The organism is Shewanella sp. MMG014 (assembly GCF_018100775.1).
Classification (GTDB): Bacteria; Pseudomonadota; Gammaproteobacteria; order Enterobacterales; family Shewanellaceae; genus Shewanella; species Shewanella japonica.
In genome coordinates this window covers 1-56,716 of record NZ_JAGJDZ010000017.1, presented here as the reverse complement: position 1 = coordinate 56,716, position 56,716 = coordinate 1, and the positions used below count along the sequence as shown (strand labels likewise).

The window sequence follows — 56,716 nt, the reverse complement described above, 5'->3', positions numbered from 1 at the left end:
TACAGTCACGATATGGTCAAACTCTTGAACCATCATTTCGTCTTCGTGGCCTTCGACAAAAATGTCACCTACAGAATCAGCAGTAAAGGCGCCCGCAGTGATATCGCCCTGAGTTTGCCCTTTTATTGAGATATAACATGGTGTTGGCATGGATAATTCCTATTAAATAAGTCATGATTAAAATGGGTTTTATGATAAACCTAGCATTAATTAGCTAGTTTTATGCCAACTTTTAAGTAACTGATTTCAATAGGTAATATTATTATTGATTCTAACGAGGCAATAAATGGCCCAGAACTGAGCAATAAGTGGCCCAGCAAGCAATAAATGGCCCTGCTGGACTTTTAGTAGAAGTAATACGAGAGTTCATCTCCCCCCATCAGGAGATAAACCGCCACTATTGTATTGAGAACTGAGCTCTAATGACTGTGTGTCAGACTCGGTTAACATTTGATTATGCAGTTGCTGGACAAGCAAAGTTCTTTTAATTAACAATGCCTTAATATGACTATCTAACTGGTTGAGTTCAGCTTTAGCTCTACCATATTCCTTACTATCTAACAGGTCACCAATGTAATAAGCTCTCCCTAAAATGGGCGATAAACTACTGGCATATTGAGCAATAGATTGGGCTTCCTGTTTCACTTTATCTCGAGTATCTGGCAAAGCCTGCGAAAGTAACCTTAGATTAGCCATACTGGTTCTAACATTAGTAAACCTCTGATAATTTTTATCTAACTCAACCAGTAAGTTCACCTGCTCTGGATAGATTGAAATTAGGGGTTCCCCCTGCGCTAAACTAAACACCTGATCTATACGCTGTGCAATCGATGTCTCAAGCTCTTTTTCAGGCTCTTGATACAGCCATAACGGTAATTTTTCACTCACCTGCTGATGATAGGCCACTGACAAATAACTACTTAACAGACTACAAATAATAATTAAGCTACTCAGAGTCCATAAAAGCCAACGTGTATTTTTTACCTTTACTGGTGCGGTATTTAAAGTCGTGCTAGCCATCCCCCCCACTTTATTGGTTTCAAGAAGATCGATTTTTTCGAAAATCAAATAGCCGAGAGCATCTAAATTAGGCACTTGTTGGGGTTGCTTTTGAGTGATCAACTCAAATAATTTCTGACATGCATGTTCACAGCGATACCATTCTCGTACATTCGATGATGTGACCGCCATCTTCTTTATTTCAGGGGTCACCTTGGTCACAGCCCAGTTGATGATCTCAGATACTTTTTCATTGGGTAGTTGAGTTAACTCAGAGGAGAAGGAGATGACCGACAACATCAAATCTAAGCCCGAAGCAAGACCTGACACCCCTCGCGTTTTCGAAGCTGCCGTAACGAAATAGGCTGAGGTTAAAAGATCGGCTCCTAATCCCGATGAAATTTGCAGGGCCAGTTGATACACCTTCTCCCAATCAGTTCCACCGCTCAGTGGGTTATTGCGTCGATTGATCTCGACTCTCATTTGCTGATAAGCACTGCTATTCCTAAGCTCTGTTAGTTCAGATGCAAGATTAAAACAGTTTAGTTTGTGACTCGTGTTGTCCATTTAAGTATCACCAACAAGGTATAGTGTTGTTTTTATTTACGTAAAACAGGGGAAGCTCCCCTGTCATCAATTAATACAAGGTTTTTGGGATCTCAAAACTACTAAGTAGTTTGCTAGTAAATGGATTTACATTATCTCGCGTACGTAGGCGGTAGGTGACATCACCTTTATCGACTTCAAACTGATAATCAACACTGGTTGAACTGCTACCGGACATTCTTGCGCTATCTAATAAGCGGAAAAATGCCCAAGGGCCTTCGAACACAATCGAACGTGGAGATGCATTTGTTTCACTTGGTACCAAAGTTAATTTACTGACCGTAGAGTCTCGTAAAGTATTTGGCCATACCAAATCGATACCTCGTTTAGGGCCGTGAGTATACTCAACGTACTGACCATCAATATTCATCACACTTCGACGTTTATTTGGACTCATCTGCAATGCCTCCAACGAGAACTCCACATCCAAGTTTCCTTTTGGATTAAAGAAGGCTTTCTGGATCTGTTGTGCCTGTTTGAGTGATTGAAGTACATCGCTACGCACAAGATTTGAATCCCCTTTGCTAAATTGGTTTAGTGCATCAAAGTTCTCTTCAAGAAACATCTTCATCTGATCGTTATAGAAACGACTTAACGTGCCTTCGGGACCAAAAAAACTTTGGAAATCACCGATAGAGACCTGTTTTGTTGATGTAGGATTAAATGGATAACGCGAAGCTAAGTTTTGTTGATAATCCTGATAGACCTCATTATACCAACGCACCTCTAAGTGTTTAATGGCACTTTGTAGTACCACTTTCCAGCTTTCACTCGCTAGTTTACCGACCATGGTATCCATAGGTTTTGGCAAACTGGCAGAGATCCTTTCCAGAGCATAGATAGGATCGGCATCATTAAGCGTCAGACGCTCCTGAGCCGCTTTAAGCGCCGCTTTACCAACATCTGGTGCATCTTGAATAGACTTAAGATAAGCATGTAAACGCCCCACAGACTCCATCACCTCATCCAAATAAACAGGTTGAGTTCCATCACTCTTAGTTAATTGATTTAACTCTGTGAAATCACCATCAATTTTGGCAGCTATCTGATACTGAGGCGTCTCAATGATCTCAGCCATAGCACTGGCATCATCTGGCATCGATGGGAAAAGCTCAGTATTCCTGGTTAGATTATCTAAAATACGATTCACAGGACGATTGCTAATGGCAAAATTATCAATCACTAATACAGCATGATTAATGTCTGTGAAATCCTTTAATTCAAAGTCGTTTAGCGCCTTACGCCAAGATGACTGATAATCTAACGTGTATTGGTTAATGATCTTATTACGTAAACTTATCTTATCTGCATCACTAAAGTCCGTTGACTCAGATTGACCAAGTACCCAGCTATCAATCAAGGCAAGATCGGCAATGGAATCAGATTGAGGGATAAAGTAACGCTCGAAACCTTGCTTACTCAGTAGACGTGGTATCTTCATCGCATTCGGTGCATTTTCATCACTCACTCTTTGCTCAAAAACCAATTCATAAGCAGGACCAGTTGCCAGCTTAAGATCAAGCGCACTACCCAGTTGTGAAGAAGCTGATTGCTTAAGCTGGCGATATACCCGCTGCTCTATGGGCAGACTGCTTAACTCTCTTTGGTTTTTTGCGATCAAGTGATCATAAGGTCGTAATTTATTTTCCGCTTCCACAACTCCATCGTCTCGCATCGCCTGAAGGTCGGTATGTTGCAGTGCGTATTCAAGGTGCTCCATCAACTGAGTTTGCAAAACCCTATCCCCTTCATAGGATGTTTGCCATACTTGGGTGAAGTAGGCTTTCACAAAATCATCATGACGTCCGCTTTTATCGACCATCATTCGAAACACTCTCAGCATAGCCAGCTTCTCATTGCTAGTGGTGGGAGCATAAGACATATCTGTTGCTACCTGCTTTAGCAGTGCAGGCAAATAACGATAGGAGAGCAGGTTCAAATAGGTCTCTTCAACTTTCGGACCTATGGTGTGACCCTGATAAAGACCAAAGTCAGAGATTAATTTAGGTTTTTCACGGAAAAAGCCAAACTCTAACGTAGCCGTTCGTATGGTATTAAGCGGTGGAATAATACTCTTACCGAGTTGATCAAAGCTTGTTTGATCGTTTAGCTCATTAAACTCAGTCACCTTATTCAAAACAGCATCAGCTTGCTGGCTGTTTTGTAAGTAGTAGCGATGCCAAGTACCCACTAGCAGGACAGAAGCGATTGAGCAAGCAACGAAGGAGAGCAACATTAGATGCCTTTTCTGCTTTGCGACTTTAAAGTTATCAGAAGCTAAACCGGCCTCAGGGTAGATGATCTTCTGAAACAGGGTATGAATAAAGTATGGCGTTGAATTATCACTTTTTTGTGCGCTGTTTATTGATTCTCTAAGTCCATAGCGACGAGAAGCACTATCCACATAAGCATTAGTCGGCACCCCTTGTTGGTATACAGAGGTAAAATAGACGCCTCGTACCAGTGCAGAGGTTGAGAACTGATCACTTGCCAATGCGTCAGCAAAAAACTCCTGAAGTACTTGATGAGCGCCAGCGACTTGCCTAACAAAACTGTAGATGGCCGCCCGCTCCTCTTTATCACGACACTGAAGCAGCGCACGCGGAAGGTGGGCATTAATTCGGCTGATAAAGTTAGTATAATCTTCATTAAACTCTTCAAGCCAACTATCAAGATCATTGACAGAGTTTAGTGAAAAGGTGAACCCCATGATCTCATCACGCTCTGCCTGATTGTAGTGTCGGAAAAATGGTTCAAAACCCAGTAAAAGATCAAGTTTAGTCAAGGTGATATAAACAGGAAGGCGAGTTGATAGGATTTCCATCAACTCGCGTAAACGGGCACGCATTAGGTGAGCATAGGCTTTACGATCAGATGTCGGTGCACTCACCATATTCGCCATATCTAGTGCCAAGACAACCCCATTTAATGGACGACGGCTACGTGTTTTATCGAGCCATTCGACAAAATGCATCCAGAGTCGCTTGCTCATTTCACCGTTGTTGCTTCCCTCTACCATTCTTTGGGTTAAAAGCTCTCCATCAGGATCAATTAATACCGCATCATCACTGATCCACCAATCAAATGAGTAAGGATTCTCAGTTTTCTTACCCGATGCTCTCATCACAGAAGAGAATACAAACTTTTGACCAGAACGGTTAATTAGACTGGTTTTACCCGCATTTTCTACCCCGAATACAAGATACCAAGGAAGTGCATAAAGATAATTTCGTGTATTAAGGCTCTCCTTAAGCCCCAACATCACATCATTAAGTTCAATCTCCTGACGCTCCACCATGCCAATGATGGGGTCGTCTTTTAACTGCTGTGACTTCTCATTATCGACATTGTATTGTTTTAGCTTTCGCCACTGGAACCAACCCCAAATGGTAAAACAGGACAAAGAGAAAATAATAGTAGCGATCAGTCTTGAGATAACATTCGACAGGGGTTTACTTTCATCAATCACAAGCCAAGGGCCTGCCCACCAGATCCCCACATTGATCAAAACAAAAATGGCAGCTAACAAAATAGGCAAAGCCGATTTTAGTTCCGGTAATAGCTTAATAAAAAAAGTTTTGAGCTTAGACCACATATACTTATTTCCTGTACTTAATCCAAATTTGCTTTTTGTTTTAATCGAGCCATCAAGGTTGGCTCCCAATCAGCTAACACCATATGATTCGCTTGTTGATACAAGACTTGATAATCTACCGTAGCCATCGCTGATAATTGATGACTCTGTTTTAGATCAGCACCCAGCAGACGTAGATAAAATGCATCTCTTGGCTCCGATGATTGCTGTAGATGTTCATTCAAACTGGCAAAAGCAACCGATAAGCCACCCGATTCTGCCAGCTCAACCACCTCAGCCCTTTTTTGCTCAACTCCCTGTCCGTTCCCTTCAAAACTGTTGCGTTCGTAACCTTCATCTAACCAAGTTCGAGTCTCGGCATTGGCAAAAGGAATGCCGCCTTTAAATGACATCATCAGTAATTTAGGCAGACGCCCAACAAAGGCAGCAGTGTCTTCATGAATCGCCTTAGCCCACTCAAATTGCCCAAGCGCCATGGCAATTTGGGCACTTAAGTGGTGTCCATCGAGCCAAAAAGGGCTTAACGTCAGGCTCAACTCAACACGCCTAAGCAGCGCCATATCCGCCCCTTTCTCTAGCTGACTTTCATACTCACTGACCCTGTCCGCCGCAATCGGCATCAAACTGGTTTCACCTGCTGCATTGGCATTTTCTGGCACGCCGTTTACAGATGACCAAGTGGCAAATCGACGGACCCGCAGGCTTAGCCCTGTTCCCGTTTCAAACTCAGAGATAAAATCAGCCACTTTAAGTAAGGTTTGCTTGGTCGCTTTATCGTTGCTCGAATCTATTTCTAACTTTGGTGCGTTCCTGTTTACCGCCTCTTCAGCAGGCTCACAGGCTGTATTCTGCTTTGTTGCTGATACTCTGGTTTCATTTTGCTCTAACTGCCTAGTTAGTCTTGTCTGTAATGAGGAGAGCACTTCTGTAGGCAACTCCAATTTCTCAGCCGAACCCAGTAAGCTGGTTAAGCGACTAAGCAGCAACTCTTTACTTTGTGGCTCACAAAACTGCGTATCAATACCTTCGCCAGACTTTACTGTTCTCTGAATAATCTGGGAGAAGTACTTTCGACGAGGTAGTACGCCTCGCTCCCCTTGAGCGGGGTAGCAAGTCAACCAATACTCCTTCATGAAAATATCTAAAACACCAAGAGATAAACTAAATCGCTCAAGAGTGGCTTGGTATTGAAGACACTGCATTAAATAGCTGATGAGCTTTAAATCTTTAGTACGAGTCTCCAATAGTGAGAGCACAGCGGTTTCCACCTCTCCCCACTGAACCTCTGCATGTGAGAGAGACCCAACCTTCATCAATTGACCTTCGACAAAATCAAACAAAGCATCGTCAAAAAGTCGTTCTCCGACAGGATTATCTCCAACGATGGGGTTCGCTATCTTTTCAATATATTGATGTGTCATATAGTTACCAGCGGCATGCTTTTTGTAACGGCTTAATGGCTTGCTTTAAACCCGTTGCGTCAAACTGCAAGTCATTGAAGCTTGCATTATCAGAGCTGAGCGTGAACTCTTTAACTAAAAGCATCTTCTTCATCAGGTGAATGGCAGGAACACCGCGCCCCGTTCTGAACACTAACCCCGAATTATCACTGACCCATAACTCTCCTTGAGAACTTGGCTTGTTCATCGCCACATATATCGAGCCTTCCGCGATCTCTTCAGATACCACAAGCTCAACACGGCTAATCTCATCAATGCAACTCAGCATTAGGACAGGCCTTGGAGGAAGTGCTCCTATAGCCGTTGCAGTTAGCCATACATTGTTAGAATTATCTTCTTGTTGCCCTAATATAAAGTGTGTTTCTCCTTGTCTATTTGCTTCGCTAGCATCAGCCCTAACCCTCTCAGCAACGCGAGCTTCCTCGCTACCTTGAATTGCGTCAACAGCGATAGGCGTCATAAAAGCTTGGTCAAAACAGTAAAGTCGCTCTAGCTTACTTTTAATCTGCACGCACGCTTTGGGGCCGCTCAATTGCTGGGGCGATGCATAACAACTAGCTGCTGTCATTAGCAATCCAAACAGCAGCCATCCATTACCCTGTGACATTATTCATTTATCTCCAGCTTTAAACATTTATGAGAAAACGTTCTTTTAGGTAGACTTAAACTCATTGCAGCTTTAGTTCGGTCCCCCTTAAATCGATTGATTCGAGTGCGAATAACGTTACGTTCAAACTGTGCAACAGCCTCTTTCAAATCTCCAATATCTGCATATTCATGACCTTCAAGCTCACTAACATTTGAGGCAATTGAGGAATTACAGTTTGACTCATCTAACGTGGGCAAAGCATTAACATCGATTTCCCCCTTATGAACCGTAAGCGCACACGCATAATCAACAATATTTCTTAATTCTCGTACATTACCTGGGTAGTGATAGCTTGTTAATTTCGATAAAGCTTCATACCGAATACCAGTTATTTGCGCTTGATGATGACGATTAAAACATCCTATGAAATGGCGGATAAGTTGCGGCAAATCGCCAAGCCTTGCCTTTAGTACTGGCACAGTGACGGGGAACTGATTTAAGCGATAGTAAAGATCACGCCTAAACTCTCCAGCATTCACTCTCTCTTTTAAGTTAACGTGAGTCGCTGCAACTAAGCGAAAATCTGAGTGAAGTTCTGTTGCACCGCCGACTGCACGAAAATGACCAGACTCAAGTACCCTAAGCAATTTAGATTGCAAACTTAGCGGCATATCCCCTATCTCATCGAGAAAAAGCGTCCCTTTGGCAGCTTGGGCGATCAAGCCAATTTTCTTGTTATTTGCCCCAGAAAACGCGCCCTTCTCATAACCAAAGAGCTCAGATTCAAGCAAATTTTCAGGAATAGCCGCACAGTTGATGGCAATAAATGGCGCTTTATGACGGGAAGAGTAATCATGAACCGCTTTAGCCACTAACTCTTTGCCAGTTCCCGTTTCCCCCTGTACAAGCACAGATAACACAGTGCCTGCACCACGTAAGATATCCTTACGAAGCTTATCCATCTGACTTGACTTACCTACCAGCGCACCAGACAAACGAGTAAGATTGGTTTGCAGTGTCATCTCATCACGTATCTCCGCGATCGAGTCCGTCAATTGGCTGGCTTGTCCAGTTTGATCCGCCACAGAGGTTAACCACTGCCAGTGCCGTATAAAGACTTCACTATATTGCTGCCAATCTTGCCTCTGAAGTAAACAGAGGCTTGAGTCAAGTGCAAAACAGAGCACGCCTAATAGCTGACAATTTTGCTTAAGAGGATAGAGAAGCAAACTGTGCTCTTTTTCAATACCAGAGATAAAAGCAGCAAACTGAGGGTTATCATGCCAATAGGCCAAACTGTAATAGTCCAGCATCATTGGCTTTGCTATTTGCAATACGTGAGCAAATGGATGCTGAAAATCTGTAACATTCCAGCTGACTTGCTCGTCCACCTTTAGTCGACCTGTTGATGTCGTTTTTGCTAGATGCAGATAGCGCCCATCAACGGAGGGGGTTAGCAAGAGAATGTCACATAAATCTAACTCCCCCATTAAAGTCTGCATAAATTGCTCAATCAAATCATCCACCAGCTTACACTCAAGTAAGGTGGATGTTTGCTGTAGCCACTGCGCCGTGCTCACTAGCTCACCTCTCCGATAAACTCACCATCAACACAAGCTAGTCGGATGCTGTGCACAGGTTCTTTATCTGCTAATTTATTGAGCAGAGCCAATGCAATAGGAGGTAACATCTGACCATCAATAATAGCCTCTAGCATACGCGCACCATTTTCAGTACGGGTTGTACGTCTGATGATCTCATCCGTAAGCGCTTGCTCACAGCTCACCTGTGCTTTATACCTAAGCTCAAGTCGTTGGGTCAGCGCTGCTAACTTGGCAGCAATAATTTCACGCAGCACCTTTTCGCCTAATGGGAGGTAGGGAACAACTTCCATGCGAGCAAGCAGTGCTGGCTTAAAAAATGCCGAGAGCTCAGGGTAGAGGCTGTTTTCAATCAACTCTGGTGTTTGTGCATTAGCAACAATCGTTTGATAACCTAAGTTGGAGGTCAAAAAGAAGAGAATATTTTGACAATCGATAAGACGTCCTTCGCCATCAGCAAGCTCGCCTTTATCGAATGCTTGATAAAAAAGGTTCAACACATCGGGGTGCGCCTTCTCAACTTCATCGAGCAATACAATAGAGTAAGGCATTTTACGAATGGATTCGGTTAATACACCTCCTTCACCAAATCCAACGTATCCTGGAGGTGAGCCAATTAATCGAGATACCGTGTGCTTCTCTTGATATTCGGACATATTGATTGTCGTTAGAAACTGTTTGCCGCCATAGAGCTGCTCAGCAATTTGTATCACAGTCTCGGTTTTACCCACACCACTTGGACCAACTAGCAAAAATGCGCCTTTGGGGCGACCAGCTCTACGCAGATCGGCTCTTGCTGTCAGCATATTTTGGTGCAGACGAGAGATGGCAATATCTTGCCCTTTTAATGACTCTCCAAGCAACTGTGGCAGATGAGTGATTTTATGCAGCTCATCGCTGTTCATTTGCTCCACAGGAACACCGGTCCAATCGGCGATCACTGCCGCAATTTGCTCTTCATCCACCTGGGGAATAACTAAGCGATTCTTGGCACTAAGTCGTTCAAGTTGCGCCTCAACGTCATTAAGTTCAATACACAACTCTTGTGGCACATCATTAGCTGTAAAACTTGCTAATATCGCACTTCTCAGCTCAATGATTTTTGAGACAAGTTCCTGTTGCTGCCTCCAAGTCGACTCTAATGATTGATGCTCCGACATTGCATCACTCACCCTCTTACTTAACAATTCAAGATGCTCGTCATCAATACTCTGACCTATGGTTCTCTGTCTCAATAACAATGAGATCTCAACTTCTGTCTGATGAATAATGCCTTGCAGCTCTGCAAGATATCGAGGTGGAGAGGTAAGATTAATGGCAATGCGCGCGCATGCAGTATCGAGCACATCGATGGCTTTATCTGGCAGTTGTCGTCCAGAAAGGTAACGACTTGATAGATGCGCAGCAGCTTTCAACGCGCAATCTTGGATCAAAACTTTATGTTCAGACTCGTACACACCATGTAGGCCACGCAGTATCACAACCGCTTGTTCGGCGCTAGGTTCATCCAATTTTACCAACTGAAAACGACGAGTGAGCGCGGGATCTTTTTCAAAATATTTCTTGTACTCTTTCCACGTCGTTGCACCAATTGTGCGTAACTCACCCCGTGCCAAGGCAGGTTTAAGTAGGTTAGCGGCATCGCCTCCTCCCTCTTGATTGCCAGCACCGATTAAGGTGTGTGCTTCATCGATAAAAAGAATAATGGGAATAGCTGAGTTTTTAACTTCGTCAATCACCCCTTTTAAGCGCTTTTCAAACTCCCCTTTCACCGATGCACCAGCTTGAAGTAAACCTAAATCCAGCGACAGTAGTTGCACTCCTTTTAAGGAGTCAGGCACATTACCAGCAACAATACGCAGCGCCAGTCCTTCTACCACTGCGCTTTTACCCACGCCAGCATCACCGACAACGATAGGATTGTTTTTACGGCGACGACATAGAATATCAATCATCAGGTTGATCTCATTGTCGCGGCACAGCACTGGGTCTAACTCACCATCCTCTGCAAATTGAGTAAAGTTGGTGGTGAATTTATCTAATGCACTGTTGGCACTATCTTGGGCAGGCTGACGACCAGTAGAGGCTTCTCTCGCTTTCGATTCTGAAGAGCTAGCTGTTAATTTTGCGAAATTTCTACGCCAGGATTCTCGGTTAATATCAGCGAAGAAATTAACAAGCTCAAAAGAAAGGTAACGGCTGGATTGCATTAATGCTGCAAGAAAAAGGCTACCAGATCTTAGTTTAGTTTCTTGTAATTCAGTGGTGGACAATAACCAAGCATCTTGCAATAACTCCACCAAAAGTGGAGAAAATGATGGGTAAGTATCTAAGGTAGTCCTAGTTGGTAAACTACTCCCTAAAAGTGTTTTTAGCTCACTAATATCACACTCAGTTTGCTTAAGCAGCACTCTCACATCGGATAGCGGGTTTTCTAACAAACAATAAAGAAGGTGAGATAGGGTTATTTCTTCATTCTGTCTAGCGATACACAATGAAGCCGCCTCCTCCATAGCAAGTTTGCTGATTGGATTTAACTTAGTAATAAGCGTACTTAATTCAATACGGATCATAAAACGTCCTTAATTCAAGATCTGAAACAATTGGTCCAACACACCCGCTGATTTATTGGCTAGCGATATAGAATAGAAGGTAAAGATCACCGTTAGCATCGCAAAAAAACCAGCAAATATGGTCCAGATAGGCATCTGTCTTCCAATTTGAAATTTGGTATTGACCACATGTTCAGTTGCATTGGATAGCAACTCAGGCTCTTCATCCCTAAGGTGCCTCAAAGTTTCATAGAGTCCGTTAACGATTTTGTCGAATTCTTCTCGACCATTAACCACCACTCTGTAACGCCCTTCAAATCCTAAGCAGAGACAAAGATAAATAAACTCAAGCAGCTCCCGGTAGCTTGCAGGCTCTGCCTCGAGGCGCTGGAGAATACTAAACACTTTCTCCCCCCCCCAGGTTTCATTATGAAAACGGGTCAACAATGAGTGCTCAGCCCAGACACTGTCGACTCCCCAAGGGGTATTCATCACTGCTTCGTCGATAAATGAACAAAGCACGTATCGGTACGCTAAGGTAATCGCCCGATCAAAGCCTGACTCAATCAGCTCAGCTTCAATAGCCATAATGTCATCAACCGTATTGTGATAAAGTTTTTGAACATCATCTAACACTGCTAACTTTCGCACTCTAAAGACCATGCCCATAAGTGGAGATGCAGCATCAATAAGTTGATTAATATTGTCGCCACGTAACTGAAACCAATATTCTTTGTCGGCATCTATATTTCTCACTTCATCGAACAAAACATCATCGAGTTGTTGCTCTGTCAAATGTTGTTTTTGTGGTTTCATTTCTAGCTCCTTATCGCCCAAAACTGCAATTCCAGTTCAGGAAACTCACCAGCAACATGGAAGGCAAATCCAGTCGAGTGTTGCAACATCCCCCAAGATGGGCTTGTCTTATCAAGCTGGAAATAGGTATAACCTACATGATATGGCAACTGTCTTGGTGCCACAGGTAGTGGAGTTAAGCCGACACCAGGAAGTTGTAATGAAATCAACTCACGGATCTTCTCAACGGAAGCAATCTTAGTTTGCTGTAAAAAGAGTTTTTTAAGTTCCTCTAAAGGCAACTTAGCGCGAACAGCTAATATGAAATCAGCCTCTTTGATTAAGTCAGGATCTTGTACTGGCGCAACCATCAATCCGTACTTACGTTTCTGAAGCTGCAAGGACACCGCTTTGGGTTCAAGTACGATACTTAATGATTGACGCAACATATTCATCAGTTGGCCAAATGAGGTGATCGGCATATCATGATCGTAAGGTTTAAATATTGGCGCCATTCGACTGTCATCAGTAAATGAGAACAGCTCTCCACAAATACTCACCAATGTCTGATATAGCGTCTCTGGATGCAGGCTCTTCAGTTGTGAAAGGTGCTGCAGTACTGGCTGCACCCGATTTAGAGCTTGTAACAGCATAAAATCTGATACATCAGCGACGCCACCTTGACTTGGCGAGCCAATTCTAACCGAAATATTTTTTGCTCTCTCTCGCATCATTCCTGCCATCTCACCAATAAACCGATGTAGAAACGGCACACCTAGTACATTGTAATGACAAGGAATAAAGTTAGGATCCAGTACCACACTTCCATCTGGACGTTTTTCCAATATTTTAGCTATCGCCACCGAGGAGTAGGCACTGCGATCCTCTTTTTCAAACATCAACTTCATCTGCACAGGGCTTACATCTATCGTAGAAAAATCCCCTTGCTCACTATGGATATCACGGACTTCATGACGATGTATTACAAAGCGTGTATTACTCGATGAAGTATTCTCAGTAACTTCAGTTATCGAGTCGCTACGCAGTGACAGTGCTAGATACACGATCTGGTTAGCCAATGAACCATCGACCACCTCCAAAGCTGCAGGTAAAACGTCCTCTTGGGGAATATTAAATACCGTTCCATCTGGCATCACACCTTTAGCTCGTTGTATAGCAATTCGACCAAATCCAAGATACTCAGGGTTTAGCTCCAGCAGTGAAATACCGTATAGGTAACTATTAACCGAGGCCATTCGTTCATCGGTAACATACTCAAAATAACGTTGTTGCTGCTGAAAATGTTGTGGTTTGATAAATAAACCTTCAGCCCAAATTACTCTATTTCTTGACGACATATTTATTCCACTTTATCCAGCATAACTTCCTGTTCTTTAAATAAAATCAAAACGTGGTACTCCCTACCAATCGATTTGATCTTTATTACCTTTTTCCATTGTGAAACTTCTGGTTCACCAAAATGCGCCATGATCCCTATATAGCGAGTGTCCTCATTGACCGCAAACGGCTCAATAAACTTGAACTGTCCCGGTAACATAGTGAAATCACTGTGATCGATATAGTTTGACCCCAGTGCATCTTCAAAGTCAGCCGTTAGCGAGTCATAATCCGCAGCGAGCAGCTTAGAGTCATCTTCTAATTCAAAAAGTTGAAACTCGATAGGTGTTGAATCTCCATTAGGATTTTGATTAACGCTCTGTAGAGCCACTATGCTGTATGTGAGTTGTGTCGGTAGTTCTTTAGGTTCTCCAACAGGAATTGAGGGATCCCAGATCACCGCACCAACCTTTTTCGTTCCCTCCCAGAGAGAACCGCATGCTGTCAGCAGTCCCATCAAGAGAATGAGAAATACAAGACGCAAGGTTTTCATCATAAATCCTTTTGAATTTCACGTAATTTACGATCGTAGGCTTGCTCAAACACCTCCCAAAAAAGTTTTTCAAATCCTTTCTGGCGATTCGATGTCAACTCTTCGTAGTATTGCTCGTACATGGACCAAGCCCACTTATCTTCCGTTTCTAGGTTAAGAACACTGGATTTACGGTATTGCGTGAAACGTTTTAATAATTTAGCGGGAGAAAATGCGCCTAGAATGTAATCCAGCGCTTCTGTGATAGCAGATTGCACGGCCTCATTATGATGCTCAATAGACTTAAGGCTTTCTGAAATGGCAGCGGCTGATGAGAGATGAACTGGACTTCTGTCATGAGCAAACAGAGTTTTAACCGTGTCCTCATAACCTAGACCTAACCTGAGAGGGTTATCTTCAATAGGTTGCAAATTCTTATTCATTAACTCATAGCGACTATGATTTGCAGTGTGGTGTAAAGAAAGTATCCCAGTAATGGCAGCTTTAAGCGCAGCGCCAAAATCGACCGACAAGTCTTGCATATATTCACTATTTTGTGATGTTGCAATGTGTACACCCAACCCTCTAAATAACGGGCCAGTGGTAATATGTTCCCCTAGCTGCTCATTGTTTTTATCAAGTCCTGTGTGTAATTCAGATTCCAATAAATCTAAAGTCTTTTCGTCCATCGTAAACCCATCCAATTCTGTATTTTTCTTCAATGCAATCGCAGAATCTTGTGTATATTCAGAATCTGCTTGCATGGTTAACTCTCTGTCACTCATCGAAATGTCTGTATCGATTAGATTAATATCATCAAGTTTCTTCTCTTTCGTAGAGTCAAAACTCAATAAGTTTTCTCCGCTACGATTCTGCAATGCATCAAGCGCCAACATAGGATCGTCAATAGAAGTATCACCACTACGTTCTATCACCTGTGAAACCGGCTCTTTCATTAGGCCAGGCAGAACGATTTCACTGAAAATCTCAGGAAAGCCCTTGGTCATGCTTGCGGAAGGAACGGAGCTTAACCCCAATGAAATCCTGACCTTATAGAGCCCAATTTTTATCTCATCATTTTCATTTAAACTGGCAAGCCGACCCAGACCAATAGGTAAAGAAGAGTTATTAACGAATACCTCACCACAGAGATCTTCAAGACAAAACTGATCGTCAACCCACATGATCCGGCAATGTTGAGGTTTTATCTCTCCGCTTCTACCCTTTAAACACCAATCGGCATTAATATCACAACCTAAAACCCCACCTTCCTGAGTGAAATTGACAAAAGGCACTAGCCCTGATTCCAACATCTGAGAATTTACGATATTAAGGGATATTGTTTTATCCAAGCGTCACCTCTTTACTGCCTAATTTGTATTAACACATGCTGTTTTTCAATCTCAGCTTGTCCCAAAAAAGAAGACCAACCTAACTGACCAGCTTTTTCTTCCCCCAGCCTAAGCAAGGGAACCTCATTCGTTTTTAGCGTCAATTCAAAATCAAACGCCATCTGCTCTCGAAGTATCACTTCCATCACTTTACACAGAGGCATAAACTCCTTTCCTGAAGGAAGAAAATCTTGAAATCTGTGTAGCGATAGTTCTTTAATACAGAGCACAAATTTCCCTGTGATATCACCGACCTTTTCACCTAAAACCGTATCGATTCCCAGCTGAGAATTAAATAGGCCTAATTGGCACCGCTGTTGCTCTGGGATCTCAACATACCTAAACTCCCATTCTCTAATTGACACATTTTCAAGTTCGAAACAGTGTGCGATAATTCCAGCTACCGTCTGTGGCGAACGACTTCTTCCTGCCAACATGCCCGCATAAGCCAACATCTTGCACCAGTTAATTGGTGTTTCTCCGCGTATGTCTTCATTTGCCAGTCCCACAAGAGCAAACACTTGTGATGAAAAGTTATCAACAGCGTTTTCTTGAAAACGTATGTAATAACGATATTTACGCCAACTTCTGTAAAGCAAGGCGATTAATCGATTATTAAAAAAATCTAAAAAATCTCGTTTTATATTGCTATCGTCATGAAGTAACTCCTCCAGCATGTAGCTGGGCAGTGGCGATTGCGCCCCATTTAAGCCAAGAAAAGTCGTTTCAATCTGCACCCTCTCCTTTGGATGGCGTTCAATTCTAGTAACATCACTTGTGGGGAAACCTAAACTGGGGTTAGCAGAGAAAAACATACTCCCTTGGCTTTCCCACTCCTGTTCCTCTGGATTATTTCTATCTAATTTATGTATTAGCTCAACTATTTGAAAAAAATTATAGGAGCTACTATCTTCAGGGATAATGAGCTCGTCACTAACATCGATTAAATCAATGGCTGCTGACCTATTTGAATATCCCATGTGTACCTTTCCTGATTAGTTGCGTTAATGACAACTAACTGGTGAAATGAATTGATGCTAGCGTAGAGTGCAAAAAATCGGCTAAGTACACTGGCAAATAGATATAGATCACCTTCAGAACCAAAAAACTTTTGATCGAGCACGATTTCTGACATCAAGCCGCGCACCGGCATGCCTCGCAATATTCGCTCCGTCGGTTTTGACTCAATACTCATTATCCCATCAAGCCGTTTTTGCGTGATCCGCTCAGCTTGTCGGTCAATCAAAGATTTAAAATCATAGGCTCGAATAATCGAGCACAATGCATCTTTTGATAGCAATGAAAGGTAATTCAATGACAAGTTAGAGATTAAGGTCCATAGCATGCTGCCATCGATAACAGGTCGCAGGGATGTATTTGGCTCTATAATATTCTTAAAGGTGGCAAAATTTGGTGAGCTATCAGTAGCTACGCAGATATCACCTTTGCCTAATTTGGCAGGTAACTGACGATTAGTGCACGTCAAACTAACCGATACCGCTTCACTGGAATCAAAGCTTTGAGTCTCATCGCCTCTGACAAAAGAGATAAAGTGATCGAACCCATCTTCACGAATACTCTCTTTTACTCTTAGACGGTAATAAAGTGCCACACGCTCACGAGTCCGCTCAATCTCATGTTGAAAGCTTTCAAAAGGGGTATAGATACGTTCATCTCCACGAAAACGTCCAGAATCTGAATTTACCCAACCTTGCACTTTATCAACACTAAATATCTCAAAATGTGATGGTTTTCGACTCGATGGCGCAATGGGATACTCTATTTTTTTTCCTGTTAAATCGATCGGATCTGCATCATGCGTAAAAAGGTTGAGTACAGGAACACAGTAGAGCTGAAATGACTCATCCTTAATTAATACATCTGCTGGTAATGTGCGAGAAAACGTTAACTTAATAGAAAAGTTACCAGTTAAATCACTGGGTAGACATTTGAAAATATTACAGACATCAAAAAACATAAATGCCTCTGAAAATGAGAGATACTCTTGTAAAATACGATACCCTTCATAGACATTTTGGGGGTAAGGTAAGATGCCATCACCACTGGCAAACCCCACACATTTAAAACTAGATTTAGGCAGCAAGTAATAACGCTCACCGACATGGATCTCAATCCCTTCAAGATAATGATTCAGCCAGAGGTAAAGCATCTGTGCACTGTAATCTTGCCCTCCTAGGTAAAACCTTAAATCATCTAGCCCAATATCATTGAGTGTAAGATCGCTTAAGTTATCCAGGTAAATATCCACAATAGAGGCTTCTCTAGAGTGAAGTGAGTCAATATTATCCACCACTAAGGGGTAGACATTGACCTCTCTACAGGTTGTGAAATGACACACTTCGCCATCAACGGGATTTGTATCTAACAAGCAGCCTTTTTTAATTGTCTGCTTATGGCTTATACCACGCTCAATAGGCGAAAAGCACACAATACTGGTACTAGGTACAGGCCTAAGGTAGTTAGGCCACAACATATTGATCATAGAGTGAGTTAACTCCGGAAACTCATCATCTATTTTTTCACGTAGTCTACCCGTTAGAAAAGCAAAACCCTCTAACAAACGTTCCACATCAGGATCGGTATTGTTACCATGTAGATAGCGAGCCAATTGTGGGTGAAGATCTGAGAACTGCTTCCCCTGCTCTCTGAGGAAAGACAATTCATCCCTGAAATATTTGTCTTGAGACACTGCTAACCTACCCTATATGTTCGGTTACTATCTAAAAAGAGATCTATTTCGATCCTTTCCTGAACTGTTCTAACATTAATTTTTCCGTGGATATGAAATCTCAGACTAAATGGACAACTAGTATCATGCAAAACACGAATATCTAAATGAGTAAGTCGTGGTTCGAAACGCTCAATGCATGTCTTTATGCCCGCTTTGATCCTAACGCCTAAATCAAAGCTTCCTGAATTGGCGTCATTAAAATCAAACAATCCAAGCTCAGGACAACTTTGGGACTCTCCGACTCGCGTATTTAGCAGGCCGGAGATATTGCGTTTAATCGAAGCGATGACATATTCGATGGATTCATATCTATTCAAAGCATGGTCATTTTCATCACCTAAGCGTTGAAAAAAACTCACTCCAAAATTGTCGTCATGATTAAACAAGTGGACTTACTCCTGGTCTAGACGTCCAACCAAAGAGAGTTCGAAATTAGCTCCCATGTATTTGAAATGCGGTCGAACCGCCATTGAGACTTGGTACCACCCCGGATCGCCCTGCACATCCATCACTTGAATCTTAGCAGCGCGTAGAGGTCTACGACTTCTTACATCTGCAGGCGGGTTTTCCTGATCAGCAACAAACTGTTTAATCCAACTATTGAGCTCTCTCTCAAGATCTTGACGCTCTTTCCATGAACCAATCTGCTCACGCTGTAATACTTTAATATAGTGAGCTAGACGATTGATAATCATCATGTAAGGGATCTGAGTCCCTAACTTGTAGTTAGTCTCAGCCTCCTTGCCCTCTTTGGTATTCGGAAATACTTTTGGTTTCTGGATTGAATTAGCAGAGAAGAACGCTGCATTGTCGCTCCCCTTACGCATAGTAAGGCTAATAAAACCTTCATCAGCAAGTTCAAACTCTTTACGATCTGTAATGAGGACTTCTGTCGGAATTTTTGACTGCAATGCCCCCATTGATTCAAAAACATGAACAGGAAGGTCATCAACAGCGCCACCGCTTTGTGGGCCAATAATATTTGGACACCAACGATACTTGGCAAAGCTTTCTGTCAATCTGGTAGCTAAAGCAAATGCGGTGTTACCCCAAAGGTAATCTTCGTGGCTTGCATGAACACTTTCACGATAATTAAATGAGCCAATTGGGTTATCAATAGGATCATAGGGAACACGCAATAGGAATCTAGGCGCTGTGAGTCCTAAGTACCTTGCATCTTCAGACTCTCTTAATGAGCGCCACTTAGTGTATTTAGGGCTTTCGAATGTTGATTTTAGATCTTTTAAATTCGGTAATTCTTCGAACGAATCAATACCGAAAAACTCAGGACCAACAGACGATAAGAAAGGTGCATGAGCCATCGCGCCAACAGCTGAGACATACTGCAATAGCTTCATATCTTGTGAAGATGGCGTGAACGTATAATTCCCCACAATAGCCCCTATTGGTTCTCCACCAAACTGACCATAGCCCGAAGAGTACACGTGCTTATAAAGACCTGATTGGACCGTTTCCGGAGCAAATTCAAAATCATCAAGTAACTCACTTTTTGTGACATGAAGAATTTCAATCTTTATATTTTCCCTAAAGTCAGTTTTATCTACTAACAGTTTTAGGTTTCTCCACGATGACTCCATTTGTTGAAACGATTCATTATGTAGAATTTGATCCATCTGACGACTAATCGTTTTATCTAACTCGACCAACATTCTATCAACAAGCGCTTTATTGATTGGCTCACTGTTAGAATCAGTTTTAATAATATTGCTGATAAAGGCTGCTACCCCTTTTTTAGCAACATCATAGCCTTCATCGATAGGTGTTATCTTGGTTTGAGCCAAAATCTCATCTAGAAGATTACCATCGAATACTTGACTATTTTCCTGTGCTGTTTCCATTGATTCCATGAAATTTTATTCCTTAAATGAACCTTCAGTATTAGTAGCTAAACTGCCCACGTCATTCTTCCATATTTAATGAGGCCTGTACTTTCTCACTAGTTATCTAAAGTTTGAAGCTCTGCTAGAAGTTGTTCGCGAGAACCTTCGGTCTCAATTAATTCCTGCAGCTTAGTTCTAAATGATGGGATATTACCTAATGGACCTTTTAAAGCGACAAGAGCTTCTCTTAGTTCAATAAGTTTATTTATTTCTGGGACTTGTGTAGCTATGACATCTGGAGAGAAATCTTTCATGGAACTGAAATTTAATTCTATATTTAAATCATCAGATTCATTGTCAGTTAATTTATTCTTAACCGTTGTAGTAACAGATAGGCCACTTTCTTTCATTATTGATTCAAAGTTTGTTTTATTTATAGATACAGATTTTCTTTCTTCAAGCAGTGTATCTTCTGCATGACCTTTGAAGTCACCCACAATCAACATTTTAAGAGGCAACTCCATTTCTGCTTGTTGTTCACCAGTAGAGGGAACGTACTTTATGTTAATCCGTTCTCTAGGTGCAACTGTGGCATTTTTCCCCATTTTTTGTTCTCCAAAAAAACATTTTAAATGAATTATATAATTAATTTGAAAAACAATTTAAAACCAAACAATATATAAATGCTTATAAAAATGAATAAAAACAGGTAAAAAACAAAAAATTACAAATAGAGCTGGCGTTAAGTTTACAAAGCAAATCAACACTTATAGCCAACTATAATTTAACAATATAACAAGCTATTTTTAGGACGAGATTTGCTACCTGATTTCATCACGAAAAAGCAATTTGTTACAGTGTATTTTTAAATTCAGTTAATGAAGCCTTGAAGAAGTGACCACTGAGTAAAGGCTCCATCGAACTACTAAAAATAACTTAGCATTTAGGTGAATAAATAAGCTCTTGAACTAAATAGCTAAATAGCTGAATAGCTGAATAGCTGAATAGCTGAATAGCTGAATAGCTGAATAGCTGAATAAAACCTAAAACATTTCGCATATCAGGCAATGAATGAACGAAAGTACATCGCCTTTTTAAAGCTATAGATAGTATAATTATGACTTCTAGCCATTGATATATACAGTTATATTATTAATTGTCTTGAGCCTACGTAGCAAGCCACCTATCGAGAGTTTTTAAATAAATTAATCTACTACAAAACTTTCCAATATAGCTCGCCAAATATAAAGTTCTTAACAACAATACGGTTAGGGAATAGTTTACTTAGAATTGGTACGATAGAAATTTAATAGTTGAATACAACTGTATAGTTACCCCCCTAAAAGGAAGATGTAATACGTCCACGTTTGCAATGGAAGCCCGTTAAATTGATTGTCATATAATGGTTACTCAAAATGAATATTCGAAGTTCCTCGATATTTTAATTCTTTTCGTTATCTTTACGACTAACCTTTTAAAAGACGCTAATCTATTTCGTGAATCTATCCCCTCTACGAAGTTTCCTGCAATTTGAACAACTTTTCTCATTGCAACTGCTCAATACCATTAATTAACAACTAATGGTATTGAGCTAGCATTTAACAACATTGCATCATTTCTATTAATGGCTTGGCCTACAAACTTCAATCCCAAGTGATAACCTGACTCATTGACTTTGCTCATGATAATAGCTGGTACGCTAAAACTGCTGACTATTGCTTCACCAGGCGCTAAAGTAACTTCACGAAGTGCCAACTTATAAAATATATCTTCAGAAGAAGACCATAGTTTTTTTCCTTGTTGATCCATCAGCAATAAATCTGCTGTCATGCTTGTATTAAATCGTATTTTAACAGGCTCGCTTTGTGTATTAGTTGCAGTATAAGTTACCAACATTGGCTTAGTGCGATCACTATAAGGTTCAGCTTCAAACTGACCGATTAACAAAGTATGATCCTTGGAAGATTTTTCTATACCAAGCAAAATGGCTCCCCCCTTATCCTCCCCTTGAAGGGGGACTTTTTCTTCATTAAAACGATTATCATGCCCCATATTTGTTGCTGTACAACCAACAAGCAATATACTTAAAGAACCGACTATTTTTTTCATTTAAAATTCTCTCATTTTCGTTATCATCATTTAAAAAATTTATCGTTATTTATTGATAAGCAAATTAATTCTTAAACCCAGCGAGTTTCTCAGCCAATGCTAAACATAAAAATAAGATTAACTAATATTGCCAGTGTATTGGTAGGTTATTGGTATACGATCTTTAGTAGTAAGTAAAAGTGCCCCTCATCGCACACAGAAAGCATTTAGCGTACCAACTTGTATCCAATTGTTTTTATGAGGTTAAAATGCCACAACAAACAAATAGGGCAATATATAGCCCGAAGCCGAGCAATAAATGGCCTAACTAACTGAATGGCTAAGCCCTTTATTTTATGGGAGTTATAGCAAACTGTTTGATTTTGTCGAAATATCAACCAAATAAACCAAGTTTACAAATTCTTCTAATGTAAATTGGGAATACCCACTATATGGCAATCAACTTTCCTGACCGACATTATTCACCTGAGATCATCATGCAGGCCCTTAGTTATTACTTGGAAAATTAGGGGGCTCGTTGAAAATAGGTTGGCAAGTCTCTAGCATGAATAAAACATCCGATATTTGCTGTGCTACAAACGCTACAGTCACTTTATCGTTTTCTTTATCCGAAATGAGATAAGGACGAAGCTGCGTATCCCCTAACGATGTCTCCGTCAGTACCACACCACCAACCTCCTCACTTTTATGTCGAAAAATAATATAGCGTTGGCCATGACGCTCGAGTGATACTCCTGGAGGAAACCTTAATTGAGAACAGACATTCATTATTTAACTCAGGTTTTTGAATAAGTGCTATATTATGCCAGCCTATACTGAAGTGCTTGAAAAGCCAGTCGGGAATACCAACTGGCATAAAAAGTCACTCAACTTATTTAAGGCCGAGGCACAGCCAAAAACTTAGCGCCACACACCCCATTTACCTGTAGTACCAGGTTCTTCATCTTGAGTCCACCACTGAGCGGTCCAAGTTTTATTGTTATGTATAACGATTTCACCACCGGTATACACTGCCGATGCACTCCATTGTTCCTCTGGTTCAGGTTTCGGCTCAGTGCCTACATCTGATGGATTTACACCAAAGCTATAAACTGATTTATCTTCCTCACCTTGCCCAGTGACAGTGAGTTCAAAGCTGAAACTTTGAGCGTCATTATCGAGCATTGCAGTATTAATAATCAACTCATTATATTGACCTACTTCAGTCTCGATTGGCGTGCCACTCACTTGCACCCAAGCCACATGCTCAATATCACCCTGGCTGTTCGCTGGAGTTAATACGACATACTCACCATGTGACACTGTTGCATCAGTAATAGGCTTTAATACCGTTGGTGTAATGACGGCTTCGACAAAGTCATTCTTCTCAGAAATACTGAACTCACCATAGGCTTGAGCATTGTTTGAGTTAAAAAAATTATCATGTAGCTGGTTTTGAAAATACATATAGTGATTCATTTCAGTATGCCAGCGGCCAATAAACACATTGCCATCGTAATGCTCGTGGTAATAACCACTAACTTCAGAAGCTAATAAGCGATCCCAAGCCGATTGATTTTCTTCTGTGATGTTCAATGAAAAGCTAGAGTGAATTTCGCCATTTTTATTATAAACTTTGTAATTTACGGACTCGCCTATTTGTGGCGTAGTAATGCTCACCTCTTGCGGAATAAACGGATCTCCTTGCACTAAATATGGGTCTGTTGGCTCTGGTTCAATTGGGCCGTCACCAGTGATAGTGATATCGCTACAGTTATAAAAACCTTCACCGACTGGGTCTTCTCTTTGCCACCGTGTATACAAAATCGCATCACCTGACCGGTCTGCAGGTATTGAAATATTCATTCTATACTTTTTATCATTTCCAACAGCAACATTACCGTATTCTTTCAATAATACTAAATCATCCCAGTTAAGTGGCTTAGACACATCTACTCCAGGTTTGGTTAAATAAAATTGCCAAAATGAAGGGTTGTGTGGTGCAGTTGCATTAAACACATACTCAAATTCTCCAGGTGCTAATTCAGTACGTGTCCAAGCTGTATGCTCAGCGCCCATTCCCTGTTTTTGAGCATCATTGGCGTAACATAAGCTGCCATCAGGGATCGCCGCTTTCACAGTATCCATGTCGTTATAAGCTGGTATGTTAATAGCAAATTCGTTTCGCTGAACAAATGGATACGTACCAGAAATTTCTTTTGCTTGTGCACAAGCTGCATTCGGAGGAGTCCCACTCCATAGTCCACCTTGCTCATAACAAATTGATTGCCTTGCTTCTGGAAACTCAGCCCAACCATGAGCAAACGCTGTTGAGCTAGGAATAGCTATATATACTGCAGAAACCGCTGCCATTACACCTATGAGTCTTTTTGTTGTCATTGAATACCCTTTGTTTATATTCACTTATTTACTGACAAAAAATGCTAGAGCAGATTAGTAAAAATAACAACACCCCCCACCAGCAGTAAACACTTGATAAATAAGTTCTTTATGTAACACAATAGCTATTACTGAGAAATTTGGGGCATTGAGTTATAGATATATATACCCAAATAAATGAAACCGAGTCTGATGGGGCAAGCTATGTTTACTGCAATAAAGGCAATAACTGACTTAAAATCGACATGCTACAAAGTTTAAAATTTTTCTCTCGTATAAATACAGATTGCGTCGTAATGCGCAGTTAAAAAACTAGCAATAATAATCAATAATCAATAACCAATAATCAATAATCAATAATCACTCAATTCGCTAGTTTAAAAATGACAATTAAGTTCTAAACTGATAAATGCCCCATATTTTGTTTACTATTTTGAAAATATGAACGTCGTGGTGCTTCGCCCACATCCGAGCTCCCACCTTACCCCCTAAAAAAAACTCAGCCTTCCCCCCAAAAAAATGGTGAGAAGCGCGTAATTTTCAATGGGGTTTGAGCCACAATAGATTTAATTTCGTTTGTTGTTAACTTTTGATTTATTCGAAAGCTATGCTCATATCGATTTGAGCATCACGCTATTTTCTTCAACGTCCTTATTTCCAATTGAGTCTTTTTGCTGATTTGATAGTTGGACTTTGCCCTTTTAACTAATTAAATTGTTACGCACACAGTCAAATCGAAGAGGTAATAACCTTAGTATAGAAGATAAGTTGAGGTTCTAAAACATGGCGATGTTTCACAGTAAAAAAGGGTCTGAGTGAGAGACGTGGATACCAAACAGGTCGTTTAACATAGATTTATTTGTTTTCGATTAGCCCATATGAATGTGTTAACAGCATGTCTAAGAAGTATCTACATAAAAGCCTGCGGCAGATAATAGAATATATTAAAGTGATGACCTTCGATAATTGATTCAATAAATTTAAGTATCAAGTTGGTGACAGTTACTCATTTCTGCAAGCAAGTCTACATATCGTCTAACAAACGTGCAAAAACAAACACTAAGTTCACATAGTGACCTGTTTATTTGTTTAACTACATTAGATTTTTTATGTATCAAAGAAACATAAAGAACTTTTGCATAAAATGCCTCTTTTAGTTTGCTACTAGTTTAAAGAGGCAAGCTACGTTAACGCTAGAGTCTTCATTAGAATCCGATGCTTAAATAAAGCAAGTCGATATCTATCTTTGAAGCACAACCTGTTAATTGTTCTTATCAGTATTAAGTTAAGTTCCTTCCTTGTTCCCAATACTGAAAATTCAACACACATACTTTTCAATGGTTGCCAGTAATTTATTAGGTAATATAGGTTTGCAGAGGTATTCATCTGCACCAATTGTAAGTGCTAATTGTTGATCACACTCGTGAGTCAATGAACTGATGACGAGAACAGGTACATTTTCTATTTTTTCATTTTCCTTTATGTATTTAATCACTTGATAGCCGTTGACGTGTGGCATAGTGATATCAACAATTATTAAATCAGGTTCCATTGAAGACAATACTTCAATGGCACCAACACCAGAGTTCGCCGCTACCAGTTGGTAGTCATCATCTAAAAGCGCAAGTACCAGACTAACGTAAATAGGTTCGTCATCAACAAGTACAATTGTAGGTTTATCCATTGGGGCCTCATTATAATTTTAGTAAAAAGTACAGAGTTACCTATTAATTAACTCAATGAGTAATAAAAGTTGCAACTCAATTAAACATCGAATATTAGTTAATTCTTATCAGCTAACTCGATAACAAAGGTTATTTGTGTGTCATATACAGAATAGTTTTTGTAAAAGTATGAAAATATGGCTGAATACATACACGAATTAATATATTTTTTAAATTAATACATAATTATCTTGATTTGTTTAATAAACACCTAAAAAAACAAAAAAAACAATAAACATTGGCATTAAAGAAGCCTTACCTGCTTAAGAGTCATTCACAATGAAAGATACAACTTGAAGTGGATTACTAAAATGGCTATCTGATTGTAGGTGAGCCCCGTTATTTGATATAGCAGAGGTTTTATTTAATATCTAATCTTGCAAAACTTTGTAACGCGTTTTTGCCCATTATAATTTTCAGCTCTAACATGCGTGTTCGAATACAACCGGAATTTACCCAAATCCTGCTCATGTGACGGTAACAAGACTCATGCAGTAAAAATGGTTTTTTATGTTGGAAAGGTCGCTTCGGGACAAAAGCAACCCAGCTACATATTCAGTTGTTAGTAGCAAAAGTTAGTTCTTCATTCAGAAAAGCCGCCACGGTTTCCAAAGCAGTGATATCGACGCATGTGTGGTTGTCTAGCTTTGCTTCTTTGGTATGTTTAGGATACAGAAACCCTCTATCAGGTTGCGGTATTGAATGATCTGTTTGGTAAGGGTATCGCTGATGCGTAAATACATTCGCATTTCTCGTTAGGTCATCACGTAAATCTCTTTTATAGCGAATCAGGTACTAGTCGATTAAATAGAGGGCGTCACGGGGGTGTTTACTGCTCAAATTCGAAAAGAGTTGTAATAAATCATGCCCTTTTTCGTGCATAACAACTACACCTCTACCACCGCTCCAGTATGTTTTGGTTTGTATACTCTTTAGGTAGCACTCTATCGATAGTGATAACAGCACATAATAAGGAGTGCCACTTACTTTGCTTTTGTGCAGGGCCATTGCTGCATCATAGTAATCTTGGCCCTGAGAGCTAAACCCAAAGTCAACGATCTCATTCGTAGCTGTAATGGAACCCTTATCAAGCGCATCACTCCATCGTTTTTGAATTTTTGTTTGAGTCTTATTTTTCATAGTGTCTTATGGATATGTTGATGCTGTATGGATGAAAGGGACAAAAACGCCTTAAAATAAACCTCTAAGGCATAACTTATTTTTGAAGCGTTGGACTTGTTAGTTTATTGAACAAATAAGCTTATTAAGGCTTCAAGTTCTTCAGTTTTGTTGTAGTTCTGATCTTTATATTGTTTTTCTGGGTCTTTACCATTCTTTTGCTTTTTCTTTAACTCCTTGATAGCAGGGTTCAAGTGCAGTTTCACATCCTTAAGTTCATCTGCCAATCTTAGTAATGCAACCTGACTATTTGTCACCGTCGGTTTCGATGCAATTACTGCCGTAATTGCATTCAAATTACATTTTAGATAGTGTTCTGCATACGCACATAGCAGCTCTAGGTTTTTGACGCGAGCCCCATCATGAACCAGTATGTTTCTTGCACGGTATAGGCGTTTAATTTGCAGCGAAACCTTTTGAGTATGCTTGTCAATGTTTTTGGCTAAGCTCAAGGAGTCTTGACAAAGCTTTGAGAATGAATTTAAGCGATACTTAAAAAAAGGAAAGTCGTTGAGTTCTTGTAATATCTTGTTCGATTTCTCTGAACAGCGGAAGGTTGAAAACATTTCCAAAATAGTTAAGTTACTAATGTCAAATTGCTCCCCGTTATCTAGCGTAAAGAGAGTCTTGTTTATATGAGTAAGTGCCACCTTATATGTCCGCAACCTTTTGATCACATAATCAATAGCAATTGGTGGTACGGCAGCCAGAGTAACTTTTTCATCATCGCCGGGTTTATTGGTCTTTAGCGGCACATCACGAGTTAAGGCTTCTAAGGCAGTCCAATTACCAACAAATCTAGTCTCAATATTCTCAGTAGATGTGTTGATCCTCAGTTGACGATAAGCTCCAGCTAACTTTGTGTCCGTCAAAGAGTTATCGAGTGAACCGATAAACCTTTGTAGTTCATTATTGTCCATCTTGTGAATATGATTAGGTATTGGAGAGTGAAGACGAATTTGTTTTTCTATCTGGGTCGATGTATCAATCGATTTGAAATTCTTTGCAATTGATAGGTTAATATTTGGGATTGCAAAGCTTAATGCATCTAGAATTTCCCCAAGTTTATCATGCGCTTTTATACCTGCTGCGATTCGCGATCTTGCACTTATCTTCATTACCGCATTCAAGGTTTTATCATTATTAGAGCTTCGCTTTAAGCTCATTGAACCAAATGTCCATGTTGAACCATGAGCTAAGCGTTCAGCTAATTCTTTATTGCTGACTGACAATTCAATTTCGTATTCTTTACTTTCTTCCAGCAAGACGGTTTTTAGGTGCTGGTATCTATCGCTAAATTGCTCTTCACCATCGAATTTAGTTAGTAGATGTCGGTAATAATTATGTAACTCATTGATACTATAACCTGAAGCAATTAATCCTGAGATAATTGACTCTGTAACAACTAGGATTTTTTCAAGGTGTTCATGGCTATCATTTGGGTGTTCAGGGAAAACCAAGCTTTCGAGGTAATCGAGGCCAGTTTCGATATAATGCTTTTGTAATTGATCCACATACTCCACTAGATGGGAGCGCACTAGCTCTGGTGCTTTGTTTACCGGAGCTTCACCTTCTCCTTGATCGTTTGGGGTAGTAAGCGAGAGCATTTTTTTTGTCAGCTTATTAAATGCAGGCTTTGTGACAATTGGGTCTGTATTAAATATGTTATTTAGCTCGCTAGCTACAACATACCTTTTGTTTGCACCGCCGTAAGCTTCACCAAAATCAAGAAGAACCAACAACTCTTGACATCCATTTATGGAATGAAGGAAACTAGCTCTCTCACTGTCTAGACTTAATTCATGAGTCATGTTGAACCACGCACCAAGAAAGAAAGATTCGGTAATGGTCAGGTTTTGACTAAGTATGCCAGTATCAACTTTCAAGAGTTGCTCCTAATGGTGAGTTTTGCTATAGTTCTAACAAGAATACAGATTTTGATTGGTTAGTTCTAGTTAACTGGCTGATAAACCGAAAGATTGGTCTCGCTTCTGGATTGGTGCTATGTCCCACAGTCGTCTTGACCACCCTATGTGGCCCCACTGCTGACGTAGTGGGGCTTTTTTATAAGGGTTAATGCTAAATTTTACGTCTCACAACTCTCCGAAATCCTCAGCGCATCTTCAATCTCAACACCAAGGTATTCAATCGTACTTTCTAACTTAGCATGACCTAGAAGTAATTGAATAGCTCTAAGATTCTTCGTTTTAGCATAGATCAAAGAAGCCTTGGTTCTGCGCAGTGAATGTGTGCCGTATTGCGTTTTATCTAGTCCGATATCAGTAACCCACCGATTAACCATGGTGGTGTAGTAATGGTACGAGATGGGTTGCCCTTCACGGCGTGGACTTGGAAACAGGTAGTCTGTTGGTGACAATGAATTTTGAATGATCCACTGCGACAATGTTTGTTGAGTCTTGGGTATGATCTCGAAGTGTACTTCCTGCTGGGTCTTCTGTTGTTTGACGATGGTTCTCGAGATTACGCAGCCGCTTCGACTGATATCATGAACTTTTAATTTGAGTAAATCACAAGACCTCAACTTACAATCAATTGCCAGGTTAAATAGTGCCAGTTCAAACAGACGTTCTTCAAGTTCCAATCTGATACGAATACGCCAAATATTCTCAAGTTTAAATGCTTTTTTTGCCCAATTCTTTTTCCTTTATTCCAAGCTTCCATAATTTACTCCTCACTTCATAAAATCACTTTTAAGTAAGGCATAAATCAAAGACTTTTAAAGATTAAGTGGTATGCTGTTGTCAATTCTTTTATATAAGAAAATTAATTTAAGAAACCATTATGAATCAAACAGAACAGCAATTTCTAAAAGATCTTGAAAGTAAGCTTTGGAACGCAGCAGACAAGCTGCGATCTACGTTAGATGCGGCACAGTACAAGCACGCAGTACTTGGCTTAATCTTCGTTAAATACGTCTCTGATGCATTCAAGCTACGTCAGGACGAGATTAAAGCAGACCTTGCTAATCCAGAGCACGAATACTACTTAGATCCTGCTGACTTCTCGGAAGAAGAACTAGCAGAAGAGATTGCTATCGAGCTTGAGCAACGTGACTTCTACACCGAGAAAAACGTGTTCTGGCTACCAACTGAATCTCGTTGGCAGTTCTTGCAAGACAATGGACCTCTGGTTATTGGCGGTGCTGAATTAGAGATTAATGGCCCAAATAACAAAACTGTGACTAAGAAAATCACTTCTATTGGCCATTTAATTGATAATGCACTTGAAGGCATCGAGCGTGATAACCCGAAACTGAAAGGTGTGCTTAACAAGTCATACTCTTCATTGAAGATTGACCAAGCGAAGCTGAATGAGCTTATCAACCTGATCGCGACTATCCCGTTTGTTCATGCCGACCTAAACAGTAAAGACATCTTAGGTCATGTATACGAATACATGCTTGGTCAGTTCGCACTGGCTGAAGGTAAAAAAGGTGGTCAGTTCTATACGCCAGCATCCATCGTAACGCTGATCGTTGAGATGATTGAACCGTTTGAAGGTCGTGTGTATGACCCTGCAATGGGTTCTGGCGGTTTCTTCGTTCAATCAGAGAAGTTCATTGAGCGTCATGCGAATGAGAAGAAAGTCGACGCAATAACGCAGAAACAGAAAATCTCAATCTACGGTCAAGAGTACAACCATACAACGTGGCAACTAGCGGCGATGAACATGGCGATCCGTGGTCTTGATTACGACTTCGGTAAAGAGCCTGCGAGTACCTACACTAATGTGCAGCATCCAGATTTGCGTGCCGACTTCATCATGGCCAACCCTCCATTCAACATGAAAGAGTGGAACACAGGCGTTGATGAAAACGATCCTCGCTTTAAATACGGTACGCCACCATCAGGTAACGCTAACTTCGCGTGGATGCAGCATATGCTTCACCACCTAGCACCCGAAGGCTCTCAGGCGCTGCTATTGGCTAACGGCTCGATGAGTTCAAGCACCAATAACGAAGGAACTATTCGTCAGGCGTTAATCGAGAACGATTTAATTGAATGTATGGTGGCATTGCCGGGGCAATTGTTTACCAACACCCAGATCCCAGCGTGTATCTGGTTCCTAACCAAGAACAAAACGGCTCGTACTGATAAAGCAGGTCGTAAGCTGCGTGATCGTCAGGACGAAGTGCTGTTCATTGATGCGCGTAACCTTGGCTACATGAAAGACCGTGTTCTGCGTGATTTCACCCGCGATGACATTCAGAAAGTGGCTGACCTTTACCACGCATGGAAAACAGGTGCAGAAGTCAATGGCATCGCTTATGAAGACCAAGCGGGTTTCTGTAAATCAGCAACGTTAGCAGAAATCACCAAGCACGATTTTGTATTGACACCGGGACGTTACGTTGGCGCGACGGAAGAGCTAGACGACGGCATTCCATTCGGTGAGAAGATGGCTGCGCTAACCGCAAAGTTGAGCGAGCAGTTTGCTGAGTCAGCAAGCCTAGAAGCAGAGATCAAGAACAACCTAGCGGGGTTAGGTTATGAGTTTTGATATAAAGGTTCCTGATGGTTGGACTTTAGTAAAACTGAGTGATTTAGGAGAAGTGAATCGCGGACGTTCTAGGCACAGACCGCGAGATGCTGCACATCTTTACAATGGCCCTTATCCTTTTGTTCAAACGGGAGATGTTAAAGCATCCGGTGGACGTATAACTCAATTTTCGCAAACGTATAGCGAAGCGGGTCTGGCTCAAAGTAGGCTTTGGCCAACCGGAACAATGTGTATTACGATTGCTGCTAACATTGCAGAGACAGGTATATTGACGTTCCCTGCGTGCTTTCCCGACAGTGTAATAGGTTTTATTGCCGACGAGAAAAAGTGCAATGTGTATTTCATTGAGTTCGTATTCAGGTTACTGAGAAAACGTATTCAAGCTCAAGCAACAGGTAGTGTTCAGGACAACATCAATCTTCAAACTTTAGAGCGGCTTCAGTTCCCAATCCCTACATTAGACGAGCAAAATAGAATTGCAGAAATATTAGGGAAGCTCGACGATAAGATTTATCTCAACACGAATACCAACCAAACCCTAGAACAAATGGCGCAAGCCATCTTCAAGTCATGGTTTGTCGATTTCGAACCAGTCAAAGCCAAGATGAATGGTGAGCAACCAGAGGGTATGGATGCCGCCACTGCCTCGCTATTCCCAGAAAAGCTAGTTGAGTCTGAGTTAGGTTTGATCCCTGAAGGCTGGTCAGTTGAGGAAGCAAAGAGTCAGCTCGATGTTCTACGTGGCTTCAGCTACAAAGGAAAAGGTTTGGTTGGTTCTCTTGATGAAGGCGCCCCTATGCACAACCTTAACTCTATTTTGGAAGGTGGTGGCTACAAGTATGCAGGCCTCAAGTTCTACAGCGAGGAGTTCAAAGAAAAGTTTGCAATTCAAGAAGGTGATGTTCTTGTGGCAAATACCGAGCAGGGGCATAACCACCTTCTAATTGGTTATGGCGTAATGGTTCCTAAACATTTAGCTCATGGTTTCTTTAGCCATCACACTTACAGAGTAAGACCTAAGAAGAACTCAAATATGACGCCAGAGTTCATAGAACGCTTATTCGGTAAGGGACGTTTTGTTAGGCAGGTCCAAGGTTTTACTAACGGAACTACGGTAAATATGCTTCCCGTTGTTGGTATGGAAATGCCTCAGTTTGTTGTTCCACCAAAAGCTTTGGCTCAAAAGTTTAGTGAACTAGTTAAACCAATGAAGGCGATGATTGAAGAAAATCATAAAACTAATATTGAGCTAGCAAAACTACGTGACACACTGCTTCCTAAATTGCTTTCGGGCGAAATCGAGTTAACTAATGTTGAGGCTAAATTAAATGATTGAGCAATTATTGATTGCTATTGAGTCCGGCGATAAGGCTGGTCTCAAAGATATTGTGACTCAGCAATCTGAGCTAGTGAATATCGTTTTTGACGAGCCAGAAGTCACACCATTTGAACTTGCATTGAAAAATGGGTTTTCTGGTGTAGCGGAAGTGATTATGGATTGTGATGGTTTTGATTTAAATCATCATGGTCACAACCCTCTGCGTTTGGCGATTGATCTTGGTTTTTTAGATATTGCAAAAGCACTGCTAAACAAAGGCGCAAACCCCAACTATCGACCACAGCAAATGAGCAGTGCATTGCTGCTTTGCTTAGATAATGAATATTTTGACTTAGCAGAGTTGATGGTAAAAAAAGGCGCTGAAGTTAATATTCGCAATGACAACGGCTGGACACCTTTGATTTGGGCGGCAATGAAAGGCCGAGTCAAAGCGGTTGGTTTTTTGCTTAAGCACGGCGCTGCTGTTGATGTTTGTAACAATGATGGCTGGAATGCGATTACAGGCGCTTACTTTAAACAACGCTTAGAGGTTGTAGACAAGCTCCTTGCTCAAGGCGCAGTGTTCAGTGCCAAGTATTCAGAAGCCGCCATGCTGTCAGCGTATCAAAATGGGCACATCAACATCGCTAAGAAGTTACTAGCTGATGGTGTTAATCCAGATGTTGAAAACGAAGATAAAGAAACGCTGTTGATTATCGCCATTACTAAAGGTGATGATGACATGATCAAAGCACTCGTTGCTGCCGGTGCGAATCCGAATGCAAGAGCTAAAAATACAAAACCTGCATTATCGTTGCTGGCTGATAATGGTAAAGATGATCTGATTGCATTACTTATCGAGAAAGGCGCGGATGTGAACCTGCAAAGTGAATTGGGGCGCTCTGCTGCCTATTGTGCAGCATTTTATAACCAAGCATCAACGTTAGAGCTGCTGCATGGCCACGGAGCTTGCTTTGATTTTCAAAATAAAGATGGTTGGTCACCTCTAATGGTTGCGGCAAGCAAAGGTTATTTTGAGGCGGCAGCAAAATTAGTGAAATTAGGTGTCAATGTTGAATTAACGCATGAAAAGCATGGAAATGCTCAAAGAATTGCCAGAACAAATGCGCCTAAGAGAGCTGCGCTTGACAGCACAATGTTAAACACAAGTTTTAAGCAGATAGTTGACCTACTTGCAGGAACTCGTCAGCAGTGATTGCTCAAAGTTCAGTGTTTGATGCAGTTCGACGTGGCTATAACGAGCTAGAACTTGCAAGTAATGACGAGATCCTTGATTACTTTTCTGATGTTAACCCCGATGCAATGTCGGGGCACATCAGTAACATTAAAGGGATAGTGTTCGAGCAAGAGGTCGCTAATGCTCTGAATGCACAAGGCATGGACGCTATGCTGTTTGAAGCCACTAACCACCCTGTTTCTGACATTGCCTTAATGAGTGATGGTGATATCGCAGCTGAAGTGCAGCTTAAAGCGACAGATAGCGCCTCTTATATTAACGAAACGCTTGCTGACAGCCCTGATATTCCGATTATTGTTACCAGTGAAGTCGCAGCGAGCTTTGATAGCACTCTGGTGATTGATTCTGGAATCGATAATCTGGCGTTAGATGCTGCAGTTACTGAAACGCTAACAGGTGCCGTTGTGAATCAAGCGGCTGGCGATGTCGCTAGTGATGTGGCGAGCGAGGGGCTTGCTGAACTTGTGGCTGATGCTGCATTACCTATTAGCCCAATAGGTTTTGGTATTGGTTTGTTATTTGGATTGCCTTTTTGATAGTTGTTTAGAGTGTGAAATTATTGATGTGTAAACTTGAGTGGCTAATGTTTAATAAGGATGTAGTTTAATGAAAATTTCAAATTTTTCATTTTTAAATTCCGACTACAGCAAGCTTGCTGCGCTTGCTAAGCAAGCAGAATCATATGTATATAGCGACCCACAAACTTGTGCCTTTAAGCTTCGTGCATTTACCGAGCTGTTGGTTGAATATATCTACCATTATTTAAGCCTTGAGCAAATTGACGGTAATGATTTGTTTGCGCGTCTAAATAATCAACAGTTTCGTCAGGCAATACCGAATGAAATTCAGAGCAAACTTCATTTAGTACGCAAGCTGGGAAATAATGCTGTCCATAATAAAGCAGACATTACTGTAACGGATGCGCTTTGGTTAGTACAAGAGTGCTATTTTATTGGCCGCTGGTTTATCCAAACGATGCAAACTCATTATGTGTTTGTACCTGACTTTGTGCATATTGCGCCAAATGATACAGAAATTAATTCATTGCAAAAAGACAATGAACAGTTACTTAAGGATATTGCTAACCGAGATTCAGAAGTGCGACAAACACAGGCTGAACTTGAAAATATTCGCCGTGAATTGCAAAACAGTCGCGATGCCTACTTATCAGCAGAAGTGAAGCTAAAAAAGCTACAAGAATTTGAGAATTCTGCGCGTGAGGCGGCAAATAGTTTTGACATGAAGATAGGTGAAACTCGCAAACGCATTTCGATTAATGAGTTTTTTAGCGAAGTTGAATTAACCACTGGGCAGCAAAAGGCGGTTAACGCGATTGATGCGTTTCTGAAATCGGATAATTGTGAAAGTTTTATTTTGAATGGTTATGCTGGTACAGGTAAAACATTCATTACTAAAGGGATTGTTAATTACTTAAATGCCTTGGGGCAACACTGTGTGTTGATGGCGGCAACGGGCAAGGCAGCAAAGGTTATCTCAGAAAAGACCGGGCAGGCGGCAGCAACGATCCATAGGAGTATTTTTGATTTTTCTAATATGAAGCTTGCAGAGCAAGATTCATATGGCGTTGAACTTGCGCCTTTAAAGCGAAACATTGATAGCTTAGAGACGGTTTATATTATTGATGAATCGTCTATGTTTTCTGATAGTCCTTCATGTTCAGATAGTATTCAATTTGGGTCTACGCGCTTATTAACAGATTTTGTACATTATTGTCGAGATAACCTTGATGACAGCGATAAACCGGTAACTCGTAAGATTATTTTTATCGGGGATCACGCTCAGCTGCCTCCTGTAGGCGCAAGTTTTTCGCCTGCATTAAATGCCGAATACCTCACTAATGAGTTTAAGTTATCTGTCCATACAGCTGTGCTCGATGAAGTTGTACGACAAAAATCAGGTAGTGGCGTGATGGATAACGCTATGCTGCTTCGAGGTGCAATTGACGATAACGTTTTTAATCAACTGGATTTTGATTGCAGCAAAGCTGATATTGAATCTCTTCAATCCGATCAGGTAATTGAACGTTATATGCAATTGTGCGACAGGCAAATTGCGAAAACTAAAGATATCACGATTATTGCATCATCCAATGCACAGGTTGCAGATTATAATCGACAATGCCGACAGGTGTTTTTCCCTCAAAAAAACGAGTTATGTACTGGTGATAAACTCATTTCAGTGGCAAACCATTACCGTGAATATATGTCGGTTACCAATGGTGAATTTGGTGTGGTGTTGAATGTTTTGTCTGAGCCAGAAACTAAGCGTATTACTTTTAGTAAAAAAGTTGAGGGTAAAGTTGAAACGGTATCAGTAGAGTTAGTCTTTAGAGATGTTGAACTTGGTTTTCGAGGAGAATTTAATGAACCTATGCGCTTTAAAGCAAAAATAGTTGAAAACTTGCTTTATAACTCTGAGCCGTCGTTGACTTCAGATGAGTCTAAAGCTCTGTATGTTGACTTCCTTAATCGCCATTCTCACTTAAAAAGAAAAGGAGCTGAGGAAGCGCTTAAAAAGGCATTAAAGGAAGATGTTTATTTTAATGCTTTTAAAGTTAAATTTGGCTACGCAATTACCTGCCATAAAGCCCAAGGCAGTGAGTGGCAGCACGTGCTCGTGAAATGTTCTTCTCATTATAAAACGCTGACTAAGGATTATTTCCGTTGGCTTTATACGGCGATTACGCGCACCTCTTCGAATCTATATGTATTAGATGAGCCAAAATTATCACTTGGTGGTGGTTCAACTATTGTTGGGGATCAAGGTTGGTTAACCCATCTATTACCAACAGCTGAAACAACTATTCCCACTATCAACGTAGCTGCCGGTGAAGATAATAATTGCAATGATGTTTCAGGCGATGGCGCATTAAGGACCCATCTGGAACATTTATTGGAAAAGGTAAAAGCACAGCTCATTGGCTCAGGGATAGAGATCACTGAAGTTAGGCATCATCAATACCAAGAGTTATATGTATTTAAAGCAGAAGAAAACACCGCAGAAGTACAGTTTAATTACAATGGTAAACATAAAGTTTCGTCGATAAATGTTAAAGGAACCGGTTTACTACAAATGAGCCTACAACACTGCTTAGCTCCTTTACAGGGGGCGCTGTTAGTTGATGGTACAAAAACGGCTGCAACGGCTGAGTTTTTGTTTGCAGAGACCTACTTAGAAGCTTTTCATCAACGTATTGTTGAGGTCTTTAGCTGCAGAAATATTAATATTATCCATTTAGATCAAAATCAGTGGAGTCAGCGATATACGTTTGGCATAGGTTCTGAAACCGCTGTTATTGATTTTTATTACAACGGTAAGCAGCAGTTTAAGAAAGTACAACCTATGCCAAATTTGAGTAGCTCTAAGCCGTTATTGGCTGAATTGGTTGATATGTGGAGTAAAATATAATGTCTGAACAACCTTTTCGCACCGTTAATAGCCTGCGCAAAGCTGGTAATCTGCAGGAGGCTTGGAATGTAGGCTTTACTGCGCTAGAGCATTCGCCACAAGATGCATATTTGAAAGGCGCGCTATTTTGGGTGTGTTATGAATTTTTAAAACATCAGTTGGAAAACATAAATAAGCGCGCGAATTCGTCTAACAACTATCGCCCTACAGATTTCGAGTTTGAGCAAATTGAAAATCTGTTACAAACCATAGTAAATTTGGAAATTGCCACTGGCGGTTTAGAGTACAAAATGCTGTTGGTGCAATTTAAAAAATGTTTGGAGTGGTTTCCAAGTATGGTTCACTTAGTGCTTCGTCATCAAACAGCTTTGTTTGATGACGAAGCGAAAAAACCTTTCCAAGCTGAAAAAGGTGAAGTACCGAGTTTGATGTTATCTAGTGTTCGGCAAGTGGCTGCTGCATGGTTAAGGGCTAGAGACCAATGGCAATTAGACTTTAACCAGTTGATGGCATTGATTAATAGTACTCGTCAGCAAGTCAGTGATACTAAGCATATTATGTGGTTGGATTACGACCAAGCAAAGTGTTTAATCATTGCAGGACAATATGAGCAGGCTCGTAGCTTAATCCTACCCATTCTTAAGAAGAAGCAATCTGAGTCTTGGGCATGGGGCGCGTTGGCTGCAACTTATAAAAAAGAAGATCAAGAATTAGCAATAAAGTTTTTTGCCAAGGGGATTACCTCTGCCCACGAAGTCACTTTTAGTTTAAAACTGTTACAGGGAATGATTCCGTTATTGCTAGTTAGACAACAAACAGCAGAAGCCTCTATGTGCCTAAAAAAAGCGATTATGGCCTACCAAAACAGTGGCTGGAAAGTTAAGCCTGAACTTCAGCAATTATCTCAACAAAATTGGTATGACGCGAGCGTTGATGAAGGGCGGCTTGATGGCTATTTAAAGTCTATATCTCAAGATGCGTTGGATTATCTGCTAGGGCCGACAAAGAAACAGGTAGGAATTGTTGAAAATATCCATAAATCAGGCAAAGGCTTTCATGTATTTGTTAATAAGTCGACGTCCTTATCTGTTCGCATGGGGCTTCATAAGAGCAAGCAAAAACCGCAAGTAGGTGATTACATTGAACTCGTTGTCTCAGATGACAATGGGGAGTTAGCTGTTATCAGTTCTAGCTCTTGTGCAAAGGCTGAGGTTGCTGATGTGGCGTTTTTAGAGGGAACTTTAAGAGTTGCCCCCAAAGGCTTTGGTTTTGTTGAAGATACCTTTGTACCGCCATTTGTCATAGGTGATATTAGTAATGAGTCTAAGGTGTTAGTACAACAAGTAATGTCTTGGGATAAAACAAAATCTCGTTATAGCTGGAAAGCGATTAAGCTTACGCTGGTTAACGAAACCGCGGTGCCATTGGATTATGATGATGTGCCTTTTTAGCAAGGATGTAGCTTGATGATTACTGAAGACCAATTAGAACAAGAATGTATTAGATGGTTCACCGAGCAAGGTTATCTCTATAAAAATGGTTATGACATCGCGCCTGATGGCGGTTCTCCAGAACGTGACGATTACCATCAAGTTGTTTTAAAGCAACGGTTATTAAATCAGTTAGCAATCATCAACCCTGAGCTGCCGATAGAGGCACTGAATGATGTGGTTAACACTGTATCTTCCCCCGACACGCCAATTCTTATTAAAAACAACCGCGCCTTCCATAAGTTTGTGATTGAAGGGGTTCCTGTCGAATACACGGGTGTTGAAGACGGCGAATCGAAGACAAAGCATACTCACGCTCAGTTAATGGATTTTACGACGCCTAATAATAATGAATTTCTTATCGTAAATCAGTTTACGATTACAGGTACAAAGGGCAATCGTCGACCTGATGTCGTGGTGTTTATTAACGGCCTACCAATCTCTGTTATTGAGTTAAAAAATCCAGCCGATGAACATGCCGATATTTGGAATGCTTTTAATCAACTTCAAACTTACAAAGATGAAATTTCAGATCTGTTTGTTTTCAATGAAGCTTTGATTGTCAGCGATGGCTGGACGGCGCGTGTTGGGTCTTTAACTGCTAATAAAGAGCGATTCTTACCGTGGAAAACTGTCGCTACAGAAGATGACAGACCGCTATTAGACTTTCAATTAGAAACCATGATTCGTGGTTTTTTCAAACAAGATTTATTGCTTGATTACATTCGCTACTTTGTTTTGTTTGAAACTGACAACGATAACATTATCAAGAAGATTGCAGGTTATCATCAGTTCCATGCGGTGAGAGCAGCTGTTGAGGCGACTGTGAAAGCAAAACAGTTCGATAATGAGCTGCCAATGGTGGCAGATAATATCGCTAAGTACCAAGTTCAGACGACAAAGGGGCTTGATAAAATTAAGGCCGGTTCTGGTAAGGCTGGAGTTGTCTGGCATACGCAAGGTAGTGGTAAAAGCATCTCTATGGTTTGCTATGCGAGTAAATTGTTACAGCAAGCCTCAATGAATAATCCGACGATTGTTGTGGTGACTGATCGAAATGATCTAGATGGTCAGCTTTACAATACTTTCGGGATGGCGCAAGAAACCTTAAAGCAAATCCCTCAGCAAGCGGACGACCGTGATTCTCTTAGAGAGCTGCTTTTGAATCGCCAATCTGGGGGTATTATCTTCACAACGATTCAAAAGTTTGCCTTATTGGATGAAGAGATAGAGCACCCTAGACTATCTGAACGAAGTAATATCGTAGTGGTGTCGGATGAGGCGCATCGTAGCCAGTACGGCAATAAGTCAAAGATGGTTGAGGTTAAAGATAAGAACGGCACAGTGACCGGTCATAAGTACGTTTATGGTTATTCCAAATACATGCGTGATGCGCTACCTAACGCTTCGTTTATCGGTTTTACAGGCACGCCTATCGCGATGGATGACAAAGACACACGTGGTGTTTTTGGTGAGTATGTCTCTATCTATGACATTCAAGATGCAGTAGATGATGGTGCTACTGTTCCAATTTATTACGAATCACGTCTCGCTAAACTTGACATTAATCAAGATGAAATTGAGCACTTAAACGAACAGGTTGAAGATGAGATTGGTGAAGATGAAGAAACTGAAACTCGTGAAAAGGTGAAGTCACAATGGGCGACGCTAGAAAAGCTAGTTGGTGCACAACCTCGTATTGACCAAGTCGCAAAAGATCTGGTCGTACACTTCACTACTCGAACATCGACATTTCCTGGCAAAGCCATGATTGTGTCGATGAGCCGTGAAATCTGTGTCGACCTCTATAACGCAATCGTAGCGATAAAGCCTGAGTGGCATCACCCAGATACGGATAAAGGAGCAATAAAGGTCGTGATGACAGGCTCTGCATCAGACAAAGAAAAGATGCAGCCTCACATCCACGATAAGAAAACCAAAAAGCTATTCGAGAAGCGCTACAAAGATACTGACGATGAGCTTCAACTCGTTATCGTTCGAGACATGTGGCTAACAGGATTCGATGCACCTTGTTGCCATACCATGTATATCGATAAACCAATGAAAGGGCATAACCTGATGCAGGCGATTGCTCGTGTAAACCGAGTATTTAAAGATAAGCCCGGTGGCTTAGTTGTCGATTATATTGGTATTGCTAATGAACTTAAAAATGCACTAAAAACCTATACCAATAGCCAAGGGAAAGGCCAGCCAACAATTGATACAGCGGAGGCGTTTGCAGTATTGATGGAGAAGGTTGATATCATCAGAGGGATGTTTGCAACGCCCGTTGATGGCAAAGTGTTTAACTACCGCCCAAACTTTGAAAGCGATGCTTTAAGGTTATTACCCGGAGCAGTGAACCATTTATCTGGACTGTCTCAAACCGACGGTAGCGGAAAAGAAGTCAGAGATGGGAAAAGACGATTTTTAGATGTAATGGCGGCACTCACTAAGGCATATTCGTTGTGTAACACCATGGATGAAACTCAGGGTTATAAGAACGAAATTGCGTTTTACTCTGCGATTAAAACGGCTTTTATCAAGCACTCTACAGTAGATAAAAAGCGCACTGATGAAGAACGAAATACAGCTTTAAAGCAAATTTTAAATAATGCGGTAGTTGCTGATGGAGTTGATGATATCTTCTCCATGGTGGGTTTAGATAAACCCAATATTGGCTTACTTTCACCAGAGTTCTTAGAAGATGTAAAGAATATGAAGGAGAAGAACCTAGCTGTAGAGTTGCTAGAAAAGCTGCTTCGTGATGAAGTCAAAGCTCGCATGAAAAACGATAAAGTTCAGGAGAAAAAATACTCCGAACGTATTATGTCGACACTTCAAAAGTATCATAATCGTAGCATTGAAACGGCCCAAGTTATTGAAGAACTGATTAAATGGGCAAAGGAGATGCAAGAAGATGCGGAGATGCTTGATAAGTTGAACCTTTCCGTTGATGAGATTGCGTTTTATCGTGCATTGATAGAAAACGAAGAGTCAGTTCGAAAACTTGGAGATGACACTCTTCGCAGCCTTGCAATTGAACTTACCCAACAATTACGTAAATCAGCAACTGTTGATTGGCAAAAGCGTGATAGTGTAAGGGCTAGAATGCGTAATCTTGTGCGGCGGTTACTAAGACGTTGGAAGTACCCACCGGATGCTGCTGAAGAGGCAATTAAACTTGTACTTGAGCAGGCTGAAGTACTGGCCGATGGATGGTATGCTGCTTAAGTAGAATAAAGGCAAGGTATCAGAACCTTGCCTTTTGCGTATTTATTCAGATTGATTTTCACATGTGTTGTGGTTTTGGTTGAGTCAGAATACATTCAGTAATGTATTGAGGGTTATTTAGGTCTTCGAGTCTAAATGATTTCTGTCCAGAAACATGTCAGGGGTCTAAATCATTTATGCCCCATCATAATGAGTTACGGCCTCTGAGTTTTATCAAGTAAAAGTACCCATTTACCCTACCTTTTTTATATGATGTTCATAAGTGGGTCAACTGTTCTTCATTGGAGAATTAATGAAAAAAGCATATGTAAATTGTTACCCGACACAGAGGATAAACAAGCTCAAGCATTAGCGGAGATATGGGGAGAGGTTGTCGATCTTGTATTTCATGAGATGGATAGGATTTCCAAACCGAAAATGACAGAACTCCACTTCAATTTGCGAGAATAAATGATTCTGACTTTATGGGAGGGTTACAAAGTCAATGACGTAGCAAAATTAAACTTTATAAACCATTTTTGCGTACCCGATTTACTAAGCAACAAAAAATTGTAAAAAATTACCCTTTATAGTCATTGTAGGCCACCATTAATCAACAGCTAGATTAGCTATGCCATGTCAACGACTAAATCTGGAACAAACGTAACTACAATTACCAGTATTTAACAATCACTTAAAACAAAAAAAACACTAAAAACCAATCTAATAATCCTAAATGATGATTAAGTGCAGTTAAACCGTTCAAAATACGCATTTGTGGGTTCGTTTCCCCTAGGTTAAAACATCAAACTTAGATTTGATTAACGTACTTATTTGGAACGATAAAATTAACCTTGCTGAAATATAAAATTAGGTAAATATCGACTTTAAATTTACAAATTTGTCAAAATAAGTACAGCTAAATTTGCGCGCCCCCCCTTAGTGAGAACTGATTTACTTATATAGTATTTGATAAGTACACTTTTCGCTAAAAAAACAAAAATCACGCATAAGGTATTGAAAAAATACAAATATAAATATAAATTACACCTTGACTTCCACCTGCAACAAAAGCAATCTAATTTCATTATTTCAAAAGTAATGAGGTTGCGATGATTAGCTTTTTATCCCCAAAAAATAAAAATAGAATCTCCGAAATTAAAATTCACTCTGCTGCAACGTCAGCTTTTGAATTTATAAAAAAACAACAACCTTTATTCTCCAGCGGTATTAGAAAAAACTTATTCAATATAAAATCATTGAGAGGTGATGCAATTTTCAGAGGGATAATAATTGAAACAGAACTACATATTTTCTCAGGTTTTGAATCAACTATTTTTAATTTGGATAGCCTAGAACTTAAAGATGCTACGATTCTTATTCATAAAAACATTACTAATGATGAAGTTGAAATATTAGCCTGGAAAGCTGTGCTATCTAACTCCCTACTGAACTCCATATCAAGCGAGAACTTGGATCTAATACATACGAATATTAATGAGAAAATTCCGAAATCAATATCTAAAAGATTGTATTTCAAGCCTCACTTAAGCGTGACTTTGTTAGCGCAAATGGCAGGAAAAACAAAAAATACCATTGCCAAGCAAAAGGCTCGTCACAATGCTTCTCAAGCAGAAAATCATATTTCTATTTTTGAACAATTGATTAATGAGGATAGTAATAATGAACTCTCACCTTTCAAAATTTGATACCGAAACAATTAAGCATGCTGTAAATAATGCATTTCCTGAAGAGTTAATTGATTATCACGCTACCATCGCTCATGAAATAATTAACCTGACAAGGGTCTTAAGTCATCAATATCAGAGAGAATTCCCAGCATTGGCGGTGATAAAATCATTAGCTGAAATTAAAATAACTAACCCATCTACGTCTACTGAAAAACATAAACAAAACCTCAGGTTTTTATATCGCGAATTGACCAGTAAAAGACAACTAGAACAATATTATTTTACAGCTTTTATATTCAGTGTCATGCTCTCCCCTTCACAAGACCACAAGCAGTTTGAACAATACAAGGCACTCACACTTTTCGTCTGCCTAAAGTTATACATGATGGGACTTCATGAGTCTGCAATAAAAAGTGTTTGCAATGAGGTGCGCCAGTGGTCTTTAGGTAATAGAGATGCGCTTTCTAATTTACTTCCTGACATTGTGAGTAAACAATTCCCAGATTTAATCAATGAGCTAGAAAGACTCAGGGCAAAAGAAAATAAAGCAGCCTCCAAACAAACCAAAGAGCAAGCTTCAAAATTTTTTGTGTCATACAGAGACAGTAATATCGATAAACAAGGCTTTACCCGCAAAAGAAGGCCTCATTATGGCCAAGATAAAACTGACTTAATTTTTACAGATCTCGCACCGAATATTACAGAGCTTAAAGAAATAAAAATAGGAGATAATTGGGAGAAGGAAGAATCCAACTCAATCCAGACACAAAAAGCATACTTGTACTCGAGCAATACTCCTTCTAAAAATGGTTATGTCGTTAAAAAGCTTACTGCTCAAATAGCACATAACCAGATATTAAAAAACCATATGAGTTTGCCATGCAATATAGGTCAAGCAAGCGAATTTGAGATTTCATGCTTAATCAAAGCACTTTTTAATTCAAATACTATTAGCTCCGAGTGTCGTTCATCGGCACTGACATCCTTAATTCTGGGATGCAAGATAGAATTACTAAGCAAAATTGACTTTATACCTGAAAAAAATAGTATAAAGCGAAAACATGTACTCCCAACTCAAGCACTTCGTAAAACGATCAGTAACTTTGCCACCCCAGTACAATCAGAATATTACCTCCCTTTACCGACGCAAATACAGGTTAACGATTTAGTAAGTTATTCTCCGACAATCGATGATGAATTTAAAATTCTAATCTCTAATGTTAATAAAACACATGGCACTCATTTAACAAAAAATAAAATAGACAACACGCTAACTCACTATTTTAAGCAGAGTGGCATTGATCCAACACTAAGCGCTTTAGTTAAAGGAGACAGCCCGAATAATTACCCAGAGTTATCATATACTCAAATTCCAATGAACAAGCTTATCCAATCTTACCAACGATATATAACGTATCTCGAAAAACACGGCAAAATCAGTTTTGAATACCATAAAGACTACTGTCAAGAATTAGGAATACTCGGAAGCGGGCTTCCTATTTTAGACATTGCATTGACTAAATTAATTAAAATCCTACAAACTGAAATCGACAAATTTGATAATAAATTTACCAGCGAACGCCACAACCTCATAACTTATTACACCCAAATTACTCTTGCATTATCATCTGGATATCGCCCTGTCAGTGGCTGGTTAGGTTTAATATCGGATTTAGATTTAAAAACGGGACAATTCTGGATTTCTGATAAAGAAATTCAACAAAATACGATTGGAAGGGTTGTCATATTACCTGATATTACAATTAAAATTCTGAAACAATATGTCGATTATTTAATGGGACTAACTTGGTCATTAAATCATAATCAGCGCAAAATCAGCCAGCGTTTTACTTCTGCAGCTAATGGTAAAGCCCATTTGTTTTTTTATATCAATAATGAAGAAGTAGAAGAGGTTACCCCTAAGGCAATGGCCAAGCATTTTGATTCCGTGCTTCCTTTTCCAGTCAATTGGCACAGGCATTACATTAGAACTCTTTTGGCCCAAAATGATATTCCCCCAGAAATAATAGCGGCTTGGATGGGACATGCAGAACTCAATGAGCCAGCGTTTACTCGATTTAGTTCTTACAGTTTTAAGGATTTGCATATTGTGAGTGAATGTATAAATCACACCCTAATCAAAATCGGTTTTACTGAGGTAAAATATGTCTAAAGCGATTGGTGTCCAAGAAAGGGAACGAAAACGTAAAAAACATCATTTCAGAGTTAAAGAAATAGCAAAACAATTACAGAAAAAACATTTTGTGTCAGATAGCGCATTTCAATCCCAATGCATCTTCGATAGCCATTGGTCTGAGCTTATTAAGGAATTGAGGAATCAATACTCTAAAATAACAGATTTTAAAAGAGGGTTTAATTCATGTGTCTTAAACCTATCCGAGCGTGCAGATATCATCAACCCAAAAATTGAAATCCCTACCTTTTTCATCCAACAAAAAGCAGAAACATCGATAAGAAACCAAAACGTCATGAAGCGGTGTTGGGCATTTAACGCACTATACATTGAATGGATGCATGAATTAAAGTGCTGTGGGCACAGTAATGATATCGAAGTGGCTTTTCGCTCCGCGCTGCTATCATTCATATGTCACTCAGGGATTAGCAATATACACTTGGTACTTGCCTTTGCTAACGCCATTATCACCCCATTAAAAATTCAAAGCTTCAAAAACAAGCCCTTTATCAAGCTAATCGTTGATGAAAAAATTAGCGGTTACCACTCAAACATCAGACACAAAGAACACACAAGTACTCAGTTTAAATGCTATTTGTCGCCATTTACGCTTGTTTGTATTAAACATTTCAAGCAACTTTCAGAGATGATAGAGCATAACCCCTGGAGCCCCCCGAACACTCGAAAAACGATTTACAATTTCTTGATAAAGCCGGCAACAAATAAAAAATTTTTAGCTACCAACTTAGCAAACCTAATTAACTCCTCAATGACCGTTATTGAGTCTCACAATAATGTGAGAATAAGCCAAGCTTTACTCGAGTTCGCTCTTGGAAATACTAAAGCTTATTCTTTGCCTGATGATAACCTTGCTAGATTGGAGTCCCCCATTGTCAACGAAGTTAAAGGAGCTCAGCTATATTCTATAACGACGAAAAAAGACTCAGCTTCTATACGCCATTCAACTCTCCTTCCTTCTACAGGATTTTTTAAGCAGCTAGTTGAAGCGCTCAAACCAACGGGTTCAACAAAATTAACTTCTCGCTCACTGATAATCAAACTTAAAGAATTAGAAAAAAACCTATACCTTTCAACGTCCCAAACTGCTTTGCTAAATTGGTATATTTTCAAACTTTCAACCTGTAAACCTTCAACGATAAGAACCTATCATTCGACAATATCAAGAAAATGGCTGCACCTGACAGATACACATGCGCTAGAAACTTTTGACGAACAAGATTTTCAAGATTTATATCGCGAGCTTATTGAACAGACCGCATCTCCAAACAGAAAAAGTAGCCTTGCTGCTAGATTAAGTGACTTTCACGCTTTTGCTACAGCAAAATTTAAATTTCCACTATTAATCGAGCCCATCTATTCAGGTTACGCCTCAAAAGCGCATACAAATGCAGGGTTCATTGATGAGACACTGTTTGCTGCTTTACTAACAACAATAGTAAATTTAGAGGATATTAATGATGAGGAGAAACTGGTACTACAATCTATAGTTATAATTTCGTTTCGTTGCGGGCTTAGGTTAAGTGAAGTTATTAAGCTTAGAGTAGGTGATTTGGAGCCTTCAGATATAGGCTGGATGTCAATTAGAAATAATCGGTTTGGCAACAATAAAAGCTCTGCAGCTTTAAGACGTGTCCCACTTTTTGAACTACTTCTGGAAAGTGAAAAAACGATTATCAACGATACTATTCCCAAAACCAATGAAAATAACGAAAGTATCAATAAATCTAGACCGCTGTTTACAATAGGGCTAAACCGAAATGAACCAGTTAATAAGCAGTTAATATCTCATTTTGTTAAAGTCACACTTCGTGAACTGTCGGGGTTAAATCATTTTGTTTTCCATCACTTAAGACATACTGCAATATCTCGATTACAGTTAATGGTTGAACTATGCGATGCAGGCGAATTAATCCCTGAAGCGGTTCCGTATTCTGGTGTCATAGCACAGGAGATTATTGATCGAATATGTGGTCAAAATTCTCGAAATAAATACTATGCCATAGCGGCTTTTGTTGGCCATTCATCACCAGAAACATGTTTTACGAATTACTTTCATTTTTGCGATTTTATTATTGGTCGTAACATGTTGAAAATGAACTTAGATTTAAATCGAGATCAAATTTGTTCATTACATTTGGCTTCTAGACGAAAAGCTACGGAAATTATTAAAAATGGTTCAGTCCAAGGTGTTACAGCAGAAGAGCTATTACCTAACCTGCTAAAAAAATTGAAAATCACACCTGTAAAGTCTCTACTACCCGCCAAGAAACTGAAAAGCAAACTGACGAATTACCAATCCAATGAAAAAGCAACGTCTATATCATTAGATACTTGTTACGCAGCCCTAAGGCAGATAGAAAAAGGTTGTTCGCCTACAGAAATTGCATACAAGTTTGCTATCCCTCTAGAGAAAATTGAGAAGTTTAATAAAAATGCAAAGTACTTAATGAACAAAAAAACCACTTATGGACATCCTCGGTTAAGGACTTCACACGCAATAAATAAGCTGTTGCCTGTAAAGCCAAGAAACCAACAAGAATTAAAATGGCTATCTAAAGTTGTCATTAACGTACGTAAGGTTTACTCGAGTGATAAGGAAAATATAACTTGGGCAATTAGCTACGCACTTAATAATAAATGCAATAGTAAGCCAGGTATTCTATTCAGTAACCCTGACGATTTAACACGGTTCATTAGAACTTTAGAATTTACTATCCCTAAAGAACAATGGCGAATTCAAACACTATCTATTCCCCAAGGGAGCTCTGGTATTAGTTGGAAGCAAACTTTCAAAGGAATTCAAACGATAAAGTTAAAACCGTCCTCAAAGACTGGTCGGAGTGGCAAAGGAGCTGTATGGTTAGAACTCAGACATTCACAAGAAAAAGAAATAACAAAAACACATTCAAAGAGTAAATACTCTTCGACTTCAATTCTCTACTTGTTCCATATGATGGCAATCATGATGATGAATGATAATTAGTGAACATTATCTATTTTAGCCCTAGTGAACTCGCAATGACAATTCGTCGAGGACATTATAAGAAACTCCAAATTTAATTAAAAATAAGGAATTGATATAAATGCCACTTACCACTTTATCTTCATATAGGCTCACCCAAAAAGCAAGATTTCTGCAGGACATAGTCTTGCCTCAACAGGCTTCACAGTCTCTGAAAACAAGTGGGGTATTCACAGTGTTATCAGGAAAAATACAAGCCCAAGGAGTAGTTCAATTGTACTTAGTCGCTAAAGACTGGAAAGAACAAAAGTCTAACCAAATAGAGGTTTTAGCACACCTTCACTACTTTCAAGTAAATAACAAAATAATGATTAAAACATTTCAGCCTGAAAAGTTTAATTTACAGCTTTCAGAAACAGACTTTAAAGCGGAGTTCTTTAAGCAAATATCAACATCGCAGCTGATGCTAAGCTAAAGGGTGCTTTAGTAGAGCAATAACAACTGAGGGTCAAGGGCCTTTCATTCAAAAATGTTTTCCCCCCCAAAATGTTTCTCTTTATCACACTTAATGATTAGCTCACAGCCTCCGGCTAAGCAACACTCTTAAATTTCCCTTGATGTAATGATCATACTGACAGTAAGCAGTAGCCACTAGCTTTCCATTATGATTTGTATATTCCTGCTCCAGACAAACATAACTATTGATAGGTCTAGGGTACGATCAATACAAGCTACATTAAACTGACAGCGCGACCTTTCTGAGCCTGATGATTTTATATATCTGGCCTATATGCTTTCAAATTTTTCAATTGGCTTTACCACTTCATACTGAGTGAAATTAAATGTTCCATAACAATTTTCAGTCCATCCATCTTTTGATTAATCGCAAAATCTAAAGGCGTCAAGCCATTGAATGGTGCATTTAGGTTTTTCATTGTCATAAAACCATATATGTTGTCATTATTTGAAAAAATTGTTTGTAACTCTGCATGTATATTAAGAATATAGCTTACCCTAAATAGTTGCTCCTCGGTCAAGTGAACATCTGACATTAAATCAATAGTTACTAGCTTTAAGTTTAGTAACCGTTCTTTCTGGATAGAATTACATTGCCACTTATCTAAAATAAACAGTACAGTCTTTAGTCCAGCCCAATGCACTTCAGGATCCTGTAAATAATCATCATTTTTCATAGAATTATCACCGTATTAACCTGACAACCATTTGAACACAAATTTGTTTGAATTATTTTAACGCCCCATAAAATATGTCTTATGATTAGTGCCTTAATTAACTTCCATGAGCAAAATACACCTGTCGATAATGAAGGTGCATTTTGCTTATAACAGTTAACTCAAGTGAATCATCAACACTATTTATAGTTGATAACCTTTGGACTCTAACTGCCTTTGCAGTCGGTTCTCCCACCACAATAAATCATTACCTCGCTCTTGATAGTACAACTTATTAATCCATTCAACCAATGCTGACAAATTATTAGAAGAACTTGGCAAATCTAAAATACAACTTAGTTCTCTTCCCGTAGGTTGACAATAAAAGCGCTTGCATAAGTAATTCGCTAAGTTAAGTCGAGTATTATTATTCATAATTTTCCCTCTATATTTTTATTTAAAAATGCTTCAAATGCACTGCCATCGCGGCGGGTTAAATTTGGCACATAACGCGAATACACGGTGAAAAGCATATTTGTATTTGCATGCCCCATTTGTTTTGCGATCCACTCTGGTGACTCACCTGATGCTAGCCATAGCGTTGCCGCTGTATGTCTTGACTGGTAAGGGTTTCTCCTTGGTATTTTTGCAATATCTAAGGTGGGATACCAAACCCGATAAGACATATTCTTATTGTTCATGGGTTTACCACCAGCAGTTTGAAACACAAACCCATGACCTTCTGATTGCTGGTAATGTTTGGTTAATGAATCAAAAACCAATTCATTCATATCGATTTCACGTAATGAGGTTTTAGTCTTCACTGGACCAAGCTTATTTCTAACCCAAGACTCACGAACTAAAATTTGCCTGCGCTCAAAATCTACATTTTCCCATTGCAAGCCATCAATCTCTCCGGTGCGCATTCCAGTGAAAAACCTCGTGAGAAAATAACAACGAAAGTCAGGCCTAACAAAGTCTAAAAACTTAAATACTTCATCTAATGTAAAAGGATGAACAGGCTTACGATTAACGGGCAAAGGCTTGATTGACTTCCAAGGGCTAGTAAAGTCATAACGCTCGGCTGCATCATTTAATATCACTCGAAGAGGCGACAGGATTTGATTAATGCGCGAAGCCGATAGCTCTTTACTGAATACACTTCCCTCAACTAAATCAGCACGAAACTTTAAGATTTCAGATTTAGTTATCGAGTTAATGGCACTTTCACCAAAGCGAGGCAGTACATACAGCGTCAGAATATCTTCGATAGTTCGAAGTTGAGATGGACGCCACTCAGCTTTACGCTCAAGCAGCCATTGTTCGACAAACACTCGAACTAAATCGCACTTAGTCTCACTGGTTTCACTACCCTCTGCAGCGGATTTATAGACATCAAATTTCAGCAAATTTTTACTATTAGGAAAGTGACGAGCGTACTCAAACTGATTTAACTGGATTTCAGCTTCTATTCGCTTAAGTACTGCTGTCGCTCTTTTACGATTTGCTGCAGTATCCTCTAATGTTGTCATTTCACGACAACGGACACTCTTGAATCGAAAGTCGAGATACAACTTGTTATTACGCGTATTAACACTGCCCATAGCTCACCTCGTTATTTAGTTGGTAAAACACCTGAGTAACCAAACAACATGAGTTCTTCAACACTCTCCCAAATGAACAGGATTTTACGTCCTCCAAATGGTCTGATGTAATGAATACCCTCGAGCAAAATGGCATCCTTTAACTGATCACGAATCGTTCTCGCATCATATTTAATGCGTACGGATAACTCTTCTGCTGTTAAATAAGTATTAGACATAATATACTCTCCGATAGGTCATTTGATTTCACAGAAAGCTTTTTTGCTCTCCTGTAGAACAAATTTATGCTCATTTATTATCTTTTGCAAGCTTTTTTTATCTGCAGGAGAACATTTTTTATGATTGGAGCTCATTTTGAAGTGTAACCTTTCCAGAATACTCGGTGAGAAGAGACTTAAGGTTTCTGATGTAGCAAGGGATACAGATATCAATAGAGGCACTATTACCCGCCTTTATAATGAAACTGCTACTCGTGTGGAATTAGATGTTTTAGAGACGCTATGCAAGTATCTAGATGTGGAAATTGGTGAGTTGTTGGAAATTCAATGAGAGAGTTTTAATTGGAAAACATTTATGCTTTATAAAAATGAATTTGATACTAACTTTGACTTAGGTTTCAACTTAGGCGATTACCCTTTTCTTAAAGATAAAAGCTGACATAACGATGTAAGCCCAAGCTTTTACTTCAATGTCGACTCACAATACTACGTCCTCTGGGTTGATTATCCAGACCCAGCACAGCGTGAAGAGTCAAACGCCCGATACTTAATACAAGAAGCAACTAATGAAGGAGATAAAGTGAATCCTGAAATTTATAGCTCAAGTGGTGATATTATTTTTGAAAATGAGAACACTGCAACTATAATTAACTTTATCAGTAGCTTATTGAACAATATTAATAGCCAACACTTAAATTAGGTGATTCGTAAAATATCGTCAGTTAATTTAGTTAACTTTGCACCTCTTACAAAAACATCCAATAATTCAACAGGATCTTGATAATGACAATGTATAGTAGGATACAATTCGCTCATACAATCGCTTTCTGATTTTACGATTCTACCTCTCTCTGCAACATGAACAGCCTTGAGTTTCATACAATTTCCTGGAAAAATAAAATGGTTAGATACTGAAGTATTTACACCCTCTAGAAGAGAAACAGCTTTCTGATAATAAAATTGCTTAACTAGATCTGACCACCCAGGAGCAGTTGTAATGGTCTAATCATACAAGACACTTTGTTGGAGGTATCATAGCCAAAACCAACGAGGTAATAATGAAGAAATTTACAGCCGAATTTAAATTAGAATGTGTCGAGTTAATAACCATTCAAGGGTACCCAGTTAAACAAGCTGCTGATGCGATGAATGTTGGATATTCAACATTACAAAAATGGTTGCGTCAATACAGAGAAGAGCAAGTTGGTATCATGCCTAAAACATCGACTATCACCGCGGAGTAAAAACGAACTCAAGAGCTAGAAAAACAAGTTAACCAGCTAGAAAGTGACAATAACCTGTTTTAAAAGCGTCAGCCTGCTTCGCTATAGAAATGAACAAAGGCAGCAAGTCGCGTTAAAATTGAAGAAGGCAGGATTTAATGTTCAACACATAGGCCGTTGTTTTAAATTAGCACGCAGTTCGTTTTATTTGAATGTAAAACCTAAAGCAATAAAGTCAGATGATATTCGCTTAGAAGCTGCAGTTAAACATATCCATAATGAAATGGATGGGACTTATGGAAGCCGTAGAATGATGATTGAGCTTAATCATCAAGGTTACCGTGTGGGACGCTATAAAGTCAGGCGCTTAATGAGAAGGTTTAAGTTAATTGCTAAACGTCCACGATTACATCGTTACCCTTGGCCAGGTAAAGCATCAGTTATTGCACCGAATCATCTGAACAGACAGTTTAACCCTGGGCAACTAAATACGCATTGGTCAGGTGACATTACGTATATACGTACAGGCCAAGGTTGGCTGTATTTAGCCATTATCGTTGATTTATGCTCACGAAAAATAATCAGTTGGGCATTCTCAGATAAACCCAATACAGAGTTAACCACACGCGCTATACGATTGGCTGTGAATAAGCGAGAACCATTAACTGGGGTTATATTCCATTCAGATCAAGGCGCTCAATATACCAGTGAAGCATTTCAATATTGCTTACGTGAATTAGGAATTCAAGCAAGCATGAGTCGTGCTGGAAATTGTTTAGATAATGCAGTCACTGAGCGTGTATTTAGAAGTTTAAAATCTGAACGAGTCAATTACAGAAGATATCAAACAAGACAACAAGCAAAAGCAGATATTATTGATTACATCGAGCCGTTTTATAATCAAAAAAGACGACATCACAAACTGGGAAACATCTCTCCTGTAGAATATGAGATGAAATTAATGAAAAGTGCCTAACAAAGTGTCCAAGATTAGTTGACCATTACAATCAATAAGGCGCTTGAATTGACGAACCCAATATAGAGCAACTAAACCCGCTGAAAGTGCGATTTTACCATCACTACGATCTAACACAGCCCCAGGGTGAGCATCGGCAATACGAAGTAACGTTCTCAATAGAGCAAGCTTATAAGTCGCCGATTTACAGTCATTAACAATAATTCGACGAACAGTGTTAAGGTTACCTGCCCCATCATCAGGCAAATTCAATACAACAGTCTGCCAAGACACATCTGCCCGTTGAAGATTATCTTCACTACCCGATACTAATTGAAGGTGCAACGCGTGATCTTTTGAAAATTTTTCTAGCTCTTCAACCGAGACAGAAAAGCCTTGCCGGCCATCAGTAAACTCACCATGACGCAAGCTAATGACTAATTTACCATTTGGGGATAATAGATTTGAAAGTTTGCGAAATGCTCTTTCACGTAATGAAGGAGCTAAATGCATCCACACTGCACTTACAAGTATTAAGTCAAAACGCATTCCTAAGCTTTGCACGTTTTTAAGAACTGGAAGTGAATCATTAAGCCAAGTGACTTCTGGGCCTGTACTTTGTCGCCCTATTTGACGCAATGCATCATTTGGCTCTACAGCGATGACCTCACAACCTTGCTCACTCATCCACTTAGCATCACGCCCAGAACCAGCACTAATATCTAAAACATTCGGTCCTAATTCTGGCCAATATAACTTCCACGATTGGTGTACAGACTTAAAATCAAGACCATTATATTGTTCAGCTAGCTCTATAGCATTCTGACTATAAAAAAGAGAGGTGGAGTTCATAAAAATGCGCCATATGTCCTTATTAACCCATGATATACGGCTAGATCACATATGGCGATAGCTTAGTAAAGAACCGTGATTTATTTTTGATTAAAGTCTAAGTGCTTAATAAGCTATTAATAATGTAAGGTTAGATCGACGGAGATTTTCTAAAAATAAAACTGACAAAAGCGGTGTAGACTTCCCAGCTTAATAATAAGAAGGTTCTTATTTATTGATGTAAAGAGTCTTCCCAAGCTAACTATCTAGTTTCGATTATCGTTATTAGTTATGGAAATTTTTACACTAGGTGTTAGTACTAAACTATCAATAGAAAAATTGGCTGCCTCTAAAAAGCTATGGTCACCACTTGGTCACCGTTTGGCCACCGTTTGGTCACCAAACAGAAAATACTGAAAATTATGAGTATGAGTTTAAGAGTGATTTAAAGATAGGGAAATAAATAAAAGTCTGAAAAGACAAAGGCCTAGCATTTCTGCTAGGCCTTCTAAATTTGGCAGGGGTAGCAAGACTCGAACTCGCAACCATCGGTTTTGGAGACCGCTGTTCTACCAATTGGAACTATACCCCTGTTGACGAGATGCATTATGCTAAAACCACCGACAAAGGTAAAGCATTATTTGCTTCAAACACTACTGACTGTGGGTTTTTCAGCCAAATTAGTAAAATTGAATACGCTTTGGCTTTGCCTTATACAAATCTCTTTCTGATATACGTTAATACATCATAAGCAGATCAATCTATAGTGCATAAAAAGATGAGATTAGTTGTGCTGTTTGTATTTAACGATTTAATGAGCTGTGGCTTACTGGCTAATGCTTAAATGAGTAAAACTAAGTAGAACGAACATATATTGCAAGAGTTGGCCTCGATATCCAGGAGTTCACTCTGGTTGCTCTGGCTACTCTGAGGTTAATAGGTTAAGGCCCAATTACTTATGGATACACTTAGTTGATAGGGAATAAGTTGATAGGGTATAACTCAATAATCACTGGTTCACTTCTGAGTGATACCTAGCATTTACTGAAAGCCTTGATATAAACATTCAGTATCTTATTAAGCGTGTTTAGTTGAGTTAGCATCCCTAAATATTGACTGCAAAAGTATCTTTTATAATGTGGATTTTTGGTAGATAACAGAAATCATTAATAAC

41 protein-coding genes, 1 tRNA gene and 1 pseudogene are annotated in these 56,716 nt (G+C 39.8%); 14 read left to right on the top strand and 29 right to left on the bottom strand.

The window, feature by feature from the left end:
- The 23 genes and pseudogenes from tssD to J8L86_RS20105 all read right to left on the bottom strand — a co-directional run.
- Window positions 1-150, bottom strand: a 150-nt coding sequence (gene tssD, locus J8L86_RS20215) for a type VI secretion system tube protein TssD (RefSeq protein WP_211031401.1), incomplete at its 3' end; no start/stop codon positions are given.
- 216 nt (window positions 151-366) lie between these two features.
- Window positions 367-1,566 (bottom strand): type VI secretion system ImpA family N-terminal domain-containing protein, encoded by a 1,200-nt coding sequence (locus J8L86_RS20210; protein ID WP_211031398.1) that lies wholly within the window; start codon window positions 1,564-1,566, stop codon window positions 367-369.
- A 70-nt stretch (window positions 1,567-1,636) separates the two neighbouring features.
- A complete protein-coding gene (gene tssM / locus J8L86_RS20205; RefSeq protein WP_211031397.1) occupies window positions 1,637-5,200 on the bottom strand; it encodes a type VI secretion system membrane subunit TssM in 3,564 nt (1,187 codons plus the stop codon).
- A 17-nt stretch (window positions 5,201-5,217) separates the two neighbouring features.
- Window positions 5,218-6,621 (bottom strand): type VI secretion system protein TssA, encoded by a 1,404-nt coding sequence (tssA, locus tag J8L86_RS20200; protein ID WP_211031396.1) that lies wholly within the window; start codon window positions 6,619-6,621, stop codon window positions 5,218-5,220.
- A 4-nt stretch (window positions 6,622-6,625) separates the two neighbouring features.
- A complete protein-coding gene (vasI, locus tag J8L86_RS20195) occupies window positions 6,626-7,228 on the bottom strand; it encodes a type VI secretion system-associated protein VasI (RefSeq protein WP_211031395.1) in 603 nt (200 codons plus the stop codon).
- Between the two features lie 38 nt (window positions 7,229-7,266).
- Window positions 7,267-8,829, bottom strand: a complete 1,563-nt coding sequence (locus J8L86_RS21340; RefSeq protein ID WP_211031394.1) for a sigma 54-interacting transcriptional regulator — start codon at window positions 8,827-8,829, stop codon at window positions 7,267-7,269.
- Window positions 8,829-11,423, bottom strand: coding sequence for a type VI secretion system ATPase TssH (gene tssH / locus J8L86_RS20185; protein WP_211031393.1), 2,595 nt, complete (start codon window positions 11,421-11,423; stop codon window positions 8,829-8,831). Before tssH ends, J8L86_RS21340 begins: the two co-directional genes overlap by 1 nt.
- 9 nt (window positions 11,424-11,432) lie before the next feature.
- Window positions 11,433-12,218, bottom strand: coding sequence for a type IVB secretion system protein IcmH/DotU (gene icmH, locus J8L86_RS20180; RefSeq protein WP_211031392.1), 786 nt, complete (start codon window positions 12,216-12,218; stop codon window positions 11,433-11,435).
- A 2-nt stretch (window positions 12,219-12,220) separates the two neighbouring features.
- Entirely contained in the window at window positions 12,221-13,555 is a 1,335-nt protein-coding gene (gene tssK, locus J8L86_RS20175) for a type VI secretion system baseplate subunit TssK (protein WP_211031391.1), read from the bottom strand.
- 2 nt (window positions 13,556-13,557) lie between these two features.
- Window positions 13,558-14,088, bottom strand: a complete 531-nt coding sequence (gene tssJ, locus J8L86_RS20170; protein ID WP_211031390.1) for a type VI secretion system lipoprotein TssJ — start codon at window positions 14,086-14,088, stop codon at window positions 13,558-13,560.
- Entirely contained in the window at window positions 14,088-15,419 is a 1,332-nt protein-coding gene (gene tagH, locus J8L86_RS20165) for a type VI secretion system-associated FHA domain protein TagH (protein ID WP_211031389.1), read from the bottom strand. The genes tssJ and tagH overlap by 1 nt, the downstream gene beginning before the upstream one ends.
- Before the next feature lie 11 nt (window positions 15,420-15,430).
- Window positions 15,431-16,438, bottom strand: coding sequence for a type VI secretion system baseplate subunit TssG (gene tssG / locus J8L86_RS20160; RefSeq protein ID WP_211031388.1), 1,008 nt, complete (start codon window positions 16,436-16,438; stop codon window positions 15,431-15,433).
- Entirely contained in the window at window positions 16,402-18,168 is a 1,767-nt protein-coding gene (gene tssF, locus J8L86_RS20155) for a type VI secretion system baseplate subunit TssF (protein ID WP_211031387.1), read from the bottom strand. The genes tssG and tssF overlap by 37 nt, the downstream gene beginning before the upstream one ends.
- Before the next feature lie 2 nt (window positions 18,169-18,170).
- On the bottom strand, window positions 18,171-18,596 hold the full coding sequence (gene tssE, locus J8L86_RS20150; RefSeq protein ID WP_211031386.1) for a type VI secretion system baseplate subunit TssE: 426 nt from the start codon (window positions 18,594-18,596) through the stop codon (window positions 18,171-18,173).
- Window positions 18,597-18,602: 6 nt separating this feature from the next.
- Window positions 18,603-20,078, bottom strand: coding sequence for a type VI secretion system contractile sheath large subunit (tssC, locus tag J8L86_RS20145; RefSeq protein WP_211031385.1), 1,476 nt, complete (start codon window positions 20,076-20,078; stop codon window positions 18,603-18,605).
- Between the two features lie 89 nt (window positions 20,079-20,167).
- A complete protein-coding gene (tssB, locus tag J8L86_RS20140) occupies window positions 20,168-20,656 on the bottom strand; it encodes a type VI secretion system contractile sheath small subunit (RefSeq protein WP_211031384.1) in 489 nt (162 codons plus the stop codon).
- 961 nt (window positions 20,657-21,617) lie between these two features.
- On the bottom strand, window positions 21,618-22,160 hold the full coding sequence (locus tag J8L86_RS20135; RefSeq protein ID WP_211031383.1) for a BsuPI-related putative proteinase inhibitor: 543 nt from the start codon (window positions 22,158-22,160) through the stop codon (window positions 21,618-21,620).
- 486 nt (window positions 22,161-22,646) lie between these two features.
- Complete coding sequence (locus J8L86_RS20130) at window positions 22,647-22,928, bottom strand: hypothetical protein (protein ID WP_211031382.1); 282 nt, start codon at window positions 22,926-22,928, stop codon at window positions 22,647-22,649.
- A 132-nt stretch (window positions 22,929-23,060) separates the two neighbouring features.
- Window positions 23,061-24,539 (bottom strand): lytic polysaccharide monooxygenase, encoded by a 1,479-nt coding sequence (locus tag J8L86_RS20125; RefSeq protein ID WP_211031381.1) that lies wholly within the window; start codon window positions 24,537-24,539, stop codon window positions 23,061-23,063.
- 1,318 nt (window positions 24,540-25,857) lie between these two features.
- A complete protein-coding gene (locus J8L86_RS20120; RefSeq protein ID WP_211031380.1) occupies window positions 25,858-26,223 on the bottom strand; it encodes a response regulator in 366 nt (121 codons plus the stop codon).
- Between the two features lie 835 nt (window positions 26,224-27,058).
- The gene (locus tag J8L86_RS20115) at window positions 27,059-27,403 is read right to left on the bottom strand and encodes a hypothetical protein (protein WP_211031379.1); all 345 of its coding nucleotides are present in this window, start codon (window positions 27,401-27,403) and stop codon (window positions 27,059-27,061) included.
- Window positions 27,404-27,507: 104 nt separating this feature from the next.
- Window positions 27,508-29,328, bottom strand: coding sequence for a hypothetical protein (locus J8L86_RS20110; RefSeq protein ID WP_211031378.1), 1,821 nt, complete (start codon window positions 29,326-29,328; stop codon window positions 27,508-27,510).
- 200 nt (window positions 29,329-29,528) lie between these two features.
- Window positions 29,529-30,124 (bottom strand): annotated as a pseudogene (locus J8L86_RS20105) (tyrosine-type recombinase/integrase).
- 120 nt (window positions 30,125-30,244) lie between these two features.
- Between J8L86_RS20105 and J8L86_RS20100 the strand changes: the two are divergent.
- From J8L86_RS20100 to J8L86_RS20050, 11 genes are all read left to right on the top strand, one after another.
- Window positions 30,245-31,963 carry a class I SAM-dependent DNA methyltransferase gene (locus J8L86_RS20100; protein WP_211031377.1) on the top strand — a complete coding sequence of 573 codons (1,719 nt, stop codon included), beginning with the start codon at window positions 30,245-30,247 and terminating at the stop codon, window positions 31,961-31,963.
- Window positions 31,953-33,299, top strand: a complete 1,347-nt coding sequence (locus tag J8L86_RS20095) for a restriction endonuclease subunit S (protein WP_211031376.1) — start codon at window positions 31,953-31,955, stop codon at window positions 33,297-33,299. Before J8L86_RS20100 ends, J8L86_RS20095 begins: the two co-directional genes overlap by 11 nt.
- On the top strand, window positions 33,292-34,497 hold the full coding sequence (locus tag J8L86_RS20090; RefSeq protein WP_211031375.1) for an ankyrin repeat domain-containing protein: 1,206 nt from the start codon (window positions 33,292-33,294) through the stop codon (window positions 34,495-34,497). The genes J8L86_RS20095 and J8L86_RS20090 overlap by 8 nt, the downstream gene beginning before the upstream one ends.
- Window positions 34,494-35,075, top strand: a complete 582-nt coding sequence (locus J8L86_RS20085; protein ID WP_247663575.1) for a hypothetical protein — start codon at window positions 34,494-34,496, stop codon at window positions 35,073-35,075. Before J8L86_RS20090 ends, J8L86_RS20085 begins: the two co-directional genes overlap by 4 nt.
- A gap of 70 nt (window positions 35,076-35,145) precedes the next feature.
- Window positions 35,146-37,968, top strand: coding sequence for an AAA family ATPase (locus tag J8L86_RS20080; protein WP_211031374.1), 2,823 nt, complete (start codon window positions 35,146-35,148; stop codon window positions 37,966-37,968).
- The gene (locus J8L86_RS20075; RefSeq protein WP_211031373.1) at window positions 37,968-39,419 is read left to right on the top strand and encodes a hypothetical protein; all 1,452 of its coding nucleotides are present in this window, start codon (window positions 37,968-37,970) and stop codon (window positions 39,417-39,419) included. Before J8L86_RS20080 ends, J8L86_RS20075 begins: the two co-directional genes overlap by 1 nt.
- Before the next feature lie 15 nt (window positions 39,420-39,434).
- On the top strand, window positions 39,435-42,692 hold the full coding sequence (locus J8L86_RS20070) for a type I restriction endonuclease subunit R (protein ID WP_211031372.1): 3,258 nt from the start codon (window positions 39,435-39,437) through the stop codon (window positions 42,690-42,692).
- A gap of 1,091 nt (window positions 42,693-43,783) precedes the next feature.
- Window positions 43,784-44,380, top strand: coding sequence for a hypothetical protein (locus J8L86_RS20065; RefSeq protein WP_211031371.1), 597 nt, complete (start codon window positions 43,784-43,786; stop codon window positions 44,378-44,380).
- On the top strand, window positions 44,355-46,535 hold the full coding sequence (locus J8L86_RS20060; protein WP_211031370.1) for a site-specific integrase: 2,181 nt from the start codon (window positions 44,355-44,357) through the stop codon (window positions 46,533-46,535). Before J8L86_RS20065 ends, J8L86_RS20060 begins: the two co-directional genes overlap by 26 nt.
- Window positions 46,528-49,560, top strand: coding sequence for a site-specific integrase (locus tag J8L86_RS20055; RefSeq protein WP_211031369.1), 3,033 nt, complete (start codon window positions 46,528-46,530; stop codon window positions 49,558-49,560). The genes J8L86_RS20060 and J8L86_RS20055 overlap by 8 nt, the downstream gene beginning before the upstream one ends.
- Before the next feature lie 214 nt (window positions 49,561-49,774).
- Window positions 49,775-50,014 carry a hypothetical protein gene (locus tag J8L86_RS20050; RefSeq protein WP_211031368.1) on the top strand — a complete coding sequence of 80 codons (240 nt, stop codon included), beginning with the start codon at window positions 49,775-49,777 and terminating at the stop codon, window positions 50,012-50,014.
- A gap of 340 nt (window positions 50,015-50,354) precedes the next feature.
- Here the strand turns inward: J8L86_RS20050 and J8L86_RS20045 are convergent, their stop codons facing one another.
- From J8L86_RS20045 to J8L86_RS20030, 4 genes are all read right to left on the bottom strand, one after another.
- The gene (locus J8L86_RS20045; protein WP_211031367.1) at window positions 50,355-50,732 is read right to left on the bottom strand and encodes a hypothetical protein; all 378 of its coding nucleotides are present in this window, start codon (window positions 50,730-50,732) and stop codon (window positions 50,355-50,357) included.
- A gap of 183 nt (window positions 50,733-50,915) precedes the next feature.
- Window positions 50,916-51,146, bottom strand: coding sequence for a hypothetical protein (locus tag J8L86_RS20040; RefSeq protein ID WP_211031366.1), 231 nt, complete (start codon window positions 51,144-51,146; stop codon window positions 50,916-50,918).
- Complete coding sequence (locus J8L86_RS20035; RefSeq protein WP_211031365.1) at window positions 51,143-52,315, bottom strand: DUF3596 domain-containing protein; 1,173 nt, start codon at window positions 52,313-52,315, stop codon at window positions 51,143-51,145. Before J8L86_RS20035 ends, J8L86_RS20040 begins: the two co-directional genes overlap by 4 nt.
- 11 nt (window positions 52,316-52,326) lie before the next feature.
- Window positions 52,327-52,533: a hypothetical protein gene (locus tag J8L86_RS20030; RefSeq protein WP_192021460.1), complete on the bottom strand. Its 207-nt coding sequence runs from the start codon at window positions 52,531-52,533 to the stop codon at window positions 52,327-52,329.
- A gap of 124 nt (window positions 52,534-52,657) precedes the next feature.
- On the opposite strand from J8L86_RS20030, the gene J8L86_RS20025 reads away from it, so the two are divergent.
- The 3 genes from J8L86_RS20025 to J8L86_RS20015 all read left to right on the top strand — a co-directional run bounded on the left by J8L86_RS20025 (window position 52,658) and on the right by J8L86_RS20015 (window position 54,732).
- Complete coding sequence (locus J8L86_RS20025; protein WP_247663573.1) at window positions 52,658-52,864, top strand: helix-turn-helix transcriptional regulator; 207 nt, start codon at window positions 52,658-52,660, stop codon at window positions 52,862-52,864.
- Window positions 52,865-53,591: 727 nt separating this feature from the next.
- Window positions 53,592-53,777, top strand: coding sequence for a transposase (locus J8L86_RS20020; RefSeq protein ID WP_211031364.1), 186 nt, complete (start codon window positions 53,592-53,594; stop codon window positions 53,775-53,777).
- Between the two features lie 43 nt (window positions 53,778-53,820).
- A complete protein-coding gene (locus J8L86_RS20015; RefSeq protein WP_211031363.1) occupies window positions 53,821-54,732 on the top strand; it encodes an IS3 family transposase in 912 nt (303 codons plus the stop codon).
- Here the strand turns inward: J8L86_RS20015 and J8L86_RS20010 are convergent.
- Window positions 54,715-55,563 (bottom strand): class I SAM-dependent methyltransferase, encoded by an 849-nt coding sequence (locus J8L86_RS20010; protein WP_211031362.1) that lies wholly within the window; start codon window positions 55,561-55,563, stop codon window positions 54,715-54,717. The two genes, J8L86_RS20015 and J8L86_RS20010, sit on opposite strands and share 18 nt — an antisense overlap.
- A gap of 494 nt (window positions 55,564-56,057) precedes the next feature.
- Window positions 56,058-56,134, bottom strand: a tRNA-Trp gene (locus J8L86_RS20005).
- Window positions 56,135-56,716 lie beyond the last annotated feature (582 nt).

What these genes read in the sequence shown, in the direction of transcription:
- J8L86_RS20055 (WP_211031369.1), top strand. Translation starts at nt 46,528, where the DNA reads ATGTCTAAAGCGATTGGTGTCCAAGAAAGGGAACGAAAACGTAAAAAA.
- J8L86_RS20010 (WP_211031362.1), bottom strand. Translation starts at nt 55,563, where the DNA reads ATGAACTCCACCTCTCTTTTTTATAGTCAGAATGCTATAGAGCTAGCT.
- tssB (WP_211031384.1), bottom strand. Translation starts at nt 20,656, where the DNA reads ATGGGGAAAAATGCCACAGTTGCACCTAGAGAACGGATTAACATAAAG.
- J8L86_RS20075 (WP_211031373.1), top strand. Translation starts at nt 37,968, where the DNA reads ATGTCTGAACAACCTTTTCGCACCGTTAATAGCCTGCGCAAAGCTGGT.
- icmH (WP_211031392.1), bottom strand. Translation starts at nt 12,218, where the DNA reads ATGAAACCACAAAAACAACATTTGACAGAGCAACAACTCGATGATGTT.
- J8L86_RS20095 (WP_211031376.1), top strand. Translation starts at nt 31,953, where the DNA reads ATGAGTTTTGATATAAAGGTTCCTGATGGTTGGACTTTAGTAAAACTG.
- J8L86_RS20035 (WP_211031365.1), bottom strand. Translation starts at nt 52,315, where the DNA reads ATGGGCAGTGTTAATACGCGTAATAACAAGTTGTATCTCGACTTTCGA.
- J8L86_RS20065 (WP_211031371.1), top strand. Translation starts at nt 43,784, where the DNA reads ATGATTAGCTTTTTATCCCCAAAAAATAAAAATAGAATCTCCGAAATT.
- J8L86_RS20045 (WP_211031367.1), bottom strand. Translation starts at nt 50,732, where the DNA reads ATGAAAAATGATGATTATTTACAGGATCCTGAAGTGCATTGGGCTGGA.
- tssG (WP_211031388.1), bottom strand. Translation starts at nt 16,438, where the DNA reads ATGGGATATTCAAATAGGTCAGCAGCCATTGATTTAATCGATGTTAGT.
- tssM (WP_211031397.1), bottom strand. Translation starts at nt 5,200, where the DNA reads ATGTGGTCTAAGCTCAAAACTTTTTTTATTAAGCTATTACCGGAACTA.
- vasI (WP_211031395.1), bottom strand. Translation starts at nt 7,228, where the DNA reads ATGACAGCAGCTAGTTGTTATGCATCGCCCCAGCAATTGAGCGGCCCC.
- tssH (WP_211031393.1), bottom strand. Translation starts at nt 11,423, where the DNA reads ATGATCCGTATTGAATTAAGTACGCTTATTACTAAGTTAAATCCAATC.
- J8L86_RS20120 (WP_211031380.1), bottom strand. Translation starts at nt 26,223, where the DNA reads ATGGATAAACCTACAATTGTACTTGTTGATGACGAACCTATTTACGTT.
- J8L86_RS20040 (WP_211031366.1), bottom strand. Translation starts at nt 51,146, where the DNA reads ATGAATAATAATACTCGACTTAACTTAGCGAATTACTTATGCAAGCGC.
- J8L86_RS20030 (WP_192021460.1), bottom strand. Translation starts at nt 52,533, where the DNA reads ATGTCTAATACTTATTTAACAGCAGAAGAGTTATCCGTACGCATTAAA.
- tssK (WP_211031391.1), bottom strand. Translation starts at nt 13,555, where the DNA reads ATGTCGTCAAGAAATAGAGTAATTTGGGCTGAAGGTTTATTTATCAAA.
- J8L86_RS20080 (WP_211031374.1), top strand. Translation starts at nt 35,146, where the DNA reads ATGAAAATTTCAAATTTTTCATTTTTAAATTCCGACTACAGCAAGCTT.
- tssC (WP_211031385.1), bottom strand. Translation starts at nt 20,078, where the DNA reads ATGGAATCAATGGAAACAGCACAGGAAAATAGTCAAGTATTCGATGGT.
- J8L86_RS20090 (WP_211031375.1), top strand. Translation starts at nt 33,292, where the DNA reads ATGATTGAGCAATTATTGATTGCTATTGAGTCCGGCGATAAGGCTGGT.
- J8L86_RS20115 (WP_211031379.1), bottom strand. Translation starts at nt 27,403, where the DNA reads ATGAAAAATAAGACTCAAACAAAAATTCAAAAACGATGGAGTGATGCG.
- tssJ (WP_211031390.1), bottom strand. Translation starts at nt 14,088, where the DNA reads ATGAAAACCTTGCGTCTTGTATTTCTCATTCTCTTGATGGGACTGCTG.
- J8L86_RS20135 (WP_211031383.1), bottom strand. Translation starts at nt 22,160, where the DNA reads ATGAAAAAAATAGTCGGTTCTTTAAGTATATTGCTTGTTGGTTGTACA.
- J8L86_RS20100 (WP_211031377.1), top strand. Translation starts at nt 30,245, where the DNA reads ATGAATCAAACAGAACAGCAATTTCTAAAAGATCTTGAAAGTAAGCTT.
- J8L86_RS20020 (WP_211031364.1), top strand. Translation starts at nt 53,592, where the DNA reads ATGAAGAAATTTACAGCCGAATTTAAATTAGAATGTGTCGAGTTAATA.
- J8L86_RS20210 (WP_211031398.1), bottom strand. Translation starts at nt 1,566, where the DNA reads ATGGACAACACGAGTCACAAACTAAACTGTTTTAATCTTGCATCTGAA.
- J8L86_RS20125 (WP_211031381.1), bottom strand. Translation starts at nt 24,539, where the DNA reads ATGACAACAAAAAGACTCATAGGTGTAATGGCAGCGGTTTCTGCAGTA.
- tssA (WP_211031396.1), bottom strand. Translation starts at nt 6,621, where the DNA reads ATGACACATCAATATATTGAAAAGATAGCGAACCCCATCGTTGGAGAT.
- J8L86_RS20070 (WP_211031372.1), top strand. Translation starts at nt 39,435, where the DNA reads ATGATTACTGAAGACCAATTAGAACAAGAATGTATTAGATGGTTCACC.
- J8L86_RS20060 (WP_211031370.1), top strand. Translation starts at nt 44,355, where the DNA reads ATGAACTCTCACCTTTCAAAATTTGATACCGAAACAATTAAGCATGCT.
- J8L86_RS20130 (WP_211031382.1), bottom strand. Translation starts at nt 22,928, where the DNA reads ATGAATGTCTGTTCTCAATTAAGGTTTCCTCCAGGAGTATCACTCGAG.